The sequence below is a fragment of the Microbacterium sp. J1-1 genome (assembly GCF_024498615.1).
GTDB lineage: Bacteria > Actinomycetota > Actinomycetes > Actinomycetales > Microbacteriaceae > Microbacterium > Microbacterium aurugineum.
In genome coordinates, this window is record NZ_CP089590.1 from 623077 (window position 1) to 679376 (window position 56300).

At 66.5% G+C, this 56300-nt stretch carries 54 protein-coding genes and 1 tRNA gene (2 of these 55 only partly in view); 39 read left to right on the forward strand and 16 right to left on the reverse strand.

Translation table 11 applies throughout. From position 1 onward, the window contains the following. On the forward strand, nt 1-1283 hold the 3' portion of the coding sequence (locus LRQ07_RS02885; protein WP_256535792.1) for a DUF2254 domain-containing protein. Its footprint begins 25 nt before the window's first position; only the last 1283 of its 1308 coding nucleotides appear in the window; its start codon lies off the left edge, out of view; its stop codon occupies nt 1281-1283. Between the two features lie 21 nt (nt 1284-1304). Here LRQ07_RS02885 and LRQ07_RS02890 read toward each other — a convergent pair whose 3' ends face one another. Then, a complete protein-coding gene (locus LRQ07_RS02890; protein ID WP_232762623.1) occupies nt 1305-2402 on the reverse strand; it encodes a YihY/virulence factor BrkB family protein in 1098 nt (365 codons plus the stop codon). A gap of 47 nt (nt 2403-2449) precedes the next feature. After that, a complete protein-coding gene (locus tag LRQ07_RS02895) occupies nt 2450-2959 on the reverse strand; it encodes a hypothetical protein (protein WP_256535793.1) in 510 nt (169 codons plus the stop codon). A gap of 110 nt (nt 2960-3069) precedes the next feature. Here LRQ07_RS02895 and LRQ07_RS02900 point away from each other — a divergent pair, with 110 nt between their 5' ends. From LRQ07_RS02900 to LRQ07_RS02920, 5 genes are all read left to right on the forward strand, one after another. Further along, the gene (locus tag LRQ07_RS02900) at nt 3070-4692 is read left to right on the forward strand and encodes a sodium-dependent transporter (RefSeq protein WP_256535794.1); all 1623 of its coding nucleotides are present in this window, start codon (nt 3070-3072) and stop codon (nt 4690-4692) included. Continuing rightward, nucleotides 4689-4823, forward strand: a complete 135-nt coding sequence (locus tag LRQ07_RS02905) for a methionine/alanine import family NSS transporter small subunit (protein WP_081996931.1) — start codon at nt 4689-4691, stop codon at nt 4821-4823. Before LRQ07_RS02900 ends, LRQ07_RS02905 begins: the two co-directional genes overlap by 4 nt. Nucleotides 4824-4904: 81 nt before the next feature. Then, nucleotides 4905-5771 (forward strand): AraC family transcriptional regulator, encoded by an 867-nt coding sequence (locus tag LRQ07_RS02910; protein WP_153243548.1) that lies wholly within the window; start codon nt 4905-4907, stop codon nt 5769-5771. A 91-nt stretch (nt 5772-5862) separates the two neighbouring features. Then, entirely contained in the window at nt 5863-6498 is a 636-nt protein-coding gene (locus tag LRQ07_RS02915) for a GyrI-like domain-containing protein (protein WP_256535795.1), read from the forward strand. Nucleotides 6499-6566: 68 nt separating this feature from the next. Then, entirely contained in the window at nt 6567-7367 is an 801-nt protein-coding gene (locus LRQ07_RS02920; RefSeq protein WP_232762618.1) for a DUF1206 domain-containing protein, read from the forward strand. Between the two features lie 24 nt (nt 7368-7391). On the opposite strand, the gene LRQ07_RS02925 is transcribed toward LRQ07_RS02920, so the two are convergent. Then, nucleotides 7392-8039, reverse strand: coding sequence for a LysE family translocator (locus LRQ07_RS02925; RefSeq protein WP_232762617.1), 648 nt, complete (start codon nt 8037-8039; stop codon nt 7392-7394). Nucleotides 8040-8122: 83 nt separating this feature from the next. On the opposite strand from LRQ07_RS02925, the gene LRQ07_RS02930 reads away from it, so the two are divergent. The 7 genes from LRQ07_RS02930 to LRQ07_RS02960 all read left to right on the forward strand — a co-directional run bounded on the left by LRQ07_RS02930 (nt 8123) and on the right by LRQ07_RS02960 (nt 13532). Beyond that, nucleotides 8123-9430 carry a SufS family cysteine desulfurase gene (locus LRQ07_RS02930; RefSeq protein ID WP_256535796.1) on the forward strand — a complete coding sequence of 436 codons (1308 nt, stop codon included), beginning with the start codon at nt 8123-8125 and terminating at the stop codon, nt 9428-9430. Then, a complete protein-coding gene (gene sufU, locus LRQ07_RS02935; protein ID WP_256535797.1) occupies nt 9427-9861 on the forward strand; it encodes a Fe-S cluster assembly sulfur transfer protein SufU in 435 nt (144 codons plus the stop codon). The genes LRQ07_RS02930 and sufU overlap by 4 nt, the downstream gene beginning before the upstream one ends. A gap of 16 nt (nt 9862-9877) precedes the next feature. Next, a complete protein-coding gene (locus tag LRQ07_RS02940; protein WP_256535798.1) occupies nt 9878-10819 on the forward strand; it encodes a GNAT family N-acetyltransferase in 942 nt (313 codons plus the stop codon). 57 nt (nt 10820-10876) lie between these two features. Continuing rightward, nucleotides 10877-11518: an NADPH-dependent F420 reductase gene (locus LRQ07_RS02945; protein WP_232762613.1), complete on the forward strand. Its 642-nt coding sequence runs from the start codon at nt 10877-10879 to the stop codon at nt 11516-11518. 124 nt (nt 11519-11642) lie between these two features. Next, nucleotides 11643-12308: a GntR family transcriptional regulator gene (locus tag LRQ07_RS02950; RefSeq protein WP_256535799.1), complete on the forward strand. Its 666-nt coding sequence runs from the start codon at nt 11643-11645 to the stop codon at nt 12306-12308. Between the two features lie 109 nt (nt 12309-12417). Then, entirely contained in the window at nt 12418-12663 is a 246-nt protein-coding gene (locus tag LRQ07_RS02955) for a hypothetical protein (RefSeq protein WP_047521232.1), read from the forward strand. Continuing rightward, on the forward strand, nt 12660-13532 hold the full coding sequence (locus LRQ07_RS02960) for a hypothetical protein (protein WP_256535800.1): 873 nt from the start codon (nt 12660-12662) through the stop codon (nt 13530-13532). The genes LRQ07_RS02955 and LRQ07_RS02960 overlap by 4 nt, the downstream gene beginning before the upstream one ends. A gap of 7 nt (nt 13533-13539) precedes the next feature. On the opposite strand, the gene LRQ07_RS02965 is transcribed toward LRQ07_RS02960, so the two are convergent. Further along, entirely contained in the window at nt 13540-14379 is an 840-nt protein-coding gene (locus LRQ07_RS02965) for an SDR family NAD(P)-dependent oxidoreductase (protein WP_256535801.1), read from the reverse strand. Nucleotides 14380-14508: 129 nt separating this feature from the next. Here LRQ07_RS02965 and LRQ07_RS02970 point away from each other — a divergent pair, with 129 nt between their 5' ends. Both LRQ07_RS02970 and LRQ07_RS02975 read left to right on the forward strand, forming a co-directional pair. Continuing rightward, entirely contained in the window at nt 14509-15093 is a 585-nt protein-coding gene (locus LRQ07_RS02970) for a hypothetical protein (RefSeq protein ID WP_047521226.1), read from the forward strand. A 64-nt stretch (nt 15094-15157) separates the two neighbouring features. Further along, nucleotides 15158-15230: transfer RNA gene (locus LRQ07_RS02975), tRNA-Arg, on the forward strand. A gap of 77 nt (nt 15231-15307) precedes the next feature. Here LRQ07_RS02975 and LRQ07_RS02980 read toward each other — a convergent pair. After that, nucleotides 15308-16243, reverse strand: coding sequence for a LysR family transcriptional regulator (locus LRQ07_RS02980; protein WP_232762609.1), 936 nt, complete (start codon nt 16241-16243; stop codon nt 15308-15310). A gap of 71 nt (nt 16244-16314) precedes the next feature. Between LRQ07_RS02980 and LRQ07_RS02985 the strand changes: the two genes are divergently transcribed. After that, the gene (locus LRQ07_RS02985) at nt 16315-18045 is read left to right on the forward strand and encodes an L-aspartate oxidase (protein ID WP_131494384.1); all 1731 of its coding nucleotides are present in this window, start codon (nt 16315-16317) and stop codon (nt 18043-18045) included. A gap of 111 nt (nt 18046-18156) precedes the next feature. Here LRQ07_RS02985 and LRQ07_RS02990 read toward each other — a convergent pair whose 3' ends face one another. Next, entirely contained in the window at nt 18157-18453 is a 297-nt protein-coding gene (locus LRQ07_RS02990; protein ID WP_134352964.1) for a hypothetical protein, read from the reverse strand. A 127-nt stretch (nt 18454-18580) separates the two neighbouring features. Here LRQ07_RS02990 and LRQ07_RS02995 point away from each other — a divergent pair, with 127 nt between their 5' ends. The 5 genes from LRQ07_RS02995 (at nt 18581) to LRQ07_RS03015 (ending at nt 23120) form a co-directional block, all read left to right on the forward strand. Then, nucleotides 18581-20077 carry an L-serine ammonia-lyase, iron-sulfur-dependent, subunit alpha gene (locus tag LRQ07_RS02995; RefSeq protein ID WP_248539708.1) on the forward strand — a complete coding sequence of 499 codons (1497 nt, stop codon included), beginning with the start codon at nt 18581-18583 and terminating at the stop codon, nt 20075-20077. A 69-nt stretch (nt 20078-20146) separates the two neighbouring features. After that, nucleotides 20147-20899: an AAA family ATPase gene (locus tag LRQ07_RS03000; RefSeq protein WP_256535802.1), complete on the forward strand. Its 753-nt coding sequence runs from the start codon at nt 20147-20149 to the stop codon at nt 20897-20899. 42 nt (nt 20900-20941) lie between these two features. After that, nucleotides 20942-21538 (forward strand): TetR family transcriptional regulator, encoded by a 597-nt coding sequence (locus LRQ07_RS03005; protein ID WP_256535803.1) that lies wholly within the window; start codon nt 20942-20944, stop codon nt 21536-21538. Between the two features lie 65 nt (nt 21539-21603). Further along, nucleotides 21604-22389 carry an ABC transporter ATP-binding protein gene (locus LRQ07_RS03010; RefSeq protein WP_256535804.1) on the forward strand — a complete coding sequence of 262 codons (786 nt, stop codon included), beginning with the start codon at nt 21604-21606 and terminating at the stop codon, nt 22387-22389. Next, nucleotides 22386-23120: an ABC transporter permease gene (locus tag LRQ07_RS03015; protein WP_256535805.1), complete on the forward strand. Its 735-nt coding sequence runs from the start codon at nt 22386-22388 to the stop codon at nt 23118-23120. The genes LRQ07_RS03010 and LRQ07_RS03015 overlap by 4 nt, the downstream gene beginning before the upstream one ends. Before the next feature lie 21 nt (nt 23121-23141). On the opposite strand, the gene hrpB is transcribed toward LRQ07_RS03015, so the two are convergent. From hrpB to LRQ07_RS03030, 3 genes are all read right to left on the reverse strand, one after another. Next, on the reverse strand, nt 23142-25697 hold the full coding sequence (hrpB, locus tag LRQ07_RS03020; protein WP_256535806.1) for an ATP-dependent helicase HrpB: 2556 nt from the start codon (nt 25695-25697) through the stop codon (nt 23142-23144). A 203-nt stretch (nt 25698-25900) separates the two neighbouring features. Then, nucleotides 25901-27505 (reverse strand): SPFH domain-containing protein, encoded by a 1605-nt coding sequence (locus LRQ07_RS03025; RefSeq protein ID WP_256535807.1) that lies wholly within the window; start codon nt 27503-27505, stop codon nt 25901-25903. 119 nt (nt 27506-27624) lie between these two features. Continuing rightward, a complete protein-coding gene (locus tag LRQ07_RS03030; RefSeq protein ID WP_248539713.1) occupies nt 27625-28053 on the reverse strand; it encodes a MarR family winged helix-turn-helix transcriptional regulator in 429 nt (142 codons plus the stop codon). 446 nt (nt 28054-28499) lie between these two features. On the opposite strand from LRQ07_RS03030, the gene LRQ07_RS03035 reads away from it, so the two are divergent. The 6 genes from LRQ07_RS03035 to LRQ07_RS03055 all read left to right on the forward strand — a co-directional run bounded on the left by LRQ07_RS03035 (nt 28500) and on the right by LRQ07_RS03055 (nt 37027). Continuing rightward, nucleotides 28500-29237, forward strand: a complete 738-nt coding sequence (locus LRQ07_RS03035; RefSeq protein ID WP_082066568.1) for a TnsA-like heteromeric transposase endonuclease subunit — start codon at nt 28500-28502, stop codon at nt 29235-29237. Between the two features lie 53 nt (nt 29238-29290). Then, nucleotides 29291-31240, forward strand: coding sequence for a Mu transposase C-terminal domain-containing protein (locus LRQ07_RS03040; protein ID WP_157523994.1), 1950 nt, complete (start codon nt 29291-29293; stop codon nt 31238-31240). Further along, a complete protein-coding gene (locus tag LRQ07_RS03045) occupies nt 31237-32265 on the forward strand; it encodes an ATP-binding protein (protein WP_045264203.1) in 1029 nt (342 codons plus the stop codon). Before LRQ07_RS03040 ends, LRQ07_RS03045 begins: the two co-directional genes overlap by 4 nt. Beyond that, nucleotides 32262-32921 carry a TniQ family protein gene (locus tag LRQ07_RS18545; protein WP_413775529.1) on the forward strand — a complete coding sequence of 220 codons (660 nt, stop codon included), beginning with the start codon at nt 32262-32264 and terminating at the stop codon, nt 32919-32921. Before LRQ07_RS03045 ends, LRQ07_RS18545 begins: the two co-directional genes overlap by 4 nt. Further along, a protein-coding gene (locus LRQ07_RS03050; RefSeq protein ID WP_413775543.1) for an IS3 family transposase occupies nt 32843-34035 on the forward strand; the annotation gives its coding sequence in 2 pieces (ribosomal slippage) (nt 32843-33110 and nt 33110-34035; 1194 coding nt in all). The genes LRQ07_RS18545 and LRQ07_RS03050 overlap by 79 nt, the downstream gene beginning before the upstream one ends. Nucleotides 34036-34231: 196 nt before the next feature. After that, nucleotides 34232-37027: an NACHT domain-containing protein gene (locus LRQ07_RS03055; RefSeq protein ID WP_046746359.1), complete on the forward strand. Its 2796-nt coding sequence runs from the start codon at nt 34232-34234 to the stop codon at nt 37025-37027. Nucleotides 37028-37439: 412 nt separating this feature from the next. Here the strand turns inward: LRQ07_RS03055 and LRQ07_RS03060 are convergent. Beyond that, nucleotides 37440-38674, reverse strand: a protein-coding gene (locus LRQ07_RS03060) for an IS3 family transposase (RefSeq protein ID WP_256534569.1) whose coding sequence is annotated in 2 segments (ribosomal slippage) — nt 37440-38365 and nt 38365-38674 — 1236 coding nt in all. Because the reading frame shifts where the segments join, the coding sequence is not laid out codon by codon here. Between the two features lie 152 nt (nt 38675-38826). On the opposite strand from LRQ07_RS03060, the gene LRQ07_RS03065 reads away from it, so the two are divergent. Beyond that, nucleotides 38827-39696, forward strand: coding sequence for a hypothetical protein (locus LRQ07_RS03065; protein ID WP_062635599.1), 870 nt, complete (start codon nt 38827-38829; stop codon nt 39694-39696). A gap of 402 nt (nt 39697-40098) precedes the next feature. On the opposite strand, the gene LRQ07_RS03070 is transcribed toward LRQ07_RS03065, so the two are convergent. Then, nucleotides 40099-41724 (reverse strand): hypothetical protein, encoded by a 1626-nt coding sequence (locus LRQ07_RS03070; protein ID WP_062635601.1) that lies wholly within the window; start codon nt 41722-41724, stop codon nt 40099-40101. Further along, nucleotides 41724-42596, reverse strand: a complete 873-nt coding sequence (locus tag LRQ07_RS03075) for an HNH endonuclease (RefSeq protein WP_153243569.1) — start codon at nt 42594-42596, stop codon at nt 41724-41726. Before LRQ07_RS03075 ends, LRQ07_RS03070 begins: the two co-directional genes overlap by 1 nt. Before the next feature lie 365 nt (nt 42597-42961). Here LRQ07_RS03075 and LRQ07_RS03080 point away from each other — a divergent pair, with 365 nt between their 5' ends. After that, nucleotides 42962-43516, forward strand: a complete 555-nt coding sequence (locus LRQ07_RS03080) for an SLATT domain-containing protein (protein ID WP_197073244.1) — start codon at nt 42962-42964, stop codon at nt 43514-43516. Further along, a complete protein-coding gene (locus LRQ07_RS03085) occupies nt 43516-44814 on the forward strand; it encodes a nucleotide-binding domain-containing protein (RefSeq protein WP_045264191.1) in 1299 nt (432 codons plus the stop codon). The genes LRQ07_RS03080 and LRQ07_RS03085 overlap by 1 nt, the downstream gene beginning before the upstream one ends. Before the next feature lie 491 nt (nt 44815-45305). Here the strand turns inward: LRQ07_RS03085 and LRQ07_RS03090 are convergent, their stop codons facing one another. Both LRQ07_RS03090 and LRQ07_RS03095 read right to left on the reverse strand, forming a co-directional pair. Further along, entirely contained in the window at nt 45306-45704 is a 399-nt protein-coding gene (locus LRQ07_RS03090) for a low molecular weight phosphatase family protein (RefSeq protein WP_062635603.1), read from the reverse strand. A 21-nt stretch (nt 45705-45725) separates the two neighbouring features. Continuing rightward, entirely contained in the window at nt 45726-46400 is a 675-nt protein-coding gene (locus tag LRQ07_RS03095) for a helix-turn-helix domain-containing protein (RefSeq protein WP_046747248.1), read from the reverse strand. A 48-nt stretch (nt 46401-46448) separates the two neighbouring features. On the opposite strand from LRQ07_RS03095, the gene LRQ07_RS03100 reads away from it, so the two are divergent. The 6 genes from LRQ07_RS03100 to LRQ07_RS03125 all read left to right on the forward strand — a co-directional run bounded on the left by LRQ07_RS03100 (nt 46449) and on the right by LRQ07_RS03125 (nt 52136). Beyond that, a complete protein-coding gene (locus tag LRQ07_RS03100) occupies nt 46449-47210 on the forward strand; it encodes an MIP/aquaporin family protein (RefSeq protein ID WP_046747249.1) in 762 nt (253 codons plus the stop codon). Between the two features lie 11 nt (nt 47211-47221). Continuing rightward, nucleotides 47222-48622, forward strand: a complete 1401-nt coding sequence (locus tag LRQ07_RS03105; RefSeq protein ID WP_046747250.1) for an FAD-dependent oxidoreductase — start codon at nt 47222-47224, stop codon at nt 48620-48622. A gap of 109 nt (nt 48623-48731) precedes the next feature. After that, on the forward strand, nt 48732-49091 hold the full coding sequence (gene cmtR / locus LRQ07_RS03110; RefSeq protein ID WP_062636047.1) for a Cd(II)/Pb(II)-sensing metalloregulatory transcriptional regulator CmtR: 360 nt from the start codon (nt 48732-48734) through the stop codon (nt 49089-49091). Beyond that, nucleotides 49088-50998 carry a heavy metal translocating P-type ATPase gene (locus tag LRQ07_RS03115; protein WP_197462137.1) on the forward strand — a complete coding sequence of 637 codons (1911 nt, stop codon included), beginning with the start codon at nt 49088-49090 and terminating at the stop codon, nt 50996-50998. Before cmtR ends, LRQ07_RS03115 begins: the two co-directional genes overlap by 4 nt. Next, a complete protein-coding gene (locus LRQ07_RS03120; RefSeq protein ID WP_045264185.1) occupies nt 50998-51606 on the forward strand; it encodes a cadmium resistance transporter in 609 nt (202 codons plus the stop codon). Before LRQ07_RS03115 ends, LRQ07_RS03120 begins: the two co-directional genes overlap by 1 nt. Beyond that, on the forward strand, nt 51603-52136 hold the full coding sequence (locus tag LRQ07_RS03125; RefSeq protein WP_227991975.1) for a signal peptidase II: 534 nt from the start codon (nt 51603-51605) through the stop codon (nt 52134-52136). Before LRQ07_RS03120 ends, LRQ07_RS03125 begins: the two co-directional genes overlap by 4 nt. A gap of 85 nt (nt 52137-52221) precedes the next feature. On the opposite strand, the gene LRQ07_RS03130 is transcribed toward LRQ07_RS03125, so the two are convergent. Beyond that, nucleotides 52222-52875: a DsbA family protein gene (locus tag LRQ07_RS03130; RefSeq protein ID WP_046747252.1), complete on the reverse strand. Its 654-nt coding sequence runs from the start codon at nt 52873-52875 to the stop codon at nt 52222-52224. 287 nt (nt 52876-53162) lie between these two features. Further along, nucleotides 53163-53474: a hypothetical protein gene (locus tag LRQ07_RS03135; protein WP_045264357.1), complete on the reverse strand. Its 312-nt coding sequence runs from the start codon at nt 53472-53474 to the stop codon at nt 53163-53165. Nucleotides 53475-53859: 385 nt separating this feature from the next. On the opposite strand from LRQ07_RS03135, the gene LRQ07_RS03140 reads away from it, so the two are divergent. The 3 genes from LRQ07_RS03140 to LRQ07_RS03150 form a co-directional block, all read left to right on the forward strand. After that, entirely contained in the window at nt 53860-54576 is a 717-nt protein-coding gene (locus tag LRQ07_RS03140; RefSeq protein WP_157523996.1) for a VIT family protein, read from the forward strand. A 73-nt stretch (nt 54577-54649) separates the two neighbouring features. Then, complete coding sequence (locus LRQ07_RS03145) at nt 54650-56071, forward strand: ferric reductase-like transmembrane domain-containing protein (RefSeq protein ID WP_062635607.1); 1422 nt, start codon at nt 54650-54652, stop codon at nt 56069-56071. 14 nt (nt 56072-56085) lie between these two features. After that, nucleotides 56086-56300 carry the start of an FMN-binding protein gene (locus LRQ07_RS03150; protein ID WP_062635609.1) on the forward strand. The gene runs 265 nt beyond the window's last position, so the window shows 215 of its 480 coding nt (coding positions 1-215); it begins with the start codon at nt 56086-56088; the stop codon falls past the right edge of the window.

A 56300-nucleotide genomic window follows, 5' to 3' on the forward strand; every position in this document is an offset into this window, starting at 1 on the left:
GTGAGTCCTTCTGGTTCCTGCCGACGGTGTTCGGGGTGGCGGCGATCGCCCTCGCGATCGGACTGACCGAGCTCGACCGCCTGCTGCTCGCGAACGGCGACACCTCGGGTGCCCTCCTGGCGGATCTGTCCGCGACGGGCGGGCGCGCGATCCTCACTGTCATCGGCGGGACCATGCTCGGGGTGGCGGCGACATCCTTCTCGATCACGATCTCGGTGCTGGCCACGACGTCATCGGCCTATGGTCCCCGCCTGGTGCGGAACTTCATGGCGGACCGCGGGAACCAGTTCGTCCTCGCGGTCCTCACCTCGACGTTCCTCTACACGCTGGTGGTGCTGCGCGCGGTGCGGACCGAGCAGGACTCGATCTCTGCGTTCGTCCCCGTCACGGCAGTGACGTTCGCCGTCTTCCTGGCGATCGCCGACGTCGCGGTGCTCGTGTACTTCATCCACCACATCGCCAGGTCGGTCCAGGTGACCACCCTGCAGGGGCGGGTGCTGAGGGAGCTCGTCGAGGTCATCGACCTCCTCTATCCCGACGCGTCGGACCGTGACACGGTGACGACGGAACCGGATGACCTCATCGTCCACGAGGAGTTCTTCGCCACCGCCTCGGGCTATGTGCAATACGTCGACTTCGAGGACCTCGTCGCTTTCGCACGCGCGCATCAGGTCGTCGTCCGCATAGCCACGCCGCCGGGAACCCACGTGCTGGAGGGCCAGGTGATCGCTCAGTCTCTGATTTCCCGGAATCAGGGGCGGGACGAGAGCACGGAGGAGGCGGCGTCGAAGGCGATCACGTCCGCGATCGCCGTCGGAGCGGCGCGCACTCCCCACCAGGACCTCGGTTTCGCCGTTCAGGGGCTGACCGAGATCGGCGTCCGCGGGCTTGCAGCGGGTACCAACGACCCCTACACGGCGGTGGCTGCGATCGATGCGCTGAGCTCGGCCCTCGTGACCCTCTGCGGCCGTCCGGCGGCAGACGGAAGGTATCCCGGCGACGACGGCGAACTGCGGGTTGTCTGCCGCTGGCCGTCTCCCATCGAGCTGATCGCCGATGCGCTTCTGGCCCTTCGTACGTACGGGATGAGGCACCCGCTCGTCGTGCGTGCAGGCGTCGGGCTCCTCGAACGGCTGGAGGCTGCGATGACCGGGGGAGATCGTCTGCGGTTGCGGGATGAGATCGCCGCGTTCCGTTCGGCCTACGTCGCCACGGATCCGCCGCCCACCGATGCCGCCCCCGTGCTCGAGCGGCTGGACGATACCCTCCGCCGCCTGCCCTGACGACCTGGCGACAGCGTGGGGTCAGGAGCGTTGATCGTTTCGATGCCAGAGGCGATCCAGGAACCTCTTGGCCCTCCGGAACACCGTGTCTTCGCGCGGTGAGAGCGTCTCCCCTCGGCGGAGACGGGTGCCGCGTTCGATCGTGATCTCGCGCGAGCGCTCGGTCCGGTCGACCACGGTGGACTCGCGAAGGGGGAGCTGCAACTCCGATTCCGCCTTCTGCCCGGCCTGGAGCTGCCTGCCGCGTTCGAGTTCCGCGTTGAACTCGGCGCCGATCAGCAGAGCCATGTTGATGACGAACAACCACAGGAGGAAGACCACGACCCCGGCGAGGGAGCCGAACGTCCGGTTGTAGTCGGCGAAGTTCGACACGTAGATGAAGAGGCCGGCAGAGGCGAGGGAGAGTACCCCGACGGCGAACGCGGCACCCAGCCCCAACCACCGAAGCGGGGGCTGCTTCAGATTGGAGGTGCCCTTGTAGAGCAGGGTGATCATCATGACGACGGCCGTGGCCAGGACCGGCCACTTCACGACGTCCCAGACGCCCAGAGCCGTGTCGCCGATGCCCAGAGCATGTCCGGCCGCGCGAGCGACGGGCCCGGAGAGGACGACCACCCCGACGACCACCAGTGCGAGTCCGAGGAGCACGACGGTGACGCCGAGCTGCCAGGGCTTGCGCTTCCAGTAGGGTCGCCCTTCCGGGACACCGTAGATCCGGTTGAGTATCCGACCGAATCCGCTCACATAGATCGAGGCGGACCACACGGCGGTGACGATGGCCACGATCACGGTGATGCCCGCAGCGGACGTGCCTGCCGCATCGGTCAACGGCGCACGAAGCGTGTCGGTCACTGCCGGGGGCGCGACCTCGGCGAGGAGCGTGAGCAGCCGATCGAGCACCTCGTCGGTATCCGCGAGCACTCCGACCAGCGCCATCACCGCCAGCCCTGCCGGGAAGACCGAGAGGACGGCGAAGAAGGTCAGGGCGGCCGCCGCGTCCACGCACCCGTCGCGGACGAACTCCTGGACCGCGCGACGCCCGATGTACGTCCAGGTCTGCCGTCGAATCTGCAGAGGAGTCGAAGGCTTCGCTCGGTCTGCTGCGCGCGTGTTCGACATGTCTCTCACGCTACGCCGCCGGGAGGTGGCGAGCGGAACCCCTTGCGCTACAGCAGCGGCAAGGATCGTGCGACACCGATCGGCTCGACCGGGGTGGTCTCGTCCGCGACGCCGAACCTGACGAGGGACTGAGGGGCGGAGCGGTAGTCCGGGGGTGCGGTGTCGAGTCCGGCTGCGTCGAGGAGGACGAATTCTGCCGCCGAGCCCACGATGCGCAGGGTGCCCACGGGGAGGCAATCGATGATCAGCTGGAACTCCCGCTCGTGCGCGTACACCCTCGAACCGGTGATCGACCAGGCCGTGAACTCGTTGGCGGTCCGTGTGCACAGCCAGTTCTGCTGCGCGACATCCTTCACCCGGAGCAGGGCGGTGTTGCCGCGGAGGCGCGAGGATTGACGCAGTTCGAGGAGCACGCCGACCGATCCGCCCAGCACATCGACGATGACCCGGGTGATCTGGGCATCGATGAGAGCGTCGGGCGTCAGGAAGGGATTCTCCGCGTCCGGGAGCGCCTGAAGTCCGGATGGTATGCCGATCAGCAGATCATTCGCGTTCATGCCCGTCGCTCTCCCCAGAGGTCCCCAATATGTTGAGATTACGCGACGCGCTTTCACGAACTCTGTGCGCGGAGTGTGAACCGGGGTCCCCCTCGGGTAGTCTCGCCCGCATGGCCACCGCAGCGACGCAGACCCATAAACGCGAAGCCTTCAGCTCGCGCAACGTGTTCATCCTCTCGGCGATCGGATCGGCGGTCGGCCTCGGCAACATCTGGCGCTTCCCCTACGTCGCCTACGAAGGCGGTGGCGGAGCGTTCCTCATCCCGTATCTGTGCGCGCTCCTCACGGCGGGTATCCCGCTGCTGTTCTTCGACTACGCGATCGGCCACCGCTTCCGCGGGTCGGCACCGCTGGCGTTCCGACGGATGCACCGTGCGGCCGAGCCTCTCGGATGGTGGCAGGTCCTCATCTGCGTCGTGATCGCCGTGTACTACGCGGTCATCGTCGCCTGGGCCGCGATGTACACGTGGTTCTCCGCCCAGCTCACCTGGGGTGCGGGCAACGAGAATGATTTCTTCTTCATCGACTTCCTCCGCTCGGCCGATGTCGCCGAGGTGGGCGTGTCGACCGACTTCGTGCCGCAGGTGGGCATCCCCCTGGTCGCCGCTTGGCTGATCGTCATCGTGATCATGGCGTTCGGAGTGAAACGCGGCATCGGCCGGGCGAACATGATCCTGATGCCTCTGCTCACCCTCATGTTCGCGATTCTCGTGGTGCAGTCCCTCTTCCTTCCGGGTGCGATGGACGGTCTGAACGCGTTCTTCACCCCGAACTGGGAGGCCCTGGCCGATCCCGGCGTCTGGGCCTCGGCGTACGGCCACATCTTCTTCTCGCTGTCCGTCGCTTTCGGCATCATGGTGACGTACTCCTCCTACCTGAAGCGCAAGACCGATCTCACCGGCTCGGGACTCGTCGTCGCTTTCGCGAACTCCGGCTTCGAGATCCTCGCAGGTATCGGTGTCTTCGCGGCTCTCGGCTTCATGGCGCAGGCGCAGAGCACGGAGGTAGCCGGTGTCGCCTCCTCCGGCATCGGACTCGCCTTCGTCGCCTTCCCGACGATCGTGTCGCAGGCGACGGGCGGGTCGATCATCGGCGTCCTGTTCTTCGGCGCCCTCGTCTTCGCCGGTATCACCTCGCTGATCTCGATCCTCGAAGTGATCGTGGCCGCGCTGCAGGACAAGCTCGGCTGGGCTCGGGTGCGTACCACGCTCACGGTCACGATCCCGCTGGCGATCATCTCGATGGCGCTCTTCTCGACGACCACGGCCTTGTCGGTCCTCGACACGGCGGATGCCTTCGTCAACTCCTTCGGCATCATGGCGGTCGCGCTGGTGGCCGTGATCGTCGTGGCCTGGCTGCTGCACAAGCTGCCGGTGCTGGCGGAGCACCTGAACCGGCGTTCGAGCTTCCGGGTAGGGACGATCTGGAAGGTGCTCGTGGGCATCCTGGCGCCGGTGGTGCTCGGGTACCTCTTCATCAGCGAGCTCATCGCCAAGACGTCTGAGCCCTACAGTGGCTACCCTGCCTGGTTCCTCGCGATCTTCGGCTGGGGGATGGTCGTCGCCCTGGTCGTGCTGGCGCTGATCCTCTCGGCTCTGCCGTGGAGCGGGCGTTCGCATGCGAAGGACGATCCCGAGTACGACGAATTCCTTTCGAAGGAAGAATACGAACCCGATGCGGAGACTTCGGCGATCCCGCTGATCGACACGACCACGAAGGGAACCGGCGCATGACCACGACGGCGATCGTCATGATGATCATCGCGATGGTCACGGTCTGGGGCGGCTTGGTCGCCGGGATCGTGAACCTCGCTCGTCACCCGGAAGAAGCCGAGACGGAGCCCGCTCCGCCCGTCGAGCTCTGAGCGGGAGATGACCGCATCCGACCGGAGAAGTCGGGTGCGGGTGAGCGGCGCGCGGCGACGATGGTGGGGAAAGGAGGACCCATGATCGGCTCGCTCAACGCCCTGGTCGACCTCGTCGAGGCCGAAGGTCCCGCCGAGGGGATCGACGTCGCCGGGTTCGCTCGTGAGCACGGCACGACGGAGTATCACCTACGCCGCATGTTCTCCGCGCTGGCGGGAATGCCGCTCTCGGAGTACGTGCGTCGTCGTCGGATGACACTCGCCGGTGCAGAGCTCGCTACCGGAGCGTCGAGCCTGCTCGAGGTCGCCGTTCGGCACGGTTACGGGTCGGTGGAGGCGTTCGGCCGGGCGTTCCGTGCGGTGCACGGCATCAGCCCGGCTGATGCGCGCCGAGATGGGGGTCCTCTCCGTACACAACCCACGCTCCGGTTCCGCCTGAGCGTCGAAGGGAGCACTCCGATGGACGTCACCATCACTCACCAGCCCGCTTTCACCCTCGCAGGCCATGCCGCCGAGGTGCCACTGATCCACGAGGGCGTCAACCCGTATATCCAGGCGCACATCGCGGCGATACCACCCGAGGAGCACGCGCGACTCAAAAGCCTCGGCGATGCCGAGCCGTCGGGCATCCTGGCCGTCACGGCCGACATCGCTCCGGACGCCGCGGAGGGAGAAGCGCTGACCTATCTGCACGGCGTCGCGTTGCAGCCCACGACCGCAGTGCCCGCTGACCTCGACACGCTTCCCCAAGAGCAGGGTGCGTGGGCCGTGTTCGCGGCGCGGGGGCCGTTCCCCGAGACCCTGCAGAAACTGTGGGCGGCCACCGCGGCGGACTGGTTCCCGTCGAATCCGTGGCGCCTGCGCCCCGGCCCCTCGATCGTGCGCTACCTCGAGTTCACGGGCGATTTCGCCTCGTGCGAGCTCTGGCTCCCTGTCGAACAGAGCTGAGGGCCGCGAGGCGGGACGTCACTCACGTGCGCCCCGCCTCGAATGTCGGACCTCGATGCAAGACTGGGCACACGACCCAGGGAGGCACGTCATGGCGGCGATCGACCCGAAGAAGACGCTCGATGCGTACCAGGCGAAACGGGGTGAGTTCCGTGTCGTCGAGGTTCCCCCTCTGCAGTATCTGGCGATCGATGGAGCGGGGGATCCGAACACGGCTCCTGCGTACGCCGAAGCCGTCTCCGCACTGTTCCCGGTGGCGTACACGCTCAAGTTCGCCAGTCGGAAGGAATTCGGCATCGACACCGTCGTGATGCCACTCGAAGGACTCTGGCATGCGCCCGACATGGAGTCGTTCACCTCGCGTCGCGACAAGTCGGCGTGGCTGTGGACGATGATGATCATGGTCGGCGACCACATCACCGCGGAGATGTTCACCGACGCCGTGGAGGCCGTGGGACAGAAGGCGGCGAAGAAGAAGGAGCCGTTGCCCGCACTCGGAGGCGTGCGACTGGAGACCCTCGACGAAGGAACCTGTGTGCAGACCCTGCACATCGGCCCCTTCGATGACGAGGGTCCCGTGCTCGACGATCTCCATCACCGCTTCATCCCCGAGAACGGGCTGCGGATGCGAGGGCTGCACCATGAGATCTATCTGAGCGATCCGCGTCGCAGCGATCCGGCGAAGCTGCGCACGATCCTCCGGCAGCCGGTGGCACCGGCCACCTGACGCCCGCACGGCCGCGTCGTGAAATCAAGCCTCTTCTGGCGGCACGCCGTGACGGATACTCTTCATCGATGAGCACGGTCAAGCACGCCGCACGGGTCGCCAAGGATTCCTCCGCCTTCCGAAGGATCGCGCGCGCCGGCTTCGTGGTGCTCGGGCTGATCCACGTCGTCCTCGGCTCCATCGCCATCTCCATCGCCGCCGGCGCATCCGGTGACGCGGATCAGGACGGAGCGATGGAGCAGATCCGTCAGAATCCCGTGGGTGGGTTGCTGCTGGTGCTCATCGCCGTGGGACTGTTCGCCCTGGCGGCCTGGCAGGTCGCGAGTGCCTTCCTCGCGACCGATCCCGCCGAGACGAAGAAGTGGGGTCAGCGGATCAAGCTCGTCGGCATCTCCCTCGCCTACCTCGTCGTCGGAGGCATGGCGTTCATCTACGCGGTGGGTGGCCGCGCCGACTCGGAGAAGGCGTCGAAGACCCTCAGCGCGGTCGTGCTGGCGGCCCCCGGAGGAGTGGCACTGCTCGTCGTCATCGGCCTGTCCGTCGCGGGAGTCGGGGTCGGCTTCATCGTCGGCGGGTTCACCCGCGGGTTCGAGAAGCTGCTCGACCTCCCCTCCGGAGTCGCCCGCGGCGGTATCGTCACGCTCGGCGTCATCGGGTACTTCGGCAAGGGCATCGCCGTCGGGGTGACCGGGGTGCTCTTCGTGGTGGCGGCCGTGACGCAGGACCCGGAGAAGGGGGCAGGGTTGGACGCGGCTCTGCACAGCCTGCTGGTGCTGCCGTTCGGGCCCGTCCTCCTCGGTGCCGTCGGGGTGGGACTGGCGGTCTACGGGGTGTTCTGCATCGCCCGTGCGCGGTTCGCCCGCATGTGAGTCCGCGTGCTTCGCGCCGGCCGCTCAGGCGCTCGCAGGTTTCTCGCTCCACACGAGCAGGAACGCGCCGAGAGCGATCATGAGCCCGCCTCCGGTCGCGCCCATCGCTTCGACTCGACGCGGAGAGCGGCCGAACCACCCGCGCGCCGCACTGGCGAGAAGCACCCACACCGCGTCGCAGGTCACACCGATCGCCACGACGATCACCCCGAGCACGAAGAGCTGGGCGGGCACCGACCCGGCTTGCAGGTCGACGAACTGCGGCAGGATCGCGAGGAAGAACGCGATCGACTTCGGGTTGGTGACGCCGACCACGAATCCTTCGAGGAGCAGGCGCCATCCGGAGCGTCTTGCCTGCTCCGCGACGAGAGCGCGCGCCGCGTCCTTCCGGTGGCGGATCGCCTGGACGCCGAGGTAGACGAGGTACCCGGCGCCGAGCACCTTGATGATCGTGAAGAGCAGGACCGATTGCGCGATGACGGTGCCGACACCGAGTGCGACGCCGACGACGAGCACGATCGAGCCGGCGGCTGTCCCGAGGATGCTGAGGAATCCGCCCATCCGGCCGAGCGACATCGCCCGTCCGATCGTGAACAGCACGGTGGGGCCCGGGATCACCACCATCACGAACGCCGCCGCGATGAGGGCGAGCAGTGTGTCGGGGGCGATCATGGGTCGAGCCTAGAGGGGGCGGACGGCCGCGGTCGAGCGGTCGTGCGGGCCCACGCCTGTCGTGCAGGTGGGAAACTGGAACGATGAGCGTTTCTTCCGGCGTCGACGTGATCGCCCCCCTGAGTGAGGACGAGGTGCGGCGAATCCGTGAGGACTTCCCGATCCTGCACACACAGGTACAGGGGCATCCCCTGGTGTACCTCGATTCGGGGGCGACCGCGCAGCGCCCGTTCGCGGTGCTCGACGCCGAGCGCGAATTCTCGACCACTCTGAACTCCGCCGTGCACCGCGGCGCGCACACTCTGGCAGCAGAGGCGACGGAGCTGTTCGAAGAGGCCCGCGGCACGATCGCACGGTTCGTGGGGGCGGACGAGGACGAGATCGTCTGGACATCGAATGCGACGGAGGCGATCAACCTCATCGCGTACTCGCTCTCGAACGCGTCACTCGGGCGTGGGGGAGCGGAGGCCGAACGATTCCGCCTCCGCGAGGGAGACGAGATCGTCACCACCGAGATGGAGCACCACGCGAACCTCATCCCGTGGCAGGAACTCGCCGCGCGGACCGGGGCGACGCTGAAGGTCATCCCGCTCGACGACGATGGCGCGCTGCGGCTCGACGTCGCCGCCGACCTGATCACCGCACGCACGAAGCTCGTGGCGTTCACGCACGTCTCGAACGTGCTCGGCGTGATCAATCCGGTCGAGACCCTCGTCACCGCGGCCCGCGAGGTCGGCGCGCTGACCGTGCTCGATGCGTGCCAGTCGGCGCCGCATCTCCCGCTCGACGTGCGGGCGCTCGGCGTCGACTTCGCCGTGCTGTCCGGGCACAAGATGCTCGGCCCCACCGGGATCGGCGCGCTCTACGGTCAGCGCGAGGTGCTGGCCGCGATGCCCCCGTTCCTGACCGGCGGGTCCATGATCACCACGGTGACGACGACGGAGGCCGAATACCTTCCGCCGCCGCAGCGGTTCGAGGCGGGCACGCAACGGGTGTCGCAGGCCATCGCGCTCGCCGCGGCCGTGGACTATCTGACCGAGGTGGGCATGTCGCGCATCGCCGCGCACGAGGCCGCGTTCGGTCGGCGCCTCGTCGACGGTCTGGGTGCGATCGACGGGGTCCGCGTGCTCGGCGCCGACATCGATCTCCCGCGCGTGGGCCTGGCGAGCTTCGATGTCGCCGGCATCCACTCCCATGATGTGGGGCAGTTCCTCGACGATCTCGGGATCGCCGTGCGGGTCGGGCACCACTGTGCGCAGCCGCTGCATCGGCGCCTCGGAGTGACCTCGTCCACGCGGGCGAGTACCTACCTGTACACGACCGATGCCGAGGTGGAAGCCGTGATCGAGGGCGTCGCCGGAGCGATCGACTTCTTCCGGAGGGGCGTATGAGCGACCTGCAGAACCTGTACCAGGAGCTGATCCTGGACCATTCACGCACTCCGCACGGATACGGGCTGCGTGACGAGATCGCGGCGCAGTCGCACCAGCTGAACCCCACGTGCGGTGACGAGATCACGATGCAAGTGCATCGTGGTCCCGACGGCGGCATCGAGGCGATCGCGTGGGAAGGGCACGGATGCGCCATCTCCCAGGCGTCGGCGTCCCTGCTCGCCGAGCTCGCCGAGGGGCTGACTCTCGCGGAGCTCGAAGTGCGGATCACCGCGTTCCGCGAGGCGATGAGGTCGCGGGGGAAGATCGAACCGGACGAGGAGCTGCTCGGAGATGCAGCCGCTCTCGGAGGGGTGTCGAAGTATGTGGCCCGCGTGAAGTGCGCCATGCTCGCCTGGGTCGCCGCGGAGGACGCGCTCACACGCGGGTGAGGTGCAGGATGGACGCATGCCTCTGCAGCTGAGTCCTCTGCCCGCCGAACGCTTCGAGGAGTGGCGCAGCGCGGCCAGGCAACGGGTCATCGACGGCAACCGGGTGTCCGGGCACCGGATCGGCGCGGACGCGGTCGACTTCGCGGATGCGTTCTTCGCGGAGCTGCTGCCGGACGGCCTCGCGACCCCGACCGTGCGGATCCTGCGCATCGTGGACGAGCACGAACGCGAGCTCGGCACCCTCTGGCTCGCGGTCGGTGAACACAAGCTCTTCCTTCTCGAGCTCGCCGTCGAGGAGCCGCTCTCCGATGCCCGGAACGATGATGTGCTCGCGCAGATCCTGGCGATCGCGAGGGACCGGGGCGTGGCGCGGATCAGCGCACCGCTGTTCCCGCACGACGCGGCGGGTCACGCTCTCCTGGAGGGGCGCGGGTTCGAGGTGGCGTCGATCCAGATGGTCCTCGAGCCGTTGCCGGTGCGGGAGGTTCCCGTGCACGTGGACGTCGTGCCCATGACGGCCGAGCGGTTCCCCCGGTTCGTCGCCGCCTCGGAGAAAGGGTTCGCCGACGATCTCGTCGCCTCCGGCCGATACTCGCCCGACGAAGCGGCGGCCGAATCGCATCGCCAGCTGGTCGCGGAGCTTCCGGAGGGAGTGGAGACGAAGGGGCAGGCACTGTTCACCGCCTCGGTCGACGGTGCAGAGGTCGGGATCCTCTGGCTCGGCATGCGCGTCCGTGACGGTCGCCCTCATGCTTTCGTGCTCGACATCGAGGTCGACGCCGCTGAGCGTCGCAAGGGATACGGGCGTGCGCTGATGCATGCCGCCGAACGCGAGGCCCGCCGGCTCGGTGCGGACTCCATCGGGTTGCACGTCTTCGGCTTCAACACCGGCGCGATCGACCTGTACGAGCAGCTCGGCTATCGCCGCACGGAGGAGAGTCTGCTTCGGGAGCTCTGAGGTCCTCAGCGGAGGACGCGACGGGAATAGTCACGCGCGAGCTGCGTTGGGCCGAACATGACAACTCTCGGAATCATCGGTGCAGGACACATCGGCAGCCAGGTCGCCCGGGTGGCGGTGGCGAATGGCTATGACGTCGTGATCGCGAACTCGCGCGGACCGGAGACCCTCGCCGACCTCGTCGCCGAGCTCGGACCGCGGGCGAAGGCGGCCACCGCGGAGGATGCCGCCGCCGCTGCGGACATCGCGGTCGTGACTGTGCCGCTCCATGCGATCGACAAGCTCCCGGCCGAGCAGTTGGCGGGCAAGATCGTGCTCGACACCAACAACTACTACTTCGAGCGCGACGGGCGCATCGAGGCTCTCGACAAGGGGGAGACCACGACGTCGGAGCTCGTGCAGCGCGCGCTCCCGACGTCGAAGATCGCGAAGGCGTTCAACCACATCTACGCGTCCGAGATCACCGCGGACGGCACGCCGGCCGGGACCGCTGATCGACGTGCGCTGGCCACGGCCGGTGACGACGCGGAGGCTGTCGCGTTCGTGACGCGCTTCTACGACGAGGCCGGCTTCGACACGGTCAACGTCGGGCCGCTCAGTGAGTCGTGGCGGGTCGAGCGTGATCGCCCCGCGTACGTCGTGCGGCAGAACGCCGCGGAGCTGGCCGCGAACATCGCCGCCGCCAACCGGCTGCCCTGATCGAGTCCTACGCGGGCGTGGGGGCGTCGCGCACTCGTCTTGCCCGCTCGGGGGGGCGCGTACGCCCGGGCGTGTTGGGATACCAAAAGTTGTTGATCCGACTCCGGAGTGCGAGAATGCCCAGATGGCGGGGGCTATGGCGGGAATCGGCGAACTCGAGTCGGTGAGGGTCACGAGGATTCTTCGAGACGACATCGTGCTCGGGCGGCGCGCCCCCGGCTCCCGGCTCGTGGAGCGCGACATCGCGGCCGAGCTGAACGTGTCCCGCCTTCCCGTCCGCGAGGCCATCCGCACGCTGGTCGCCGAAGGGGTCGTCGTCGCCCGCCCCCGCACCTGGGCCGTCGTGCGCGAGTTCACCCGACGTGACATCCAGGACTTCGCCGAGGTGCGCGAGGCCATCGAGACGCTGATCTTCGTCTTCGCGGCGGAACGGCACGACGAGGCCGGCATCGTCCGGATGCGCGGCGCCTATGAGCGCGAGCTCGCTGCCGCCGAAGCTGACGACGCCGAGGCCGCGAGGATCGCCGCAGCGGAATTCCACGAGATCGCGGTCGAGCTGGCCGGGAACGAGATGTTCGGGGAACTCATCGCGGTGTTCCTCACGCGTCTGAGGTGGCTCTTCGGTCAGCACGACGACCTCCTCGCGATGGCCGACGAGCACCGCATCATCCTGGAAGCCATGATGGCTCGTGACACGGAAGCGCTCCGCCGCATCATCCCTGCCCACCTCGCCAGCGGCCAGGCCGCCGCGGAACGCCGCCTCGCGCGCAGCAGCGACCTGATGGTCTGACCGCGACGACGGTCGGCCGCGCGAAGTCAGGGGCAACGGCGACGGCATCGGTTGTATATTGGTGCGATCGGAGTCGGTCCGGAAATGTTGCGCTGTTCTGGGGAGCGAGATGCGGAATCTTGCTGTCGCGGTCGGATGCCTGTTGCTGCTCGGCGGAGTGGTCGTCGTGGCGCTCGCCGACCAGGAGCGTGCAGCCGCCGTCGATGCCGTCAAGGCGGAGATCGTGAGAGTCGAGCGTGCTCTGGACGAGTCCCAGGGCGAGAATCTGGAGCTCGCTGAGAAGCTCACCGCCCTCCGCTCGCAGATCGCCGAGCAGGATGGCGAGATCGCGGACACCACGGGGTTCCTGCCGTGATCCGCCGGATGCTGGCGGTCGTGGTCGCGATGACGGTGATGCTCTCCGCCGGGGTGCTCGCGCGGGCGAACGCGCTCGACCAGGAACGCGCGGTGGCGGTGGCCGAGCTGAGCTCCCTCACCCGGGAATACCACGAGACGACCCAGCGCACCGACTATCTCGACGGGGCGGTCGATCGCGCCGAGCGGGACACCGCGGAACGCGCGGCGGTGCTCGCCGTCCGCCCGGCCTTCGTGACCGAGCTCACCGCCTTCGCCGCCGCTCTGGACGGGGCACGCGGGGTGGTCGACACGGCCGCGCACCGGGCCGCTGCCCTCTCCGCCCAGCAGACGGTGCTGGCCGAGAAGGTGAACCCGGACACGGTGACGGCGGCGACCGCGACGGTGAACGCACTGACGGAGAAGGTCGGCACCGAGGTTCAAGCCGCACAGGCCGCACTCGCCGCGCAGAACGCCGGACCGGGAGGGCCGGCCTGGACCTCGAGCGGTCCCGGCGGTTACGCCCGGGTGCGGGCTGCACTGGACCTCGTCGGGGGTGGCGGGGTCGGGTTGTACGAGTCCTCGTCGTGCGCGGGCGGGAGCGCGCCGGCATGTGCCAACAGCAACGGGTACATCAAGTACCGCGCCGACATCGCCAACTGGAGCTCGGGGCGATTGAACTGGGCGATGGCGCACGAGCTCGCGCACATCTACCAGTTCCGGGTCTGGGGTGCGCTGACGTCGTCGGGTGCCTACGCTTCCTTGTTCGGCGGCGACCCGGAGTTCCTGGCCAACTGCATGGCCGCCGTCCGGGGCTATCCGGGCTCAGCCGGCTGCAACGGCGAGCAGCAGGCCTGGGCCTCGGGGATCTGGGTCGGAGCGGTCCGCTGAGGCGTCCTCACGCCACCGGGGTGGTCGTGTCGACCGCGTCCCGCAGGGGGCGCCGCATCACTCGCCAGTACGACGACGGCAGGATCCGCACGAGGACGTCGATCAGGCGCGCCTCGCGTCCGACCATCGTCCTCGCCGCCCGCCGCTCGGTGGCCCGGACGATGCGGGCGGCGGCCTCCGCGGGCTCCGTGTGGTACATCGCGGCCTGCGCGGCGGCGGCACGGGCGGCGACGGCGGGGTCGATGGCCGCGGCGTAACGTCCGTGCAGGATGATCCCGGTGCGTACGCCCGAGGGGTAGACCGCGCCGACGCTCACCGACGTGCCTTCGAGTTCGTGACGCAGAGCCTCGGAGAAGGCCCGCACGGCGAACTTGCTCATGGCGTAGGGGATGCGTCCGGCCGGGGAGGCCAGAGCGTAGACGCTGGCGAGATGGGTGATGTGCGCCGCGGGTGCCGCGCGGAGCGCCGGCAGCAGCGCCTTGGTGATGGAGACCGTGCCCCAGAGGTTCACATCGGTGAGCCAGCGCATCTCCTCCATCGTGAGCTGGTCGAGGTTGCCGAGCATCGACGACCCGGCGCACGTGATCAGTGCATTGATCCGCGGGTGTGCGTCGCCGATCGCGGCGGCGGTGGCGAACACGGCCTGATCGTCGCGGAGGTCGACGAAGTGGGTCGTCACCCGGCTGTCGTGAAGCTCTCCGGCGATCGCCTCGAGCGCGGCGGCATCGTGGTCGATCAGGGCCAGGTGCGCTCCCCGTGCGGCGAGCAGCCGGGCGATGTCGGCGCCCATCCCGTTCGCGGCTCCGGTGATCACCGTGGTGCTGCCGACGAGATCGAGGTGTCTCATGTGCCTCCTGCGGGCGCGACCCGGGTGCGAACCCGCGGATGTCGGATGGGTGGGGCAAGCTGATTCCGAACCATTCTGGCCGACACCGGGCCGTAGTGATACCGGTACGCTCAAGGAGAGGAGGTACCGGTGGGACGGACAGCGGATGCCATCGCCGAAGGCGTCGCGATCGCGACCGCTGCCGCGCGCCTCGCCGTGAAGAACCACATCCTCATCGGCACCATCGCGGAAGACGGCGTCTTCGACATGGACAAGTACATCGACGATGCGCGCGAAGCGCTGCGGGCGATGGCCGAGGAGTCCGAAGAAGCCGCCGCCACCGTCACGGCGCTGCGAAAGCGGGCGAGGGGGAGGCACTCCGATCCGGTGGGCACGCACGACTATCGTGACCGCGACGTCCGCAACCTCCGGCGCCGGGCGAAGCAGTCCACCGGGGTGGCCGAGCGCCTGCGCGAGATGATGCAGGATCGCGACAGCCTCGCGCAGATCGTGGAAGAGGCCAGGGATGCCGCCTGGGCCGATGTGCGGCACAACCTCGACCGCCGGTTGCGGGTCGAGGGCATGCGCCCCGACCATGATCCCGACTACGGGCGAATGCGTGAAGCCCGTATGCAGGCGCTGCGTCTCGTCGACCTGCAGGCACTCTCCTCGGAGCAGAGAGCGAAGGCGAAGCGTCGGAAAAAACAGCAGAAAGCTGCGGCGGCCGGGGACTGAGGTCTCGTTTCGCTTTCGCGTCTGGACTGTTGTAGGCTGTTCCACGGCCCGCTGAGCGGGCTGGGCGCCCGTAGCTCAATGGATAGAGCATCTGACTACGGATCAGAAGGTTAGGGGTTCGAGTCCCTTCGGGCGCACACTGTGTTGAGACAGTATAGAAGGTCCCCGTCGCGAAAGCGGCGGGGACCTTCTGCTGTTCCGGCCGTCGATCCGGTCAGAGCAGGCTCGTGATCGCGGGATCGCGGCGCGCGACTTCCGCGGACGTCGACACGATCGCCTTCCGCATCGCTGCCACGGCGATCGCCGGAGTGACATCCGAACGGTGGGCCAGGCTGACCGTCCGCGTCATCATGGGGTGCGAGAGTCGCACCGACCGCAGGCCCGGCCGATCGAAGAGGACCATCGCCGGCACCACGGCGACGCCGAGGCCGCGCTCGACGAAGCGGAGGGCCGTGTCCATCTCGGCCCCTTCCAGCACGGGGTGAGGAGTCAGGCCGGCCTCACGGAAGGCGGCATCCGTCGTCGCGCGCAGTTCGTAGCTCTCGCCGAAGGTGATGAGGGGGAGACCGGCCAGCTGTTCCAGGTCGATGGCAGGTCCATCCGTCAGCGGCGGCTCCGCAGCCGAGGACACCACGACGAGCTCCTCGGCGAGCAGCGGCATCCTGGTCAAGCTCACGCCGGCCGGGGGAAGACCGTCGGACGCGGTGATGAGCGCGATGTCGACGGCGCCGACGGCGAGCTGTTCGACCAGGAGCCGTGAACCGCTCTCGGTCAGGTGCAGGTCGACATCGGGGTAGGCGGCGTGGAACGAGCTGACGGCCTCGGCGACGAGGCTGATGCACAGGGTGGGCGGAGCCCCGAGCCGCACGCGTCCGCGGCGGAGTCCCGCCAGCTCTCCCATCTCATCGCGGATGGCGTCGGCATCGGCGAGCATGCGCTGCGCGCGGGGGAGGAGCGTCTCTCCGGCGGCGGTGAGCGAGATGTGGCCCCGTGCCCGGTGGAACAACTCGGCGCCGAGCTCACGTTCGAGGGTGGAGATCTGACGACTCAACGACGGCTGTGCCAGGTGCAGGTGCTCGGAGGCGCGGGTGAAGTGTCCGAGACGCGCGACCTCGACGAACCCGCGGAGTTGCTCGAGGTTCATGACCATAGTCTACGCGTATCGTTTCCAGTGAGACTATGCATTGGAGTTATTAGGATCCCCTAATTAGCGTGGATCCCATGGCTACGCGCGAACGTCAGATATCCACCACCGTCCTCGTCATCGGTACCGGCGGATCGGGGCTGCGAGCGGCGATCGAGATCGCCGAGCACGGCGTCGATGTGCTCGCCGTCGGCAAACGGCCGCGGCAGGATGCGCACACGTCCCTCGCCGCAGGCGGCATCAACGCGGCGCTCGGGACCATGGATGCGGACGACAGCTGGCAGCAGCACGCGGCCGACACCATCAAGGAGAGCTACCTGCTCGCGAATCCGCACACCGTCGAGATCGTGACGCAGGGCGCGGAGCGCGGCATCCGCGACCTGGAGCGCTGGGGCATGGACTTCGCCCGCGAAGACGATGGGCGCATCTCGCAGCGGTTCTTCGGTGCGCACACCTTCCGTCGCACGGCCTTCGCCGGCGACTACACGGGCCTCGAGATCCAGCGCACGCTCGTGCGCAAGGCCGAGCAGCTCGACGTGCCCATCCTCGACCACGTCTACATCACCCGCTTGCTCGTGCGCGACAATGTGGTGTTCGGTGCCTACGGATTCGATCAGGCCGATGGCACCCGCTACCTGATCCACGCGGACGCCGTGATCCTGGCGGCCGGTGGCCACAATCGCATCTGGCGGCGCACCTCATCCCGCCGCGATGAGAACACCGGCGACTCGTTCCGTCTCGCGGTGGATGCGGGTGCCCGACTGCGCGACCCCGAACTCGTGCAGTTCCACCCGTCCGGCATCATCGAGCCGGAGAGCGCTGCGGGAACCTTGATCTCGGAGGCCGCTCGAGGGGAGGGCGGGATCCTGCGCAACGCCCTCGGCGAGCGGTTCATGGCGAAGTACGATCCCGAGCGGATGGAGCTGTCGACCCGTGACCGCGTCGCGCTCGCGGCGTACACCGAGATCAAGGAAGGTCGAGGCACGGAGAACGGCGGTGTGTGGCTCGACGTGTCGCACCTGCCCCGCGAGACGATCATGACCCGGCTTCCCCGCGTCTACCAGACGATGATGGAACTGCAGATGCTCGACATCACGACCGATCCGATCGAGATCGCCCCTACGGCGCACTACTCGATGGGTGGCGTCTGGGTGCGACCGGAAGACCACCAGACCGATGTCGACGGGCTCTACGCGATCGGTGAGGCCTCGAGCGGACTGCACGGCGCGAACCGACTCGGCGGCAATTCCCTCATCGAACTGCTCGTGTACGGCCGCATCGTCGGTCAGGCGGCCATGGAGCATGCGGCGGGCCTCGATGCCCAGCGCCGTTCGGCGACGGCAGTGGCCGAGGCGCGTGCCGAGATCGACGACCTCCTCGCCGCGGAGGGGCGCGAGAACGTCCGGGCTCTGCAACGCGCGATCCGCAACCTCATGACCGAGTACGCGGGGGTCGTGCGTTCCGAAGAAGGGCTGCTCGCCGGACTCGCCGACCTCGACATGATCGAAGGGCGGATGGAGGACATCGGGATCCACCCGGACATCGCGGGGTTCCAGGACCTCGCCCACGCCTTCGACCTCAAGGCGTCGGCGCTCGCCGCCCGGGCCACCCTCGAAGCGGCGCTGGAGCGTCGAGAGACACGCGGATGCCACAACCGCAGCGACTTCCCCGACACCGACCCCACGCTGCAGGTGAACCTGGTGTGGTCGCCGACCGCCGGCGTCACCCGCGAGGAGATCCCGGAGGTCGCACCCGAGATCGCCGAGCTCATGCGCGAGGTCGACACCGAGGGCAAGCTCGTCGAGTAGTCCGCCCAGACCCCGCCCCATCGTCGAGACCCCGCCCCATCGTCGAGACCCCGCCCCATCGTCGGCTGCAGGGTGGGGTCTCGGCGGCGACCGGGGGTCTCGGCGAACGGATCAGCCGGCCTGCGGCTCCTCGGTGTCGATCACACCGATGCCGACGGCCTCGTGGTCGGGCTCGGGCTCATCCCGCTTCGGCGCGGTGGGTTCCTCGCCGGGGTCCTTCTCGGTGCTCGGCTCTTCGAGTTCCTCAGTGCTCGGGACCTCGCTCGGGTCGGCGTCTTCCGGCGACTCGGCCTCGGAGGGAGTCGTCGCCTCCGCCTGGCTCGTGTCCGAAGAAGGGCTGGGCGTCGGAGTCTGCGCTTCAGGAGAGAGCTCGTCGGTGGGTTCCGGCTCAGGAGTGGTGTCGGTCATGGTGACCCCTTTCGGCGATTTCCTCGGACCACGATGCCCCGACCGCACGCTCGCCGGAAAGGGGGTTGACTCCCCGTCGAGTTAACCGAGGTGAACCGAACCGGTGAATCCGGCGTAGCCTGGAAGGGTGACAGCGTACGTCTCGGCCTTCGACCTCTTCTCGATCGGAGTGGGTCCCTCGAGCTCCCACACGGTCGGACCGATGCGGGCGGCTCTCGATTTCGCGCGACGCCTCACGGCGAGCGGTGCACTGCCGCGAGTCGGCCGTGTCGAGGTCGCGCTGTACGGTTCGCTCGGTGCAACGGGGATCGGTCACGGCACTCCGGATGCCGTCGTCGCCGGGCTCCGTGGGCTCACGCCGGAGACGTGCGACCCGGCTGAGGTCCGTGCCGCCTGGGCCGACCTCCCCGCGGGTGCCGTGATCCGCATCGACGGCACCCACGAGGTGCCGTTCGTGAAGGACGACATCGTGTTCGCACCGCGCACCCGGCTTCCCGGGCATCCCAACGCCATGACGATCACCGCGCGGGATGCAGCGGGCGATGTCGTCGCCGAGGAGACGTATTACTCGGTGGGCGGAGGATTCATCCGCAGGGACGGTGAGGAGGCGAAGCTCGCGACCGCAGGGTTCCCGTACTCGTATGCGGATGCTGCCTCGTTGCTCGCCCTCTGCGACGAGAACGGGCTGTCGATTGCCGAGGTCGCGCGACTCAACGAAGCATCCGTGCGCAGCGAGGAAGAGGTCGCCGCCGGACTCGACGCGATCTGGGATGCGATGGCGGGTTGTGTCGACGCCGGTCTACACGCGGAAGGAACCCTCCCGGGCATCCTCAAGGTCAAGCGACGGGCCGGAGTGATCCGCGGTCAGCTCGAGGCGGTCGAGGCCGACGGTCATCGTGAACTCCCGGGCGAGTGGCTCGGTGCCTTCGCGCTCGCGGTGAACGAGGAGAACGCGGCAGGCGGACGGGTCGTGACGGCCCCGACGAACGGAGCCGCCGGTATCCTTCCGGCCGTCGCGATGTACTGGTGGCGGTTCCTCGCCGATTCGGGGCTGGGAGCGGGCAACGCGGTGACCCCCTACGGTGAACTCGTCGGCAGCGCTCTGTTGGGATTCGAGTCGGATGTGCGGACGCTGGAGAGTGCCAGCGGCCTCGACGAGGAGCAGACGGCCGAGGCGAACCGTCGCCGTGGCATCCGCCGCTTCCTGCTCACTGCGACGGCTTTGGGCTCGCTCTTCAAGGCGAACGCGTCGATCTCCGGGGCCGAGGGAGGATGCCAGGCCGAGGTCGGATCCGCGTGCGCCATGGCCGCAGGCGGCCTCACCGCCGTGATGGGTGGCACGAATCGTCAGATCGAGAACGCGGCGGAGATCGCGATGGAGCACCACCTCGGTCTCACGTGCGACCCGATCGGCGGACTCGTGCAGATCCCGTGCATCGAACGCAACGCGATCGCCGCGTCGACGGCGGTCACGGCGGCCCGACTCGCTCTGCGCGGCGACGGAAGCCACTACGTGTCCCTGGACGCCGTGGTCGAGACGATGCGCCAGACCGGTGCCGACATGTCGACGAAGTACAAGGAGACCAGCGAGGGTGGTCTCGCGGTCAACGTCATCGAGTGCTGACCGTCCGATCGTGATCGTGTCCGCGGGTGGCGATAGCCTCCACGAGACGTCACGCGCGGAGGGAGCACGATGGATGCGTTCTGGGAGCCGAGCTCTCGCCGTCGACGGCAGCAGCCGGTGGTCGCCGTCCGGCCGAACGATGATGCCCCGACGCCCGACGGGGAGTGGCCGACGAACATCCCCGCCGTGGCCCAGGTGCTCCGCGACGGGATCGACCTCGACCCCGGAGTGACCTTTCTGGTTGGCGAGAACGGCAGCGGCAAGTCCACTCTGGTCGAAGGCATCGCGCTGGCGTACGGGCTCTCGCCCGAGGGCGGGTCACGGCAGGCACGGCACCGCACGCGCGCGACGGAGTCGCCGTTGTCGGACTGGCTTCGATTGCAGCGCGGGGTGGGGGCGAATCGCTGGGGCTTCTTCCTCCGCGCCGAGACGATGCACTCGTTCTACACGTATCTGGAAGAGAACCCCTCGGCCAGCGGCGACGTTCCGTTCCACGAGATGAGCCACGGGGAATCATTCCTCGCGCTGCTGGACAGCCGGTTCGACGAGCCGGGCTTCTACTGCCTCGACGAGCCCGAGGCGGCCCTGTCCTTCACCTCGACGCTCGCCCTCATCGCGGTGCTCCGCCGCATCGCCGACGAGGGGGGCCAGGTGCTCTGCGCGACGCATTCGCCGGTCCTCGCAGCCCTCCCCGGCGCGAAGATCCTCGAGGTCGGGGAGTGGGGCGTGCGTCCGGCGGACTGGGGTGACCTCGAGATCGTGGACCATTGGCGCTCGTTCCTCGACCACCCCACGCGTTACCTCCGTCATCTGCTCGACTGAGCCCGGGTCGATCGCGGGGAGCGAAGTCGTAGGCTGGCGGGCATGACCGAGCAGAAGTCACCGCGCCGGCGAGGACGCCCCAGAGGTGCCTCGGACTCGCGGGCGCGCATTCTGACGGCCGCGGTCGACGACTTCGCCGAGAAGGGCTACGACGGGGCGACGGTCCGCTCGATCGCGGCCCGCGCCGGTGTCGACTCCGCGCTCGTGCATCACTACTTCGGGACCAAAGCCGACCTCTTCGCCGAGGCCGTGGGCATCCCTCTGCGTCCCGACATCGACGTGCCGCGGATCCTGGCCGGATCTCGCGACGGCGTCGGTGAGCGACTCGTTCGGTACGTGCTCGAGGCGTTCGAGCAGCCGGAGGTGCGCCGGCGAGGGGTCATGCTGATCCGCACCGCCGTGGGGAGCCGGCTGACGACCCCGTTGCTGGCCGGCTTCCTCTCGCGCGAGCTGCTCTCCCGCGTCTCTCGGAGTCTGGACACCGACGATGCCGATCTGCGCGCCGCGCTCGTCGCCTCGCAGATCGCCGGCATGCTGATCGCCCGCTACGTGCTGCGGCTCCCCGCGCTCGCCGGTGCATCGGTCGATGAACTCGTCGGACGAGTCGGTCCGACCGTGCAGCGCTACCTCTTCGACTGAGGGACGCCGGCTCAGGCGCGCGGATCCCGTTGACGCCATCGGTGCTCGGGCGCATAATTCATCACATGATGAATAACTCGGCTGTCGAGATCTCGCAGCTGCGTGTGCACCGCGGCGCCGACCAGGTCTTCGACGGGATCGACCTCACGATTCCGCGCGGGCAGATCACCGGCCTGCTGGGGCCGTCGGGGTGCGGCAAGACGACTCTCATGCGCTCGATCGTCGGCGTGCAGAGGATCGCCTCCGGAGACGTCAGGGTCCTCGGAGAGCCGGGCGGTTCGCGAGGGCTCCGGCACCGGATCGCCTACGGCACGCAGGGCGCATCGGTGTACGGCGACCTCAGCGTGCGTCAGAATCTCGCCTCTTTCGCCTCGCTGCTGAAAGCCCCGAAGGGCGACGTCGATCGGGTCATCGAAGAGGTCGGTCTCGGGCCGCAGGCGGGGCAGCTCGTCGACGCCCTGAGCGGAGGACAGGCGACGCGGGTGTCGCTCGCGGTGGCGCTGATCGGTGCGCCCGAGCTCGTCGTGCTCGACGAGCCGACGGTGGGACTCGATCCGGTGCTGCGCGCTGAGCTGTGGACCCTCTTCCGTCGTCTCGCGGATCGCGGGGTGACACTCATCGTGTCGAGCCATGTGATGGATGAGGCCGTGCGCTGCGACCGGCTGGTGCTGATGCGGGAGGGGCGGATCATCGCCGACACGACTCCGACGTCGCTCCTCGCCGACACCGGGACGACCGACGCCGAAGCCGCCTTCCTGGCGCTGATCGAGCGTGACCGCGCGGCCGGCCTCGGAGACACCAGGAGGTCGCGCCGAGACGCGCGCGGGACGCACGGGGAGGTCGGGGAATGAACGGCCGCCGGATCTTCGCCACGGCAGGCCGCGTCCTCACGCAGTTGCGGCATGATCCGAGGTCGATCGCCCTGATGCTCATCGCGCCGAGCATCCTCGTGGGGCTCTTCGCCTGGTTGTTCAGCGACCAGGACGGTGTCTTCGACCGGGTCGGCGGTGCCATCCTGGCGCTGTTCCCGTTCATCGTGATGTTCCTCATCACCTCGATCACGACCTTGAGGGAGCGCCGCTCGGGCACGCTCGAGCGGTTGATGACGACGCCTCTCGAGAAGGCCGACTTCATCCTCGGCTACGCGCTGGCGTTCGGAGCGATGGCGGTGGTCCAGGCGGTGATCACGGTGTCGTTCGCGGTCGGGGTGTGCGGGCTCGACGTCGACGGGCCGCTGTGGCAGTTGGGCCTGGTCGCGGTGGTCGACGCACTGCTCGGCACCGCGCTCGGCCTGCTCGCGAGTGCGTTCGCGCAGACCGAGTTCCAGGCGGTGCAGTTCATGCCGTTGCTGGTGTTCCCGCAGATCATCCTCGGGGGGCTCTTCATGCCCCGCGACCAGATGCCCGACGTGCTGTACGCGATCTCGGACTGGCTGCCGCTGAGCTACGCGATCGACACGATCAATGCCGTGGCCGCGGGGGACGAGGGCTGGGACGTGTTCGGTCCCTTGCTGATCGTCGTCGCGTTCGCCGTCGGTGCCCTGGTGCTCGCGGCGCTCACGTTGCGGCGGCGTACACGCTGAAGTCTCGGTCCGTTCCGCTGCTCAACGCGCGGCGCGGTTCTTGGTGTGCTTGGTCGGCGTGGCGGCCCACGGGTCTTCGGGCCAGGGGTGCCGCGGGTAGCGCCCCCGCATCTCGGCGCGGACCTGTGCGTACGGACCGGACCAGAACGAGGCCAGGTCGTCGGTAACCGCGAGCGGGCGCCCGGCGGGGGACAGCAGGTGGAACAGCACCGGCACGCGCCCATCGACCAGCCGAGGAGTCTCCGCCCACCCGAAGCACTCCTGAAGCTTGACCGCCACGACGGGCCGTGCCGACGTGTCGCCGTCGGGTTCCGGGTAGGTGATGCGGACGCGGGATCCGCTGGGCACCTCGAGGCGTTCCGGGGAGAGTTCGTCCAGGCGCATCGCCTCCGGCCACGGCAGCAGGCGGCGAAGGGCGGAAAGCAGGTCGAGTCGTCCCACCGGTGTGCCGGAAGCCAGCGCATCGAGTTCGGGTGCCAGCCAGGCGTCGAGGGTGTCGAGCAGGCCCGCGTCCGAGACATCCGGCCAGGGGTCGCCGAGCTCGCGCCGCAGCAGCGCCAGTCGACGGCGCAGTGCCTCCGCGCCGTCGGACCACGCGAACATGCCCAGTCCGTCGCGGCGCAGGGTGCGGCGGACAGCATCCCGCCCCTCCTGCGCGGAGGCCCGGACCGGGACCGAGGTGCGCAGGATCGCCCCGAGCCGGCGTTCGCGTCGGGCCTGGACACGGCCTCCGCTGAACTCGGCCTCGACGCGGTCCGTCAGGAGGTGGTCGGCGGCTTGCTCCATCTGCGCCTCGGTGAGCGCCGCTGCCGCGCGGATGACCGCTCCGGATCCGGCTGCCGCGCGCCCGGAGGCGCGGGCGACGTCGGCGACGGCGAGCCATTCGACCGCCGCGAGCGGGCCCGTCACTCCTGCTCGCGTCCCGGATGCGAGCAGGAACGTCGCTCCGGCCGCGGTGCGCTCGACGCGGCGGGCGATCCGCTCGGGAAAGGCCAGGGCGATCACGAGTCCGACGCCGTCGAGATCCGCAGAGGCGTGTGGTGCCGGAGGGGCCAGACGTTCGAGGCGATCGACGTCATCGCGCCATCGGCGGGCATCCGGCGTGCGTCCGCCCCGCAAGGAGATGAGAGCCTGTGCGACGTCGGCATCGGCGACTCGAAGATCGCTGCCCAACAGCGCGACGACCTCCGCGGCGAGGCGTCTGCCGACTGCCGGACTGCCGTCGCGGAGCGCGCGGGCGAGTCGAGGATCGGTCGGAACGCGGGCGAGGGCGCGACCTTCCGCGGTGGCACGACCCTCGTCATCGATCGCGCCGAGACCGCGGAGGACCGTGAGGGCATCGGCGAGGTTCTCTGCGGGCAGCGGGTCGATCATCCGCAGCCCGGTGCCACCGGGGGATCCCCAGCACGCGAGCAGCAGGGCCGCATCCGCGAGGTCGATGACCGCGATCTCGGGTACCGGGCGCGCGGGAGCCGCCGCGTAAGACCGCTCGTCGACGCAGCGGACCACGGCACCGGGAGCCTGGCGGGTGGCGCGTCCCGCTCGTTGCACGCACGACGACCGGGATGCTGCGGTCGTGACCAGACCCGTCATTCCTCGGGAGGCGTCGCGCAGCGGATGCCGCGACAAGCACGTGTCCACGACCAGGCGTACGCCCGGGACCGTGAGCGAGGACTCCGCGAGCGAGGTCGTGACGATGATGCGCGGACGGTCTTTCGACGTACGACCTCGGATCACCGCATCCTGTTCGGCCGGCGGGATGCGTCCGTGCAACTCCCGCACATCGAACGTCTCGCTCGACTCCCGGATGCGACGGGCGATCTCCGACACCTCCCGGGCCCCCGGTGCGAAGACCAGGACGTCGGCCTCCGGGTCCTCCGCGATCTGCGTCAGGGCCGCAGACGTCGTGACGCGCGCGACGTGGTCCAGGAAACCTGAGGTGACCCCACGCTCGTCGAGGCGCGGTACGGGGCTCGGGGCCCAGCGCTCCGTGAGGGGGAAGGCGGGCACATCGTGGTCCACGATCGGGGCCGCGGCCGCCTCGCTGCCGAGGACGGATGCGATGCGCTCGGCGTCGAGGGTGGCGGACATGGCGACGAGCACGAGGTTCTCCCTCAGCTCACGCACCTCGGAGAGCAGGCCGATCAGGAGATCGGTCTCGAGCGCGCGCTCGTGCACCTCGTCGAGGATCACGGCGTCCACGCCGTCGAGGCCGGGATCATCGAGCATCCGCCGTAGGAGCACGCCGGCGGTGACGAACTCGATCTGCGTCGTGGGACCCGCGGCGCGCTCGCCGCGGACCGTGAACCCCACGCGTGAGCCGAGCGGAGAGCCGTCGAGGTGGGAGAGCCGTCGAGCTGCGGCACGGGCGGCGACGCGGCGAGGCTGCGTGACGATCACGCGACCGGTGCGCCGCGAGGCGACGAGAGGCGGCACGAGGGTGGTCTTGCCCGTGCCCGGCGGTGCGGTCACGACCACCGAGCCACCGGCGTCGAGGGCCGCGGAGAGCTCGTTGAGAGCGCCCGCCAACGAGAGCCCCGCGCCGATCGCGTCGAGATCGAAGGCGGCGGGCATCATCCGTCCAGTCTGCCGCGTCGGCTCAGCGGCCGGCGCCGTTCACAACTCAGGAGAAACGCGCCCTGCCGGCCCCGAACGGCTCTCGCTGGCCCCGACCACCTCGTTCTTCCTGAATTGTGAACGGGCGAACAGGATGCCGGGCCACGAAAAAACGGATGCCGCGACCTGATCGGTCGCGGCATCCGCTTCGTGTTGCGTGGGTGCTACTCCGCGGCGGGAGCAGGCTCCGTGGCGGGTGACGCCGTGGAGGGCGTCGACGCACGCGCGGGGGACTGCGTCGGAGGCGTGGCCTCGGCGACACCGGCGCCGAAACCACGGCCGACGGCCTGACCCTGGATGATGCCCGCGAGGTCGAGGCCGGTGGCCGAGTGGACGCTGTCGAACACCGAGCGGAGGGCCTTGGCGTTGTCGGCGCCGACCACGTTCGATGCGCCGTCCTCGCCGGAGCTGCCGATGATCGACACGTTGCCGATCGCCGCGTAGCCCTTCGAGAACTCGGCCATGATCGAGGGCAGAACGTCGAGCACGCGCTGCGAGAGGAAGGCGTCCTGGTTCGAGGCGATGGCCTTGGCCTCGGCCTCGAGGGCACCGGCACGCGCGTCACCCTCGGCGCGGATGGCATCGGCTTCGGCGTTGGCGCGCAGGCGGCGGGCTTCCGCTTCGGCTTCGGCCTGGGCACGGAGGGCGTTCGCCTCACCGCTCGCCTTCGCGATGGCGGCGGCTGCTTCACCCTCGGCACGAGCCTTGTCAGCCTGCGCCTGCTGCTCGGCGATACGGGTGCGGGCTTCGGCCTGCTTGACCTGCTCGATCGCGGCGGCCTCGGCCGCGCGTTCGCGGGTGTAGAGCTCGGCTTGAGCGCGGGTCTCCGCCTCGTACCGCTGGGCGTCGGCAACGCGCTTGACGTCGGCGTCGAGCTGAGCCTGCTTGTTCTCAGCCTGCTGCTGCAGAACGGCCTGCTCCGCCTGAGCGCGTGCGAGAGCCTCTGCCTGCTCTGCTTCGGCACGTGCACGTCCGATGCCGGAGTCGGCGTTGGCGGTGTTGGTGTCGAGCGCGGTCTGCTCGATCAGGTTGGCTTCCTGGTTCGCGATGTTCTTCTGGTTGATCGCGCGGTCGGCGTTCGTCTGCGAGATCTCGGCGGCCTGACGCTTCGCCTGGATCTCGGGGGCACCCAGCGACTGGATGTAGCCGACCTTGTCGGTGATGCCCTTGATCTGGAACGAGTCCAGGATCAGACCCTGCTCGGCGAGTTCCTGCGAGACATCGGCGGCGATCTGATCGGAGAACTTCTTGCGCTCGCGCATGAGCTCGACGACCGACAGGGTCGCGACGATGCCACGGAGCGCACCTTCGAGCTGTTCGGTGGTGAACTGCTCGATGGCCTTGTCCTGCGATGCGAAACGCTCGGCAGCGCGGCGTACGTAGAGTGGGTCGGAGCCGATCTTCACGATCGCGACGCCGTCGACGTTCAGCGTCACACTGTCGAGCGACTGCGCCTCGGCGTTGAGGGAGACCTGACGGGAGCGCAGAGAGATGATCTCGTGGCGCTGCGTGATCGGGTTGACGAGCGACTTGCCGTTCACGATGACGGTGACGGGCGACTCCGCCAGTTCCGAACTGGTCGTGCCGTCTGCGGCGATGACTGCGCGTTGGATCTTCTGCTTGCGCCCCGAGATGACGAGGGCTTCGTCGGCTCGGGCCACCTTGATCCAGCTGCGTGCGAACAGCAACAGGATCAGCAGCAGGACGACGGCGATGACGACGCCGATGCCCACGATGACGAGGATGCCGACGATTCCGGCGATCTCCATGAATGACCTCCCTGGTTCCCCCCGAGGGGGCGGTCTGACGTGCCCGCCGAATGCGCAGGCGTATGCAACCCACCCTGCCAGAAAAGGCGGAGGTCGTTCTCGGCGCCCACAGGCGCAGGTCAGCGGGAGCGGAGCTTCTCGGCGAGGTCGCGCAGAGTGCGCAGCTCATCGTCGTCGAGGCGCGACATGCGCTCGGCGATCGAGCGTCCGTGCACGGTCGCGAGAGCCCGGAAGGCCCTGGCCCCTTCATCAGTGGCGCGGATCAGGGCGCCGCGCCCGTCGTCGGGATCCGAGCACTTCGCCACGAGACCACGGGTGACCATCCGGTCGACCAGACGAGAGACGCTCGGCTGGCTGATCAGCATGTTCGAGGTGATGTCGCGCAGCCGTGCGGTCATGTCGGGGGAGCGGGTGACGGTCAGCAGCACGTCGTACTCGGCTTGCGCGAGGTGGTTTTCTTCGAAGTCGACCAGCATCGCGGTGAACACCTCATGCTGTGCGCGGAACAGGCTCTCCCAGGCTTCGATGGCGAGCTTGCGGTCGGTCATCCTCACAGAATAGTGCGAACAGTAAAGGGCCGGTCGGAGAGGCTCCCGACCGGCCCTTGTCCCTTGCACCAAGAGTGTCCTGCAATCACATGCGGTGAGTGCCACAGCAAACATTCACCGTGTGATCACTGTATAACGGCGAGATAACGAATGCAACGGTTTGGTCACGGAATCTTCGGCTTTCAGCACGGATGTCCGATCTCACGAAAAGTGTCGGAGTCTCACGAAGGCTGTCGGAGAGTCTCACGAAAGTGTCGGAGTCTCACTAGACGTGTCGGAAGAGCGGCGTGTCGACCAGCCTCGTTGGGTGCCGGACATAGTCTGCCCGTGAGCAGATCCCCAGTCGGGGCATCTTTGTCAGGGCTCAGGACATAGGCCAGTACCGCTCCCCAGGAGAGAGGCTGACTGCCGAATAGGAAGTATCCGTCGATGTCGATTGGATCCCTATGGACCTGACTCAGCAGTGGCCTGTTCCTCCCACCACTAAAGCCAACCGGACGCGAGCTCGCGTTGAGTACCGTCTCGATGGCGTGCAACTAGAGCTCGACGCCGTCGACTGCGACAGCGTGCCCTTCGAACGAGGCGATCCCGTTCGGAACTTTCCCAGTTGGCGGCTCAAGCGTCATTACGACGGCTACCACTGGATGGGTGCGCTTGGCGCGTCTGTCGGATTCGAGTCGCTGACGGAGCGGGGCTGCCTCATCGAATTGGACCGCACCCCGGGCGTGGTTGCGATCGCCAGCCAGCCCATGTGGATCCGATGGACCACACCCGACGGCCCGCGCGAGCACTGCCCGGACTACTTCGTGCGTCTGGACGACGGGCACGCCGTGCTGATGGACGTCAAGCCGGCGACTCAGATCAAGGACGACGTCAGAAGACAGTTCGACATGACAGCGGTGTTCGCCGCTGAGCGCGGCTGGCGGTATGTCGTCTATGACGCGGAATCGGTAGTCCGCGAGGCCAACCTCCGATTCCTGGGCCCGTTTCGAGACTGGGCGAGCAGCGAAGAACTGCCAATGCTCCCAGAAGATGGGCTGCCCCTGGCTGAGGTAGCTGCGCTGCTCGGCGTCGGATCCGAGGGCTTCGCACACTGCTACGCGCACCTCTGGTCAGGGGCGCTCGAGGCAGATCTCGATCAAGCCCTCAACATCAGAACGATCGTGTGGCAAAGGAGCGTGTAGTGCGGGTTGTAGTTGGCGGGTCGCTCACGTGGCGTCAACGCAAGTTCTCGGTCTTGTTCATCGAGAAGGATTTGGCGATGCTCCGAGATGAGGACGGAAGTGAGGTCGAAGTCGCTCTCGACGAGCTTCGACATGATGCAACACCGGTGCCTAGCGACACTTCAGGTCTGCTGAACCTTCCTCTGCAGGTGCAGGACATCACGCCGGACATGGATGCGTGGCTGCAATCCTGCATACGTATCGAGGCGACCCGAGAAGAGATCGGGGTCGGGAAGGCTGTTGAAGCAGAGCGCGAGTGGCTGGAGGTGCGCCTAAGTAGAACTGTCTCCACGCGCGCCGTGGAGCGTCGGCTTAAAGCGTTCCGAGAGCAGGGGACGACCACTGCAGGCAAAGGCTCCCCACGCAAGAGCACATGGGATCCACGCCTCGTCGAGGCCATCAACCACGTACTCGGAGGAAAGAGCCGCGCCTCGACTGTGAGTCGAACTACAGCGATCGAACAAATCATGAGGCGCGTCGAACGTCTCCACGGCGATGCGGTGAAGCTGCCGAGCCGAGCGACGTTCTTCCGACTTCTCGAAGCAGACGAGCACGGGCAATTCACCTTCGGTTCGGCCAAGACTCGCGAGTCGCTTGCGCTTCAACCCGACGGCACATTCGGCACTCGCACCGCACTGCGTCCCGGCGAACTGGTCGAGATGGACTCCACGCGGATTGATGTCATGTTGCGGATCGATGACGAAACCGTCGGCCGGCCCGAACTGACGATTCTCCTTGACGTCGCAACGCGCTCGATTCTTGCCGCGATGCTCCGCCCCGAAGGGACGAAGAGCGTCGACCTGGTGGCTGTCCTTGCACGGGCCCTGGTGCCCTATGGCCGGCGTATGGAAGGGGTTCGCGAGACCCGACAGCTGATTTCGACGGCATGGGCTGACGATCAACTGATCGATCAGGAGCGATTTGAGCGATTGCGTATCGCGCAGCCGTATGTGTTTCCGGACACGATCACCACCGACCGCGGACGAAACTATTTGTCGCGGCATTTCCGCGCTGCGTGTGAAACCTTGAATATCTCGCTGATCACCTCGGCGCCGCACACACCAACGGACAAACCGCACGTAGAGCGAGCGTTCGGGGCAATCAACTCAATGCTGCTGCAGCATGTGAAGGGATATGTCGGCCGCAGCGTCGAACATCGCGGGCGCGACACAGACACGGAATCCGACGAACTACTGACGATCGCACAGGCCCAGGAGCTCCTAGAGGACTGGATCGCGGTCGAGTGGCAGAATCGTCCGCATGACGGACTGCGGGACCCGTTGCATCCGCGCATCAAGTTGTCGCCGAACGAGATGTGTCGCGCGTTCCGCGCTTACGTGCCCGAACTCCACGTACCGCTGACGCGAGACGACTACATCGCGCTGCTACCTGTGGACTACCGAGTTCTGAACCGCTACGGCGTGCGCATCGATAACCGCGTCTACAACTCCGAGCGGCTCAAAGGCCTGTGGAGGCGCAAGTCTCCTGACAAAGCGCGGAACGGCCGATGGCCGATCCGCGTAGACCCCTACAATCTGCACGTCGTCTGGCTCGAGCGGGACGGCGAGTTCATCCCTCTGAGATGGTCCAATCAGGTCCATGAACTCCCGATGCTGGGTGATGTCTGGCGGTACGCTCGCACGTCGCGCTCCGGTGGTGTCGCGGATCTCGATGCTGAACGTCGCGAGCTTGCGATGGCGATCAAGGCGTTCGCCGGTCAAGGGAATCCGGCCCCTCGAAGCAACGGTCAGAAGCGAAGCGGGCGAGAGCGCGCTCGATTGGCAGCGATCGCTGAAGATCCGATGAACTTCACCAGTGTGAAGGGCATCGAGGACGAGAAACGACCTGCTGACGATGACAATTCGTCCATCGAGACCACCTCTACTGAGGAATGGCCTAACACCGGTGGCTTCCCTCTCATCGGAGACAGGCTCGACGAGGTGCGGCGGAGGATCGACGAATGATCGAGATCGCGACCAAGGAAGGCTGGCGCGAGCACGTCGACACCGCGTATGAGCGCCCGGCGCCGGTCACATCCGAGGAGCTTCGGGCCATGAGCTTCGGGGACCGCGCGTTATACAACCAGGGACGAGCTCAATACTCGCAGGCAGGCGCCTTCGTGCGGACACCGCAGTTCGAAGCCTTCCAGCGAGCCGTGCGGGATCGCGTCATGCTCAACGCCTACCGACGAGTCGGGAAGCTAGGCCTGATCCTCTCGGGGGAGCCAGGCCAGGGCAAGACTACTTCGCTAGTCGAGATCGGTAGAGCACACGAACGCAGGCGGCGAGACACCGGCCACCCGGCTGCGGGGCCGGGCATGCTCCCAGTCGTGTATGTCGCGGTACCCGCCCAGTGCTCAGCCAAAGCTCTGATGCATGAGTTCGCCCGATTCCTTGGTCTCCCGGTTCTCAGCAGGATGACCTACGGGGACCTGCTGGAAGCGGTCTCGAACGCCCTGCGCAGATGCTCCACCGAACTTGTCTTGGTCGATGACGTGCATCACCTCGATCTGAAGTACCGGCAGAACGTCGAGGCATCAGACATGCTCAAGCAGCTTTCCGAGCGATGTGGAGGCACGTTCGTCTACGCCGGAATCGCAGTTGAGGGGACCGGACTTCTCGACGGCTCACGTGGTGGGCAGATCGGGAAGCGATTCGAAGTGCACGTGGCCTTACCATTTCCTTTGATCTCGACCGCGGAGAAGGCTCGCTGGGGTGATCTGCTTCTCGCCATGGAGAGCTCACTGTGTCTAGCAGAGCAACGGCCAGGATCGATTCTGTCCGCGGCGCCGACACTGCACGCGCTGACGGGCGGGGAGATCGGACTGCTCAAGGACCTCTTGCAGTTCGCTGCCCTGAGCGCGATGGACGACGGAACCGAGAAGCTCGATTCGGCCGCATTTGAACGCGATCTTGCCCGCCGTCAGACGGCCGCAACGCTCCACACAAGCAAGCCGCGACGATCGCGAACGCCTGTAAGTGCGGCATGACCTCGCGTCCCGGGCTTCCGACTTCCGTTCGCCTGTATCCGGGAGAAACGGCGGCGAGCTACTGGGCGCGGCTTTGCGCCGCAAATGCAATCGGCGAAAAGGACCTCTGGTTGGCGTTGCGACGCGAGGATCGAACCCTCCCAATTCGGGTGACACCGAGAAGCGCCCTCCGGAAGATCGAGGCGTTGGGTGGGCTTCCGGATGGTGCATTGCTCCGCGAAGCCGGCGGTCGCGCCTGTGGACATGGTGGCGCCACGCGTCAAGTCGAATGCCCGAGTTGTCGCATGATTCCGGCAGCTGTGGCTCTCTGCAGACGGTGCGCCCGAGGCGATCAGGTCACAGTCGCGCGTATGCACGGTCCGGTCTGCGTGCGACACCGGAGGTGGCACGGAAGCGGCCGAGATATTCCCCTGCCGGGGAGGCACAAGCACCTGCTCGCGCAACGCCTGCTGAATGGAACTCTCACTCGGCGCTTGACCCCTGATCTTGGACACGCTGATTCCAGCACGATGCTGGGGAAGCGAGAATCCAAGGGATGGCTAGGAAGAACTACACGGACGAGTTCCGGCAGCGCGCGGTGGACTTGTATGAGTCCACGCCGGGTTCGACGCTCAAGGGCATCGCCGGGGATCTCGGGATCTCTCGGGGTGCGCTGAAAGAGTGGGTCGACAAGTTCGGCTCCGGGGTCACGGTTGCTGCTGCGTCGCCGCCGGGGGCGACGGGGCGACCGGAGTCGCAGGCGGCGAAGGTCCTCCGGTTGGAGGCCGACCTCGCGGCCTTGCAGGCCGAGGCCCGCAAGCTCGAGACGGAGCGGGACATCCTCCGTCAGGCGGCGAAGTATTTCGCCGGGGAGACGAACTGGTGAACCGCTTCCAGTTTGTTGAGGATCACAAGGACGCCTACGGCGTGAAGCGGTTGTGTGAGGTCGTCGAGGTCGCCCGCTCGTCGTTCTACGCCTGGCTGGACTCCGCCGGGCGGCGAGCCGCGAAGGCGACAGACGACGCGGTGTTGGCGGCGCGGATCCGGGTGCTCCAAGACCCCGCTCAGGGTGGCGACCGCGCCTACGGGGCGCCCAGGATCACTGCCGACCTCAACGACGGTGTGCCCGTGGCGGAGCGGGTGAATCACAAGCGCGTCGCGCGGGTAATGCGTGAGCACCGTCTCGCGGGGATCCGGTTGCGACGACGGGTGAAGACCACGATCCCGGACCAGTCCGCCAGGCGCTTCCCCGACCTGATCGGACGGGACTTCTCCGTCGGCGACCCCGGCCGCCGCTACGTGGGCGACATCACCTACCTGCCTATCGCCGACGGCACGAACCTCTACCTCGCGTCCTGCATCGATCTCGGCTCCCGGAAGCTCGCGGGCTGGCAAGTCGCCGACCACATGCGCACCGAACTCGTCGAAGACGCCCTCCGTGCCGCGCACGGCGACCGCGGGTCGCTGGTCGGCGCGATCTTCCACTCCGACCACGGCAGCGTCTACACCTCGAAGGCCTACGCCGCGCTCTGCGAGCAGCTGGGCGTGACCCAGTCCACAGGCGCGGTCGGCACGAGTGCCGACAACTCACTCGCGGAAAGCTTCAACGCCACGCTCAAGCGCGAACTCCTCGCCGGCCGGTCAGCGTTCCCGGACCAGGCCACCGCCTACCGGGCCGTGTTCCGGTGGGCGAACCGCTACAACACTCGCCGGCGCCACTCCGCGATCGGCAACATCAGCCCGAACGCCTACGAAGCCGCACGCTCCGCTACGCTCGCGGAAGCGGCATAATCGAACCGACACCGTGTCCACGATCAAGGGCCAAGGCCCGGGAGGGCGCTTCGCACAATCTTCAACGCTCCTGCTCGAGCAGCCTCGGCGAGCACCCTGCCGTGAAACAGTGGCCCTGTTCGGTACATTGATGCGACCGACTGGATCTGTCACGTATTGAATCATCTCGCCTCGAAAGACCACGAATGGAGCCCCCATGGCCCAGGACTACCCGCTCGAGGAACTCAGTCCGCGCGCTTTCGAACAGATGACGATCGCCGTGTGTGAGGAGGTGTTCGGTCCAGGGCTTGAAGCCTTCGGGGCGGGGCCGGACGGGGGGCGCGAGGCCACCTTCCGTGGGCTCATTCGGTGGGGCACCGAGCCTGACGATCCGAACGTGTGGGATGGGTACACGGTGATCCAAGCGAAACAGCGCGAGCATCACTCCGTCGATCCCGCTAACAACCTCTCTTGGCTTCTCAAGCAGATCGACGCGGAACTCGAGAAATGGCTGGACATGTCCAGCACCCGGGCTTCAGTCCCGGACCACCTCCTTTTCGTCACGAACGCCCGCATCTCGAGTGCGCCGGGCGCCGGCATCGACCGCCTCACCGCGCACCTTGCCAAATGGTTGGACAACCCCGCGTCCGGCGACCCGAGAGTCACCCTGCGAAAGCGCGGCCTTCGACAGATCCGGGTGTGGCACCGAGACAAAGTCAACTCTCTTCTCACCGCGCACGGATCCGTGCGCAACGGGTTCAGGGCTCTCCTCACCGTGGGTGACCTGCTCGAACGCCTCACTCAGATTTCCGACACCTTGAGGCCCGACGAGCTGCATCCCTTCTTACACACCCACGCGGGAGCGGCGCTGTCCGCCGAACGCTGGGTCCATTTTCAAGAAGCTGGCGGCAGCGACCGCGAGTCCGTCGAGCAGATCGTCATCGACCTGAAAACTACCGACGAAGACGCAACGGAGTCTACGGTCCTCTCCGAGATCTTCACCCGGTCAAGCGCTGTGCTGAAACCCATGATGGCCGATCGGGTGGAGCGCCCCCACGTCGTCATAACCGGACGAGCAGGAAGCGGCAAGAGCACCATCACGAAATTCGTCACGCAGGCATTTCGCTCACAATTTGCGGCAGAAGAGTCTCTGCCACCCACCGCTCGGCACGTCCGCGAAGCAACCGAGGCAGCATTCCGCGGCCTCGGGACGGATGGTCCTACCGGGCGGCGATGGCCCGTGCTCATCAGGCTCACGGATTTCGCTGCGGCCATCGGGCCGAGCGGCGACCTCATGCTGCTCCGATTCCTCGCCGACACGATCTCGCGCCGGGCCGACATCGACATCAAACCGAACGTCCTCAAACGGTGGCTCACCTCCTGGCCGTCGATCATCATCCTCGACGGGCTCGATGAAGTGACCGCGCTCGAGGTCCGCCCACGAGTGCTCGACGCGATCACCTACTTTGTGGAAGACCTCGAGAACAGCAACGCCGACCTCCTCTGCATCGTCACCACCCGCCCCTCCAGCGACGCGGAACGATTCATGCCCGAACGATTCCGTCAACTTAACCTCACCTCCCTCGATCGGGAAACAGCAGAACGCTACGGGCGCATGGTCACTCAACGGCGCCTCGCCGACGATCCGGACCGCCGAGACCCACTCCTCGCGTCCCTGGAACGTCAGTTCTCACTGAGCACGATGCAACGCCTCATGAAGACTCCGCTCCAGGTACTGATCATGACGATCATCCTGGAGCGAGTCGGAACACTGCCCTCGGACCGCTACCAGCTCTACTCCCAGTACTTCGACACGATGTACACGCGCGAAGCAGGAAAACCCACCACCCTGGCACCCCTCCTCGCGTCACAGAATCACGCCATCATCTATCTGCACGAAACGGTCGGCCGGGTCCTCCACATCAAGGCGGAAACTTCCGGAGGCGAAAAATCGGTGATGCCCCGCGGGCAGATGCGCGAGCTTCTCGACGCCCGACTCACCGAACTCGAACACGACACAGACCGCCTCCGAACCCAGATCGGGGACCGGATCATGCAAGCCGCAACCGAACGGCTCGTCCTCCTCGTGCCCGCCGAAGACGACGGGTTCGCCTTCGAAGTCCGCAGCCTTCAAGAACTCATGGCTGCTCGGTCACTCGTGAAAACCAACGACGCCAACCTTCGCACGCGGCTCATCGCCCTCGCCCCCAGCCCGCACTGGCGCGCAACCTGGGTGTTCATGGCCGGATACGTATTCTCCAACGGCACCGACGAACAACGAGAAATGATCGTCCACATCGTGGAGAACGTCGACATCGGCGAGACGTGGCCCGGCTGGTTGAGCCCGATCGGCCCCGAACTCGCCGCTGCCCTCCTCGACGATGGCCTCGCCACCCAGACACCTAAATGGCTGCGCCGACTCGTCCAAGTCGCCCTCCGAGCATTGACCGGCCCGGCACCACGCAACATGCAGGCGTTCGCGGACGGCCTCACCGCAGCAGCCAGCGCCGATTCCACCACACGAAGCCTCATTCGCAACACACTCATCCAGGCCCTATCCGGGACTCCACGAGCAAGTCACACCGCCCGGTTCCTCCTCGCGATGACCAAGCTCGACGCAGGGATCAGTCAGGCAGCGCTCCGGGACGCCACAGAACCGATCTTGTCGAGAACCTCCGAGACCTTCGACTGCCTCGGCACCGTCCTCGAAGACCACATCTCGTCGCTGCCAGAACCCGGCGACGCGGTCGTGGCCCTCAGACCCCTCCTCGATGCTTTGAACTTCTACCACGCACCACCGTTCGGCAGCGGCGAGGTCGGCGTGACCCTCGTGCACAACGACACCGTCACCGACAATTCGACCGCGCAACTGATCGACGACCCACACACCGCCGCACTCCTCGAAGTCCTCATCGCCTCTCTCCCCCTCGAGAGCTGGCGCGTCCCGCACGGGGTGTCTGTCATCTACGAACGCGGCGCCGGCCGCCGCCCCGTCTCCGACCAACTCGACTGACCGTCACGAAACTGCACGCGAACCCCAACCGCCGCGCGCGCCGCACACATGCACGGAGACGAGTGGAGATGAAGTCGGCCATTTCGGACTGTTCCCCACTTCGGCGACGCGGGTCGTGGTGCCGATCTTGCCGCTGGGCCTGACCAGACCCCGCTCAGCAGCCGGTGGCGACACCGACCGGAGACTAGGGACGCTTCTTCGACCCAATCGACTTGAGCCCGCGGCGTCCACGGAGTAGACCGAGGTCCCGTCCTTGGTGCGGTCGTTCGAGCCGGCTCAACACAGCGTGTTGGGTCTCTGGCGTCCAAAAGATCGTGAGGCGCTCTCGAGCTCGGGTAACCGCCGTGTAGAAGATGCTGTGTGAGAAGCGGTCGGGCCTTGGCCCTTGATCGTGGACACGGTGTCGGTTCGATTATGCCGCTTCCGCGAGCGTAGCGGAGCGTGCGGCTTCGTAGGCGTTCGGGCTGATGTTGCCGATCGCGGAGTGGCGCCGGCGAGTGTTGTAGCGGTTCGCCCACCGGAACACGGCCCGGTAGGCGGTGGCCTGGTCCGGGAACGCTGACCGGCCGGCGAGGAGTTCGCGCTTGAGCGTGGCGTTGAAGCTTTCCGCGAGTGAGTTGTCGGCACTCGTGCCGACCGCGCCTGTGGACTGGGTCACGCCCAGCTGCTCGCAGAGCGCGGCGTAGGCCTTCGAGGTGTAGACGCTGCCGTGGTCGGAGTGGAAGATCGCGCCGACCAGCGACCCGCGGTCGCCGTGCGCGGCACGGAGGGCGTCTTCGACGAGTTCGGTGCGCATGTGGTCGGCGACTTGCCAGCCCGCGAGCTTCCGGGAGCCGAGATCGATGCAGGACGCGAGGTAGAGGTTCGTGCCGTCGGCGATAGGCAGGTAGGTGATGTCGCCCACGTAGCGGCGGCCGGGGTCGCCGACGGAGAAGTCCCGTCCGATCAGGTCGGGGAAGCGCCTGGCGGACTGGTCCGGGATCGTGGTCTTCACCCGTCGTCGCAACCGGATCCCCGCGAGACGGTGCTCACGCATTACCCGCGCGACGCGCTTGTGATTCACCCGCTCCGCCACGGGCACACCGTCGTTGAGGTCGGCAGTGATCCTGGGCGCCCCGTAGGCGCGGTCGCCACCCTGAGCGGGGTCTTGGAGCACCCGGATCCGCGCCGCCAACACCGCGTCGTCTGTCGCCTTCGCGGCTCGCCGCCCGGCGGAGTCCAGCCAGGCGTAGAACGACGAGCGGGCGACCTCGACGACCTCACACAACCGCTTCACGCCGTAGGCGTCCTTGTGATCCTCAACAAACTGGAAGCGGTTCACCAGTTCGTCTCCCCGGCGAAATACTTCGCCGCCTGACGGAGGATGTCCCGCTCCGTCTCGAGCTTGCGGGCCTCGGCCTGCAAGGCCGCGAGGTCGGCCTCCAACCGGAGGACCTTCGCCGCCTGCGACTCCGGTCGCCCCGTCGCCCCCGGCGGCGACGCAGCAGCAACCGTGACCCCGGAGCCGAACTTGTCGACCCACTCTTTCAGCGCACCCCGAGAGATCCCGAGATCCCCGGCGATGCCCTTGAGCGTCGAACCCGGCGTGGACTCATACAAGTCCACCGCGCGCTGCCGGAACTCGTCCGTGTAGTTCTTCCTAGCCATCCCTTGGATTCTCGCTTCCCCAGCATCGTGCTGGAATCAGCGTGTCCAAGATCAGGGGTCAAGCGCCCCCTTACGAGTGACCCGTGCCGAACATGTCCGGAGAAGCGCAGAGCGTCGGCCTCGGTAAGATCACGTGACCGCCAGGAGGCCACGTGATCTGTCTAGCCGCCCTCGCCTGCGTCGCGCCGGCCCCTAATCCTCTTGCCGACCTGGTGCAGGTGGGGATCCTGGTCGTCGCGGCTGTGGCACTCTTCTGGGCTGTCCGGGAGTGGGTATGGGGCGGCAGCATCCTGAAGGTGCAGCTCGAGCTCGGCCAAACCGATGGCCTCCGGATGGTACGTGCCTCTCCGGCAGATATGGAGAACCCCGATGCCATCGACTGGCGGATGCCATACAGACTGGACGGTCCCGCACTCGATGTCGCTGTCATCACAGTGATCAACAAGGGCCGAACCCCGGTGACGGTACTCAGCCCGGCGCTGCTCTTCAGCTCGAAGGGTGCGGAGGACTTGCGAGTGTCGGGTCAGCTGGTAGGCGGCAGCTGGGGAGAGGACGAAAGCCGGATCCGGCTCGAGGTCCATGACTCCTGCGTCTTTACCCTGATGCTGCAGCCGATGGCCGTCATCGCGCGCAGCGACATGACCTTCCAGAAGCCTCAAGGAGCGGGGGGAAATATCTGGGCTCGCGCAGCCGTGACGTCGGGGAAAGGTGGCGTCAAACTATCGCCGAGCTCCGTCCGGTCGAGAGCGAAGTGGTACTCGCTGAACCGCCTGGATGCTCGATGGAAGGTGAGCACTCCGTTGCGCGGGAAACCCCTCACTCCCACCGAAGAGCTGATGGCGCAGTTCCTAGCCCCCGGCGGAGATGTCTACGATCAATCGGTGCTGCTCGGCAGCGTGCTCGGTGCCGCGGAAGCAGGAGAATCCGTGAACGAGCTCGCCGCGCGGGTCGAAGACCGATACGGGATCATGAATGCCGGCAAGATCGCGATGCGCGCGATGGTCCTCGCTGGGAAGCTCTAGGGGCTTCGCGGCCTTCGAGAGTGCAGGCTGACCGCTACGCCAATGGCTGCGCACGGGCACCTCGCCCCGGGCGCTTCTGATTGGGGAGGGTAGTGCGGGGTGCAGCTGTGTACGTGAGCGTGAGGATCTCGCCAGCTGCAGGGGTCTTCACGGCGAGTGGTCGATAGGTGCGTTCCCACTCGGCGGGCACCGCGAACTCCGCAGGCGGCTCCAGGTGAGACAGGCGCGTTTCGCGTCGATCGCCATCTGCAGCCCGCCACTATGGCGTAGTTGGTGAAGCCCGCGTGCAGGAAAGTTCTGGTGAGGATCGCGCCTGCCTTGCTGGCCGAGACGGAACTGATGGGCTGCCGGTGCTCTGTCCGTGCTCGGCGCGTCGACTGCGTTGTGCCGAACTCGTCGGTGCTACGGGAACGACTTTTCATCGATTCCGGTGAGATCCCACGGCGACGCGAGCACTGGCTCGGTTTCAGAGCGGACTAACCGTGAGGGGGCCCACGCTACAAGGTGCTCGCCTTGCGGCGGACTCATGATGTAGTCGCGCGGGTGCCCGGGGCTGTCGGTCGCCGTGGTGGGATGCACCTCGAGCTGCTGATGCCAGAGGTGCGTCGCGGGCGTTGGGATCTGTTGCCCGGCGAACGCGATCGATCCCTCCTTGATGGTGATGACCTGCGGTGGATTTCCCGATGGTGAGGTGACGGTCGCGCTCTTTAGGCGGGCATGGACGACTTTGCCTTCCCAGATCAGACGTGTCTGCCGCAGTCTGACGCGTTCCAGGTTAGTGAAGCGTCCGTTGCAGACTCCGATCTCATTTCCCGTGATCCTCTCGATCTCGATCACATCACTGAGCGCCTCCTCGATAACGCGCATCTGGAGTTCCTCTTCGGCGCTGAGGTCCTCCATCGAGATGGTGATGTTTCCGCCGGGGACGTCGAACACCGCGCGATCTGCTGAGTGCAGGCGCCGTGCGAGCTGTGTGGAGCGAAGCTTTTGCGCGTTTGTGAGTTCGAGGTACTTTTCCTCAGCGAGGGTGCATGCGACTGCCCGATCGTTCTCGAATGTGAACGCGAAGGTGAGGATGAGGCACCCATCGACGAAAATGTCCCATTCGACGCCGCCTTCTTCAGGGCGACGGTGCATGACTGCGGCTTCGAGGTTCGTATGCTCGTCGCCAGTCTGAAGGGTGAGGGACACCTGATTGGCGGGGTCCTGCAGGAACACGTCAGAGACGGTGAAGCGCGACCATTCGGTCGGCAGGTCGCTGCCTTCCGCTAGATCAGGGACCGCGGTGCCGGTGTCGGCGTAAAACACGCGCACATCGATCGGTGACTCCGACTCGTGAACGCTTACCGCGGACGTCCATGCATCATCAGGCAACATGATCAGCGATCGTTCTTGCAGGTCGCGAACAAGGTCCAATGTGTCGAGTGTGAGCATTGCGATGCGCGAGAACACGCGAACCGCCGCGGTGTAGCGCTCCTTGAGATCATGCTCGAGCGCCGCCACCTTCGCTCCGCGGGGGTCCGCGTGGACGAGATCTGCGTAGAGCCAGCCTGCCGCAAGTTGCGTATCCGAGACGATGCTGGTCGGTGCATGATCGGGTCCGACCGCCTGAACGGTGTATCCCTGGACTTGTGTTCCCTGGATTTCCGTAGACCCCCAGGCTGCTCGTAGGGCCGTGATTCGCTGCCTATCGGAAGCTGATGCCGCCCCGGCAGTCAATGCGGTGATCGCGTCGAGGACCCGGTTGTAAAAGATCGGCTCCGACTCGACCGTGAGCGGGCGCAGGCGAGCGACGAGAGACTCGAAGGTCTCCTCATCGGGCAGGTCCTCTACGACGGTAAAGCGGCCCGCGAGATCGATGTTGCCGCGGATCATGGTGTTGGCGAACGCCTGGAGGCGGTCCCTCGACTGCGAGAGTGAGTGCGCGGCAACCCGTCGCGCACGCAGAACAAAGCGTTCCACGATCTTTGCGGGCTCGATCGTCGGTGCCACCTTCTTCTGGCCGCGACGATCGTTCTGAGCCGCCATCAGTCCACACGCCTTGTGAATCCCGTGATCGGGTCGAACGGCCAATCGACGGCGAAGACGCGATTGAAGCTGATCACCATTGCCGATTCCGTTAGTTCATCCGAGGCTGCCATCAAGATGATCTCGCCAGGGCTCGGTTCGTGTGCGGAACGCGCGACCTTGATGGACCTCGCTACGTCGCCGAGCTCAGCCTTCTGGTCACGGGGCACGTCTCGGGCAACGAGGAGCTCAGCTCTCAACGCATCAGCGCGTGGCGTCCGCGGGATCGCGTGCAGCGCAACGCATCCGGCCAAATATGCAGTCTTGACCGCTGCGATGTGCGAACGGGTTGCGTCGACAATCTCGTAGCTCATCTCGAACTCCTGTTCTCCCAAGATCTGAGAGACCGCCGGGTCGTGTTTGCCGTGTTGGAAGAGAACAAACCCGCCGGATGCGTTCTCGCGTAGTAGGTACTCGCCAACGCTGCGGCGGCCGGGAACGGTCTTGCCCGAGAGTCGTACCTTCCCGATCGCGTTCTCATACCAATTGCGCAGGTGCGGCTCGTACTTGCTGCCGAACTCGTTGTTGCAATTTTCACAGGTCATCGTGATCACGCTCCCGCCAACTGAGTGGGGCGGCACATGCTCTCGGCTTCGCGGCTCCGGCGCGAAGCAGATCGGGCAAACACCAAAGTCGACAAAATCGAACGCGACAGGGAGCGCCTGAAAATACCGCTCTGTTCCCAATGGCCGCGGCATACGCACCTCGAGCGTCGACCCATCCTCCAGACGAAGAACGGCCTGGCTGAGCTCAGGGATGCCGCGACCATTCGCACGCCCATTGACGCTTTCAATCACACCGCGTACACGAGGCTGGCCAGACGAATCGCTCACGGGTCAGACTGTACTCGTCGTCCTCGACGTTGCGGGAATGTCCGCTAGCTCTCTAAATCGAGGAAGTAGCGCGACTGCGTCGCCTCTATCGGTGAATTCGCTCAGGCTTCATGACGGATCGCGCTTGTGAGCCGGATGTAAATTCCGGGGCATGCAGAGTCGTTTCTCTCTGGGGTGAACGGAAAGAGTCGTAGCCTGCGCGGGACTTCGTCCCCAACGTTCCGGCCGAGCTACGCCCATTGGTTCGCCTTCGAAACGGGCCGTGTCGGTGTCCGCCGCTAGCATGCACTTGCGGCGGACTGTCGCCGTGGGCTGGGGGAAAGATGCATCGACGAGAGACAGAACCGTCAGAGGCGGGTCGTGACTTGCTTCTCAACCAGGTGAGAGAGCTATATGGGCGCATCGCGTACACGCAGAAGACCCATGAGAAGCAAGCTGACATCTGCGCGATGTCCTCGCGGAGGCAAAGAGTCTGGAAGTTCGTTCTCACGGCGGTCGGATCGGGGACGTTCCTAGCGTCACTCTTCGGGCTGCTGCTGGACCCGCAGTGGGCATCGCTAGCTACCTCCTTCATCGCCGTGCTAGTCACGGCGGCAAGCCTGGGTGACCGGACATTCCGATACGGCGAGGAGATGCAGCAGCACCGCGACACCGCGGCTTTGCTATGGAACTTGCGGGAGTCGTATCTGTCGCTGATTGTGGACCTGAAGTCCGAGTCTCTGCCGCTCGACCAGGCGCGGCAGAAACGAGACGAGCTGCAGAAGGCGGCTCAGGCCGTGCTGAAGGACGCCCCGCGAACGACACCGCAGGCGTATGCCATGGCTCAATCCGGCCTGAAGGACAAGGAAGATCTCACTCTCAGCACGCAGGAGATCGATTTGATGCTGCCGGAGGCGCTTCGAGAGGATTGGGAGCACTGATGTCGCAAACCGGTGACATCTTCGATGGTCTCCTCACCAATCTCAGGGTCAACACTGCTGAGAGCATCGCCGACCGGCGGGACGAAGTAACGAAAGCTCTGAACAGCGAGTTCCGCAGCTTGACCGGCTCCACGGCGAACAAGCTGATGGTCGGTTCCTACGGTCGTTGGACAGCGATCAAAGGTATATCGGACCTTGACCTCCTGTACATATTGCCGTCCAGTCTGCGCGCCTCATACGAGGAGGAAGGCGGGCCGCTCAAAGCGCTGCGGCGCGCCCGCGCTGCGATCCAGAAGCGGTATCCGACGACGACTGTCGGGGTCGACAGGCTGGTCGTCGTAGTGGAGTTCTCGAACTTCACTTTCGAGGTGCAGCCCGTGTTCGAAAACGAGGACGGGTCCTTCGACTACCCGGACACTTACAGCGACTCGTGGAAGATGACGAAGCCTCGCGATGAGATCTCCGCAATCAGCGAGGAAGACTCAGCTACTAGTGGCAATCTGCGACGCTTGTGCAAGCTCGCTCGAGCATGGCGCAACAAGCAAGGAGTCGTGATGGGCGGGCTGCTCGTAGACACCCTTGCGTACAATTTCCTAACGTCTACGACGGAACATCGCTCTGGCACGTCCGAATCCTACGGCGAGATGATGCGCGACTTCCTTCTGTACCTCGCGGACCAGGTGGACCACGATTTCTATCTGGCGCTTGGAAGCCGTCAGCGCGTTCGAGTCAAGAAGCGCTTCCAGAAGAAGGCTGCGTCCGGCGCTGAGCTTTGCACCGAGGCGGTCGACGCTGCTGGTCAGAAGAACGAGTACAAGAAGTGGAGAGCAGTATTCGGAAAGTCCGTCCCAGCAGTAGTGGCTGGAGGGGAGAATGCGCTTGCAGCCAGATCGTTCAACGACACGGAGGAGTTCATCGAGGACACCCATCCCGTGGACATCCGTTTTTCGGTCGAGATCAGCTGTACCGTGACCCAGGACGGATTCCGTCCTACCTCGCTGAACTCATTTCTCAACCTGTTCTCGCTACTGCCCGCAAAGAAACAACTTACGTTCGCGATCGACAACATCGACGTGCCGGGATCATATGAGGTGCGTTGGAAGGTACTGAACCGAGGAGCCGAAGCTGAGCGGCGGGATCACGTACGCGGTGAGATCATCCGTCCGACCCACGGCACCGAGCGCCGCGAAGTGACCTCCTTCCGAGGGAATCATTACGTGGAGTGCTACGTCATCCAGCGCAACGTCGTCGTGGCTCGCGGGCATATCGACATCCCGATCGCAGCAGAGTCTTCCTAGACCGCGCCCCTGGTGCAGTGGGTGCCCATGCCCGCGGCCCTGCGGCGATCCACCCTGCCACAGGTGACTGGCTCCAACGCCTCTCGAGCAAGTCAGCTTGGTCGATCATTCTCGTCGTCGGAATTTTGATAAGCGTCATGAGGCAAGTCGCTCCATGTGCCGGCTACAGCTGTCCCGGAAACTCGCGGGATCGCGATCCGATCTCACGACAACTCTCGTGAGATCGGACATCAAGCAGATTTCGACAGGCCTGTCGTTTCTCACGAAAGTCGTCACTTTCTCACGAATGTTGTCGCAGTTCTCATGGAAGGTGGCGGATTCTCATGAAACCTGTCGCAGCACCGATCGGCGGCGAAGCTACCGACCCCGCCGAGAATGATCGTGTACGGCGGGATGACTCGTACAGCCGCTGAATGGGGTCCAGAAACGTGAGCCGTCAGAGGGTTTTGGCAGGCGTATTCGCTGACCTCTGGCGCTCCGCTCCAGTCAGCTCAACGGTTGAGAAGTGAGCTCTGGATCTTCTCGGATACGGCTTGGCGCAGCGGGCGCACTGCTTCGGCGTCCCAGGACGCCGGGTTGGGGAACGACCATTCCAGGAGTTCCCCGCGAGGCGTCGCCGGCAGGGTGAGTCCGGGCTTCATCAGGACCACGATGTCGGCGGCGTCCAGGTCGTCGACGGTGACGGCGCGCGGCACACGATCGGTGATGTTCATTCCGAGTTCTGCGACGGTGGCGGCCACGGCCGGGTTTACTTCGTCGGCGGGAGAGAGGCCCGCCGACGTCGCGGTGAACCGGTCGCCGGCCAGGTGCTCTAGGAGCGCTGCGCCGAGCTGTGAGCGGCCGGCGTTGTGCTGGCAGATGAAAAGGACGGTTGGGGGAGCGTCAGTCACGGGGTCTCTTCCGGGTTGGGTTCAGCTGGCGGCGAGACGGGGAGCGAGTTCCGCGATGCGGCGCTCCAGCTCGTCAAAGGCGGTATCGAAAGCGTCATCGGTCCCGATCCGCACCGGGTCGGGAATCGACCAGTGCAGGTGCCCGGAGACGCCGAGTTCTTCGTGAGCGTTATCGCACACCGTCACCACGAAATCCGAATCGGTCAGGACCGAAGTCAGGGCGCGCGGTGATTCCGTTGGCAGCGCGAGGGCGTGGCGCTCGGCTGTGGCAACCGCTCCCGGATCTATCCGCTCGGCCGGGTGCGTTCCTCCCGATGACGCCGGGATGCTGCTGCGGGTAGACCACAATGCCGCAGCAAGCTGCGACCGGGCGGAGTTCGCCGTACAGACGAACACGACGCGATCCGCGCGCTCCACTCGGCCGGGAGTGAGCCCGCGAAGTGCGGTTTCGGTTAGGTGAACGTAGCTGCGCCGTTTGTCGGCCTCCGAGCGGGAACGCGAGACCATCCCCACGGACTCCAGCACATTCAGATGATGTGTGACGAGGTTGGAGGGAAGGCCCAACGCCACCCCGATTTCGGTGGGGGAGAGGTCGCCCAGCGTGAGACGGTCGACGATCCGTAGGCGAGATGGGTCACCCAGCGCGGCGTGCTTTGCCGCGCGCGCCTCCACCTGATCAGTTCGTTCAGTGTTCATTGTTTCAATCTTGACTGAACTACCCCTCTCGGGTCAAGATAAGCCGACATGAACATTGCTACCCGCTCCCAGTCCGAGCCCGCGCGACCTCACATGCTGCGCCGAACTGCTGCCGAGTTCCTTGGAACGGGCCTGCTCGTCACGATCGTTGTGGGTTCCGGCATCGCTGCGCAGCGCCTCTCGCCGGATGACGTCGGCCTCCAACTGCTGGAGAACAGCCTGACCACCGCGCTCGGCCTGACGGTCCTGATCCTCATGCTGGGCCCCGTGTCTGGCGCGCACTTCAACCCCGTGGTGTCGATCGCAGATTGGCTGCTCGGACGCCGCGCCGGGACGGGACTCCCGCTGCGCGACCTCACCCCGTACCTGCTCGCGCAAGTTCTCGGCGGGATCGCCGGAACGTTCTTGGCGGGAGTGATGTTCGACGCCGCCCCCGCGCTCTCATCGAACGACCGCGCGACCGATGGCCACCTGGTCGGGGAGGTGGTCGCCACCGCGGGACTTGTGCTGTTGATCTTCGCGCTCGCGCGCACGGGCAAGGGATCGACCACGGCGGCCGCGGTCGGCGCGTACATCGGCGCGGCGTACTGGTTCACAAGCTCTACGTCGTTCGCGAATCCCGCGGTGACGATCGCCCGCATGTTCACCGACACCTTTGCCGGCATTGCGCCCGCCTCTGTCGCGCCGTTCATCGCTGCACAGCTCGTCGGGGCTGCGATCGGCCTCGGCCTGCTGCTCGCCCTCTACCCGACCGCCGCCCGCACGGCCGGCGACGTCGTGCTCCCTCAACAACTCGAAACCCAGCCCTGAAAGGCACCCTCATGCATCTTGTAGCGATCGGCGGAAGCGACGCCGGAATCTCCACCGCCCTACGGGCCCGCGAACTCGACCCGTCCGTCGATGTCACCGTTGTCGTGGCCGACGCGTACCCGAACTTCTCGATCTGCGGCATCCCGTACTACTTCTCCCGCGAGGTGCAGCCCTGGCAGTCGCTCGCCCACCGCACCCACGCGGATCTCGAAGCCACCGGCATGAACCTCCGTCTGGACACCCTCGCCACCGGCATCGACGTCAACAGCCGCCGACTCACGGTCCGCGACGCGAACGGCAGCGAATCAACGATCGCGTACGACGAACTCATGGTCGGCACCGGAGCATCCCCGTCAACCGCCGGCATCGCAGGCCTCGACCAGCTCGGCCCCGACGACGGCGTGCACCTGCTGCACTCGATGGGCGACACCTTCGCGCTAGAGAAGTACCTCGACGACCATCAGCCCGAGACGGCAATCATCGTCGGAGCCGGCTACGTCGGCCTCGAAATGGCCGAAGCCCTGACCGTGCGGGGCCTCCAAGTCACCCAGCTCCAGCGCGGCCCCGAAGTCCTCTCCACCCTCGATCCCGAACTCGGCTCCCTCGTCCACGACGAACTCACCAGACACGGCGTCGACGTCCTCACCGGCACGCGCGTCGAAGCCGTCACCCGTGAAGCCGCATGGATCACCGTCACAGGAACCCACGACGGAGAAGCACTCTCTCGCACCGCTGACGTGGTGCTCGTCGTCGTCGGCGTGCGACCTAACACCAGCCTTCTCACCGCAGCCGGCGCAACCACGGGCGCGGGCGGCGCTGTCGTCGTCGACGAACAGATGCGTACCGGCCTGCCGAACGTGTGGGCGGCCGGCGATGGGGTGGTCACCCACCACCGCCTGCTCGGCGTCACATACCTTCCTCTCGGCACCACGGCGCATAAGCAAGGACGCGTCGCAGGGGAGAACGCGATCGGTGGCGATACGCGATTCGCTGGGAGCCTGGGCACGCAGGTCGTGAAGGTGTTCGATGTCGTGGCCGCACGCACGGGGCTTCGTGACCACGAAGCGACAGCCGCCGGTTTTGCCCCGCACAGTCACACCGCGATCGCGGACGACCACAAGCGGTACTACCCGGGCGCGTCGCCCATCAGCATTCGCATCACCGGAGACACCAACGACGGCCGTCTGCTCGGCGCGCAGCTCGTGGGCACTCGCGGTGCCGAAATCTCCAAGCGCGTCGACACCTACGCCACGGCTCTGCACCACGGCATGACTGTCGCGGCGATGAGTGACCTCGACCTGTCGTACACGCCCCCGCTCGGCTCACCGTGGGACGCCGTGCAGGTCGCAACCCAGGCGTGGGAGCGGGAAACGCGCCGGTCGGCATCTGCGCTGCGACAGCCTGCTGCTTAGGATCGCTCTGACGTGGGGATACTCCGGGCCCACCAACGACGCTGGAAGCCTTACTCGAGTCCTCTTTCGACGATCGCGATTGGTCACCGATGGCTGTATAGTTCAGTACGTGCTGACTATTGCTTCCCGTATCGATGTAATGAACCGGCTTGGCCGGGCGATGGCCGATCCGACGCGCTCCCGGATCCTGATGACCCTGCTCCAGGGGCCCAGCTATCCGGCCGTCCTCTCGCGCGATCTGGTACTCACTCGTTCGAACGTGTCGAACCACCTGACGTGCCTGCGCGATTGCGGAATCGTCGTCGCGGAACCAGAAGGCCGCCAGACTCGCTATGAGATCGCCGATTCGCACCTCGCTGCTGCCCTCATTGCGCTGGTGGATGTGACGCTGGCTGTGGATGAGCACGCGCCGTGCGTGGACTCAGCGTGTACGGTGGCCGGTTGCTGTGCGACGGGGGTGGACGCGTGAGCGCGGCGTGTGGCTGCGAGCACGAGCCTGCCAGCGCGGTGGACGAGGAAATCGAAGAGGCCGAGCGCCCCTGGTGGAAAGACCGCGGAGTTCTGGTGCCGGTTTTCTCCGGGGTCGCGTTCCTGGCCGGCCTGATCTTGGAGTGGTCTGGCCAGGAGATCCCCGCGCTGGTGCTGTTCTGGGTCGGTCTGCTGCTGGGTGCCTCGACGTTTACGCCGGGAGCGGTTCGAAAGCTGTTCAAGGGCAAGCTGGGCATCGGTCTGCTGATGACGATCAGCGCCATCGGTGCAGTCATCCTCGGCTACGTGGAGGAGGCCGCAGCTCTCGCGTTCCTGTACTCGATCGCTGAGGCGCTCGAGGACAAGGCGATGGACCGTGCCCGCGGCGGCCTGCGCGCACTGCTCAAGCTCGTACCGGAAACAGCCACGATCCTGCAGGGCGACACTACTGTGCAGGTGCAGGCGAGAGAGCTGACGGTCGGCCAGGTCATGGTGGTCCGGCCGGGCGAGCGGATCGCGACCGATGGGGTCGTGCGTTCTGGTCGCTCGAGCCTGGATACCTCGGCGATCACCGGCGAATCGATCCCGGTAGAGGTGGAGCCCGGCGATGCGGTGTCGGCGGGTGCGATCAACAGTGCCGGTGCGCTGGAGGTCGAGACGACGGCTGCTGGCACCGACAACTCGCTCACTACGATCGTGGAGCTGGTAGAGAAAGCGCAGACAGAGAAGGGCGAGCGTGCTCGTCTCGCGGACAGGATCGCCCGCCCGCTGGTGCCCGGTGTTCTGATCCTCGCGGCGCTCGTCGCGATCATCGGGTCGCTGCTGGGCGATCCAGAGGTGTGGATCACCCGCGCGCTTGTCGTGCTGGTCGCGGCTTCTCCGTGTGCACTCGCAATCTCGGTGCCACTCACGGTCGTCGCCGCGATCGGCGCCGCAAGCAAGTTCGGCGTGATCATCAAGTCCGGTGCCGTCTTCGAGCGCTTCGGCACCGTCCGGCACGTTGCCCTCGACAAGACCGGCACCCTCACCCGCAACGAGTCCATCGTTACCGCTGTCCTCACCGCAGATGGCGTGTCGGAGGCTCAGGCGCTGGCGTGGGCGGCAGCGCTGGAGCAGCACAGCACGCATCCTCTCGCTGCCGCGATCACGGCGGCCGCTCCGGGTGTCACAGCCGCTGCGGACGTGACCGAGCGGGCTGGTCACGGCATTGACGGCACGGTCGACGACTCGAGAATCACTGTGGGAAGCCCCCGCTGGCTGGACGCCGGCGCGCTCGGGGATCGGGTCGCGGAGCTCGAAGAGCAGGGCATGACCGTCGTGATCGTGCATCGTGACGGGACGCCGGTCGCCGCGATCGGCGTCCGTGACGAGCTGCGCCCAGAAGTCCCCGAGGTGGTCCGAACGCTCACCGGCCAGGGCGTCGGCGTGACGATGCTCACCGGCGACAACGCCCGGACTGCCCGTGCGCTTGGTGCGCAGGCCGGGATCAGTGACGTGCGAGCCGAGTTGCGTCCGGAGGACAAGGCGACCGCGATCGCGGAGTTGTCGAAGGTAGGGCCGGTCGCGATGATCGGTGACGGAATCAATGATGCCCCGGCTCTCGCCGGCGCAGACATCGGCATCGCGATGGGCGCGACCGGCTCCGACGCAGCGATCGAATCCGCCGACGTCGCGTTCACCGGTCACGATCTGCGTCTGATCCCGCGCGCGTTTGACCACGCCCGACGGGGACGACGGATCATCAACCAGAACATCATCCTGTCGCTGCTGATCATCACCGCACTGCTCCCGCTCGCGCTCTTCGGTGTCCTCGGGCTCGCGGCGGTCGTCCTGGTCCACGAGGTCGCCGAGGTCATCGTTATTCTCAACGGCCTGCGCGCCGCCCGCACTCCGCGAGTGAAGAGCTGATGCTCGCGACCATCGGATCAGCGATCGGCCTGTTCGCTGCGACCAACATCGATGACATTGTCGTGCTCACCGTGCTGTTCCTCGCTTCCAGCCGAGGAAAGCCGCGACCGTGGCAGATCGTCGCAGGCCAGTACTTCGGGTTCATCACCCTCGTCGTGATCAGCGTGATCGCCGCGCTCGGCCTCACGATCGTCCCGGACGAGTGGGTGGGCTTCCTCGGGCTGATCCCGCTCGGCATCGGCATCTGGACGCTCGTACGTGGCTTGCGTCGAAACGGTGATGACGATGATGATGACGCCAAGATCACCGCGGTCGGGTTGTGGGGCGTCGCCGGGATCACGATCGCCAACGGGGCCGACAACATCTCCCTTTACACGCCGATCTTCCGCACCAGCGCGCCCGGCGACGTCGTCGTCATGATCGTCGTGTTCCTCATCCTCGTCGCCGTCTGGTGCGCTGCCGGACGGCTGATCGGCACCAACAAGGCCGTCACCGAGGGGCTGGAACGAGTCGAGCACTGGCTCGTACCGGCCGTATTCATCGGTCTCGGGCTGTTCATACTGATCGAATCCGGCGTCATCGTTCGCCTGATTGAGGTCCTCGGATGATGTCGTCCGAGGCCGAAGCTCGCCCGTCTATTGCGCGAAAAGTGCCGTCGGCGCCGCGCTGGCAACTCACGGTTGGAGCGCTCCTGATCGCCGTGTTCGTCGTCCTGATCGATCAGGGAACGAAAGTGTGGGCGGTAGCGACTCTCACGGAGCGCGAGCGCATCCCGCTGGCGGGCGACCTGCTGGGCCTGCAGCTTGCGTACAACCCTGGTGCCGCCTTCTCCTTCGGCGAAGACTTCACCTGGGTGTTCGCGCTGCTCGCTGTCGCCGCCACCGTTACAGCGATCGTGTTCGCGTTTCGAGTTCAACGCCTGGGATGGGCGATCATCATCGGCGCGCTCGGAGGAGCCGCAGCATCACACGCAGGCGACCGTCTCTTCCGAGATCCCGGGTTCGCCCGCGGACACGTCGTGGACTTCCTCGCCTACGGGAACTGGTTCATCGGAAATGTCGCGGACATTGTGATCTTCGCTGCTGCGATCGCCGGAGCGTTCCTTATGATCCGCGGCGGCGATGAGACCCAAGAATGAGACGTCTAGGGCAGCCGCTAATGCGCGGATGCGGTAGGAGGGCTGATTGCGGCGGCAGGACGCGAGAGGGTTCGAACACTCGAGGTCAACGGTTGGTCGCCTCGTCGAGTGCGTTAGTCAGGTCGCTGAGCTGAGTGAGTTCAAGCTTCTCGCCATCCAGGAAAAATGATGGCGTGCCGCTGACCCCAAGATACTGTCCATCGTTGAAGTCAGCTTCGACTCTCTCCCTAGTCGCCGGGGCGGCTACAGCCGCGTCATAGGCACCCAAATCCAACCCGAGGTCCTCCGCGAAGGTACGGAACAGGTCCGCTCGCGAGGTCTGCTGTTCGCCCCACTGAGTCTGCGTTTCGAACAGGCGCTGATACATCTCCTCGAACTTCCCCTGCTCGGACGCGGCTTCCGCAGCCAGGGCGGCGTTCATCGAATTGAAGTGTCCGGGGAGGGGGTAGTAGCGAACGACGTAGTTGATTCCACCCTCGTACTGTTCGCGGATCTGCTCGACGACCGGATAGAACGCACCGCACGCTTCGCACTCGAAGTCGAGGAACTCAACCAGCGTCGGAGCGTCTGGCCCGGACGCGTCGAGCACATGCGAATCCGCACGGGTACCAGGCAGTGCACCTTCTGTGCGGGATTCCGGAGCTGCGGGGCGGGTCATCAGGACGACCACGAGCGCCATAATGGCGAGCACGGTGAGGGTGGAGCCGGTGACGAGGGCGACCTTGACGGGGGGTTTCAAGACGGATGCTCCAGATCGGTGGCGGGCGTCGCCAAGGTAGGGAGGTTTAGAAGAGGGCGAGTAGGGGCGTCTCGTTCATTGCATCGAGACGAAAGCAAAAGTCAGCACACGCTGACTGTACAGGGACTGCTGACTAACTCTCCTGGTGATCCGGTGGATGGTCGCGTCGCAGACGAAGCGCAACCCACCAGCCGCACCGGCGACAGATGAACACCCCGCGCTTCCCAAGGGCATGCAATTTCCTTCGGGGCAACAATCGCCCGCAACACGTACATGTCTCGTCTGACTCAGCGGCCACGAGTGATGATCGCCTCCCGGATCTGATCAACCGTCGGCGTACCTGCCACGCCCGCGGGTGTCGCGTAGACGCGACACGCTAAGGCGACGCTGTGATCCGCGCCGGGGAACAGATCCTTCCCGTTCAGTGTGATCGTGGGAGACCCGGCAAAGGGAACCGCAGCGGCATCCTCCTCCGTGCGGATGAGTCGATAGCGCAACGGCGTGGCCCCATGGCCTGTCTCCCGAAGCGCCTCGGCAACATTGTGGCCCGCGGCGATCCAGCTGGGACAGCCCGCGATATGCAATAACTCAATCTCCATGATCACAAGGATCCTCCCATCTGCTGCTGACCGCGCAGCATCGCCGGGGGCCTACGCTTCAATCTTTTGTAACGATCGGCTATGGCAAGGCAGCGGTCGTCGTCAACCAGGTGCGCGACCAGCCGAAAACGATCGTTTCCGGCGCGGTATCACTTGGTTGCCGGGGCGGTCGCCGCTAGCGGGAGCCGGAACCCCGTTCTGGCATGGGCCTTCGGTTGGTGCCGCGACCGGACTTGCTAGCGGTCGAGCTGCGGAGCGCGCGTTTGTGGCGGGTGTACTCTTGTCCGATGACTCGACCTCTCACGAAGTGGCATTCCGCGCACGCAGAGCTCGACCTACGTCGGGATGTGCCTTCCATAGCCGCGCCGGGAGAAAGAACGGGGCGATGATGTTGGCGACGCATCCGGGTGAACCCCACCGCGGCGATCTCGCTGGGCGGCTCAACTGGCTCAGAGCCGGAGTGCTCGGCGCGAACGACGGCATCGTGTCGGTCGCGTCGCTCGTCGTCGGTGTCGCGGGGGCGACGACCGATTCCGCGACGCTGCTCGCCGCGGGTGTCGCCGGTCTCGTCGGCGGTGCGATCTCGATGGCGCTCGGGGAGTACGTGTCGGTGAGCAGCCAGCGAGACAGCCAACGGGCTCTGATCGAGAAGGAACGAGGCGAGCTGGCCGATGATCCGGCTACCGAGCTCGAGGAGCTGGCGAGCATCTATCAGGCGAAAGGACTTAGCCCGGCGACCGCACGCCTCGTTGCGGAGGAGCTCACCGCGCACGACCCGCTGACCGCGCACCTCGAAGCGGAACTAGGCATCACGGAGAACCAGGTGGTCAGTCCGTGGGCGGCGGCGGGGGCCTCCGCACTTGCCTTCGCACTCGGAGCGCTGCTTCCGCTCTTGGCGATACTGCTCCCGCCTCCCGAGATCCGGGTGCCGGTCGCTTTCGCGGTGGTGCTGCTGGCGCTCGCGCTGACCGGATTCGTCAGCGCGAGGATCGGCGGGAACCCCGCGCTGAGGCCCACGATCAGGGTGGTGCTCGGTGGGGCGATCGCGCTGGTGGTCACGTTCGCGATCGGCACGCTGCTCGGGACGAGTGGCGTTGCCTGAGAGACAGCTATGAGTTGCCTATCGGGAGCCGTTCCTTAGACCTGTCTCAGAGTCGGCGCAGCACGATTCCCCTATGACCACTCTGACGACGAGACCGCGTGCTTCCGTCCCCGCCGCTTCCCCTGAGCCACGGCGGGCAGCCCATGGCCGCGCGCAGCTCTGGCGTGCAGCGGCGATCACGGTGATCTGGGCGACCAGCCTGTTCGTCGTGGCTCTGTGGGTCGCCAGTGGTGGAGTGACCGCAGTCCTGGGGGTCAACGCCGAGACCATCACGTCGCTCGGACGCCTCACCGGGCTGGTCGCGGCGAACCTGTTGCTCTATCAAGTGCTGCTGATGGCACGCGTCCCGCTGTTCGAGCGCGGATTCGGTCGCGACGGGATCACGCGGCTGCATCGCTTCGTCGGATTCTGGTCGTTCTGGTTGATGGGCGCGCACATCGCGCTGCTCGCGGTGGGCTACGCGATGGCGGCCGGCATCAACCCGCTCGTCCAGCTGTGGAGCTTCATCTGGGACTACCCGGGCATGCTCCTAGCCACGGCCGGCACGCTGCTGATCCTGCTCGTGGTCGTCACCTCCATCCGGCGTGCTCGTCGTCGCCTGCGGTACGAGTCCTGGCATCTCCTGCACCTCTACGCCTACCTGGGCGTCGGGCTCGCGCTGCCGCACCAGCTGTGGACGGGCGCCGACTTCCTGTCCTCGCCGATCGCGACCGTCTACTGGTGGGCGATCTGGGCCCTCGCCGCGGGATCGGTGCTGCTGTTCCGCATCGGGATGCCGCTGCTGCGGTCCACACGTCGTGCGCTGCGTGTGGCAGGGGTCGAGGCGGACGGTGCTCGGGGCGTCACCGTCCGGGTCACCGGTCGCGACCTTCCAACGCTCGGTGCCAGGGCCGGTCAGTTCTTCGTCTGGCGGTTCCTCGACGGGCCCGGCTGGACCCGCGGACACCCGTTCTCGCTCTCCGCTGCGCCGGGAAGCGAGCTGACGTTGACCGCCCGTGTGGTGGGGGACGGCACACGCCGGCTTACCGCGCTGCGCTCCGGCACCCGGGTCATCGTGGAAGGACCATACGGGGAGATGACCGGCGAGCGGCGGACCGGGACGAAGCTGCTCATGATCGGCGCCGGCGCCGGGGTCGCACCGCTCGTCTCGCTGCTCGAGACGGAAGGCTACGGACCAGGAGACGCGATGCTCATCACCCGGGAGTCCGCCGCAGAGGACGCACTTCGACAGGAGGCCATCGCTCACCTCATCAGCACCCGGGGCCTGAGGTACCTGCCGTTCGTCGGCCCGCGTTCGTCGGGCGCGTCGAGCTGGATCCCTGCCACTCACGAGGCGTGGTCGGGCGCAGATCTCCTCCACCATCTCGTGCCGGAGCCGAAGGACCACGACGTCTTCATCTGTGGCGCTGAGGCCTGGATGAAAGACCTCCGGCGCGACCTGGTTGACGCCGGGTTCCCCGCCCATCGCATCCATTCCGAATCGTTCACGATCTGAGCAGGGAGACGGCCATGAAGAAGATCCTCTACACACTGCTCGCGACCGTCAGCGGCCTCGTGCTGCTGTTCAGCTACCGAACGTCTCTGGAGGCGGTCACCCCGACCGACGCCAGCGCGGCGACCGCGACAAGCGGCAGTGCGGCGACGACCACCGACACCGGCGCGAACGGCTCGGGAACCAGCTCGAGCACGACGGCCTCTGGCTCCGGTCTCGCCGACGGAACCTA

Bases quoted from the DNA above. Each gene is read 5' to 3' on its own strand.
- LRQ07_RS02900 (WP_256535794.1), top strand. From the start codon at position 3,070: ATGGCCACCGCAGCGACGCAGACCCATAAACGCGAAGCCTTCAGCTCG.
- LRQ07_RS03010 (WP_256535804.1), top strand. From the start codon at position 21,604: ATGATGAATAACTCGGCTGTCGAGATCTCGCAGCTGCGTGTGCACCGC.
- LRQ07_RS03135 (WP_045264357.1), bottom strand. From the start codon at position 53,474: ATGGAGATTGAGTTATTGCATATCGCGGGCTGTCCCAGCTGGATCGCC.
- LRQ07_RS03145 (WP_062635607.1), top strand. From the start codon at position 54,650: ATGACCACTCTGACGACGAGACCGCGTGCTTCCGTCCCCGCCGCTTCC.
- LRQ07_RS03005 (WP_256535803.1), top strand. From the start codon at position 20,942: ATGACCGAGCAGAAGTCACCGCGCCGGCGAGGACGCCCCAGAGGTGCC.
- LRQ07_RS03070 (WP_062635601.1), bottom strand. From the start codon at position 41,724: ATGGCGGCTCAGAACGATCGTCGCGGCCAGAAGAAGGTGGCACCGACG.
- LRQ07_RS03025 (WP_256535807.1), bottom strand. From the start codon at position 27,505: ATGGAGATCGCCGGAATCGTCGGCATCCTCGTCATCGTGGGCATCGGC.
- LRQ07_RS03100 (WP_046747249.1), top strand. From the start codon at position 46,449: ATGAACATTGCTACCCGCTCCCAGTCCGAGCCCGCGCGACCTCACATG.
- LRQ07_RS02945 (WP_232762613.1), top strand. From the start codon at position 10,877: ATGACAACTCTCGGAATCATCGGTGCAGGACACATCGGCAGCCAGGTC.
- hrpB (WP_256535806.1), bottom strand. From the start codon at position 25,697: ATGATGCCCGCCGCCTTCGATCTCGACGCGATCGGCGCGGGGCTCTCG.
- LRQ07_RS03035 (WP_082066568.1), top strand. From the start codon at position 28,500: ATGGACCTGACTCAGCAGTGGCCTGTTCCTCCCACCACTAAAGCCAAC.
- LRQ07_RS03120 (WP_045264185.1), top strand. From the start codon at position 50,998: ATGCTCGCGACCATCGGATCAGCGATCGGCCTGTTCGCTGCGACCAAC.
- LRQ07_RS02980 (WP_232762609.1), bottom strand. From the start codon at position 16,243: ATGGTCATGAACCTCGAGCAACTCCGCGGGTTCGTCGAGGTCGCGCGT.
- LRQ07_RS03030 (WP_248539713.1), bottom strand. From the start codon at position 28,053: ATGACCGACCGCAAGCTCGCCATCGAAGCCTGGGAGAGCCTGTTCCGC.
- LRQ07_RS02910 (WP_153243548.1), top strand. From the start codon at position 4,905: ATGATCGGCTCGCTCAACGCCCTGGTCGACCTCGTCGAGGCCGAAGGT.
- LRQ07_RS03045 (WP_045264203.1), top strand. From the start codon at position 31,237: ATGATCGAGATCGCGACCAAGGAAGGCTGGCGCGAGCACGTCGACACC.
- LRQ07_RS02940 (WP_256535798.1), top strand. From the start codon at position 9,878: ATGCCTCTGCAGCTGAGTCCTCTGCCCGCCGAACGCTTCGAGGAGTGG.
- LRQ07_RS03140 (WP_157523996.1), top strand. From the start codon at position 53,860: ATGATGTTGGCGACGCATCCGGGTGAACCCCACCGCGGCGATCTCGCT.
- LRQ07_RS03015 (WP_256535805.1), top strand. From the start codon at position 22,386: ATGAACGGCCGCCGGATCTTCGCCACGGCAGGCCGCGTCCTCACGCAG.
- LRQ07_RS02915 (WP_256535795.1), top strand. From the start codon at position 5,863: ATGGCGGCGATCGACCCGAAGAAGACGCTCGATGCGTACCAGGCGAAA.
- LRQ07_RS03105 (WP_046747250.1), top strand. From the start codon at position 47,222: ATGCATCTTGTAGCGATCGGCGGAAGCGACGCCGGAATCTCCACCGCC.
- LRQ07_RS02965 (WP_256535801.1), bottom strand. From the start codon at position 14,379: ATGAGACACCTCGATCTCGTCGGCAGCACCACGGTGATCACCGGAGCC.
- LRQ07_RS02930 (WP_256535796.1), top strand. From the start codon at position 8,123: ATGAGCGTTTCTTCCGGCGTCGACGTGATCGCCCCCCTGAGTGAGGAC.
- LRQ07_RS02955 (WP_047521232.1), top strand. From the start codon at position 12,418: ATGCGGAATCTTGCTGTCGCGGTCGGATGCCTGTTGCTGCTCGGCGGA.
- LRQ07_RS18545 (WP_413775529.1), top strand. From the start codon at position 32,262: ATGACCTCGCGTCCCGGGCTTCCGACTTCCGTTCGCCTGTATCCGGGA.
- sufU (WP_256535797.1), top strand. From the start codon at position 9,427: ATGAGCGACCTGCAGAACCTGTACCAGGAGCTGATCCTGGACCATTCA.
- LRQ07_RS02925 (WP_232762617.1), bottom strand. From the start codon at position 8,039: ATGATCGCCCCCGACACACTGCTCGCCCTCATCGCGGCGGCGTTCGTG.
- LRQ07_RS03000 (WP_256535802.1), top strand. From the start codon at position 20,147: ATGGATGCGTTCTGGGAGCCGAGCTCTCGCCGTCGACGGCAGCAGCCG.
- LRQ07_RS03125 (WP_227991975.1), top strand. From the start codon at position 51,603: ATGATGTCGTCCGAGGCCGAAGCTCGCCCGTCTATTGCGCGAAAAGTG.
- LRQ07_RS02905 (WP_081996931.1), top strand. From the start codon at position 4,689: ATGACCACGACGGCGATCGTCATGATGATCATCGCGATGGTCACGGTC.
- LRQ07_RS02895 (WP_256535793.1), bottom strand. From the start codon at position 2,959: ATGAACGCGAATGATCTGCTGATCGGCATACCATCCGGACTTCAGGCG.
- LRQ07_RS02890 (WP_232762623.1), bottom strand. From the start codon at position 2,402: ATGTCGAACACGCGCGCAGCAGACCGAGCGAAGCCTTCGACTCCTCTG.
- LRQ07_RS03085 (WP_045264191.1), top strand. From the start codon at position 43,516: ATGTCGCAAACCGGTGACATCTTCGATGGTCTCCTCACCAATCTCAGG.
- LRQ07_RS03095 (WP_046747248.1), bottom strand. From the start codon at position 46,400: ATGAACACTGAACGAACTGATCAGGTGGAGGCGCGCGCGGCAAAGCAC.
- LRQ07_RS02950 (WP_256535799.1), top strand. From the start codon at position 11,643: ATGGCGGGGGCTATGGCGGGAATCGGCGAACTCGAGTCGGTGAGGGTC.
- LRQ07_RS02920 (WP_232762618.1), top strand. From the start codon at position 6,567: ATGAGCACGGTCAAGCACGCCGCACGGGTCGCCAAGGATTCCTCCGCC.
- LRQ07_RS02985 (WP_131494384.1), top strand. From the start codon at position 16,315: ATGGCTACGCGCGAACGTCAGATATCCACCACCGTCCTCGTCATCGGT.
- LRQ07_RS03055 (WP_046746359.1), top strand. From the start codon at position 34,232: ATGGCCCAGGACTACCCGCTCGAGGAACTCAGTCCGCGCGCTTTCGAA.
- LRQ07_RS02990 (WP_134352964.1), bottom strand. From the start codon at position 18,453: ATGACCGACACCACTCCTGAGCCGGAACCCACCGACGAGCTCTCTCCT.